Source organism: Herpetosiphon giganteus (assembly GCF_016907925.1).
In the GTDB taxonomy this organism is placed as follows: domain Bacteria; phylum Chloroflexota; class Chloroflexia; order Chloroflexales; family Herpetosiphonaceae; genus Herpetosiphon; species Herpetosiphon giganteus.
The window spans coordinates 1-51,689 of the sequence record NZ_JAFBCZ010000039.1 but is presented as its reverse complement, the minus strand read 5'-3'; the positions used below and the strand labels follow the sequence as shown (position 1 = coordinate 51,689).

The window sequence follows — 51,689 nt, the reverse complement described above, 5'->3', positions numbered from 1 at the left end:
CGCTGCTCCATCCCGAACCAGGCCGTGAACGCGACACACACCGAGGCTACTGCAGCACCCGCTGTGGGAACGTAGGGGGATGCGTACCATTCCACGCAACACCGTGAGTAATCCTCGCGGTGTTGTTTGTTTAACTATCAAGCAAAACACCCTTCACGAATGCAATATTCATGAAGGGTGTTTATGGTCTCTAGATCATTGTTTCAATGCTTGTTCAATAAGCCAGTTGATTGATCAATTGTGCTTTTATATAAATATGGTGTGCGCAACGATTGCAATTAATTATCTAGCAGCTATGGTTGATACAGAACGCTGTAACTTTGATTATTGGTTTGGCGTTGCCAGCCATCGCGGGTCAGTGCCGTATCAAGCGGGCTATTGTTTTCAATAATGGCACAACCAATATTGTATTTACTAAACAGCGCTTGATAATCACCCGTTTGTTCCATGCTTACGTTTGTTTGCATAAAATCTTTGGGATACGGATCAAAACGGTTATCAATAAAAACAGGCTTTTGTGGCGCAAACCAAATTAGCTCGCCACCAATATTGTAGCTATTGTACATATTGCCTGGGCATTGCTCTAATGCTGCAATAATTGGATCGGAAAGCAATGGCTCGCGTTGATTCCACACAAATAGTGCTAATCCAACTGCAATAATACCAGTAACGCCAACTAAGATTAATTGCATTGACTCGGCCTTCGTGGCTTTATGCGGTATCGGATGCTTCGGTGCGAGCATTTGCGCCAGAAACAGAACCGCTAGGCCATCGAAAAAGATGCTTTGGCGCACTGAACGAAATGCCATAAAGCCAAATAATAGCGTTGCTAACATTAAAAACCAATCGTAGCTTGTGCTCGGTTTATAGCGTTTTTTATACCAAACTAGTCCAATCACACCAACTAATAAAAAGAATGGGTAGCTGCTGATATTACTCAGGCTTTGGCTGCGCCATTCTTCAATAAAGCTATAAGTGCTGCTATCGAGTGAATTAAGCGTGAAAAGCCATAATTTATAGCCATGCGGATTAATCATGGTTGCACTTACTGCTGCAATGCCAATCATCAGCCAGTGTAAAATTGCTTCACGTTTGATAATTGCTGCAATGCCAACTAAACCAAGCAAGACGATGCCAATCACAAAGCCTGCATGTAAATTGGCCCAAATCAGCATATATGGCACAATCCACCAGTGCAATTTTGGCTGACGAATCAACACAATCAAACTAATAAATAATAAAAATGAAATAATTTGTGGCCGAATACTCCACGCACTAATGTTATCAATAATGCCTAAAGTGATCAGCAATAGGGTTATTTTGCTGCTACTGGGGCTTAATCGATAAATAATTAGCCATGTGAGCGTTACCAATAATGCAAATACAATCACAATTAGGCCAAGCCCACCAATTGAATAAACGAGATACATCAGCACTTGGGTTAGCCATTCATGATTTGGCCAGTAGGCATTGAGGTTGGTCCAACTGTGGAGATCGGTGGTAATAATGCTTTTCTGCTGAAAAATATCTTGACCTGTGCGCAAGAGCCACCATGTATCACTGCTAAAGTTCATACAGGCACTCATTGCGAAAATCAATATAAAAGCAATCAGGGTGAGATAATCTTGTTGGAGCAACCAATTTCTGAGTGGTTTGAACATTATAATCCTCGCTATCGGTTGGGGCTGAATACGAGGATTATACTGGATTTGCTGGTTAAAACCGAAAACTGCCTACTCAAGCATTGTGATGCGAGTAGGCAGTTTTGCTCGTTTAATTGCTGATCACCGAAAGTACCCGGCGCAGGACATCGTTGATCGAATGTTTGGTTGTATCAAGATAAATATCGGCAGCAGCACGTGCTTCTTGCAAGCGTTGTTGCTGCTGATTGTGTAACCAAGCAGGGAATGTGGGTCGGCCACGTTCATGGACGGCTGGTAAATCGACATCAAGATAAATCACATAATTTGCTTGATGTTTGCGCCAAAGCCCACGGATGCCAGAATGTTCTTGGGCAATCACCCGCGCTTGAATTCCATGGGTTTCCAAGCCTTGGCGTAAGGTTGTTTTACCGGCGGCACATGGCCCTACAATGACCACTGTTTCAGCTTGATCACTCATCGGCGGTTCCTTTCAGCGTATCTGCTGACCGCCAGCTTTGCCTCGATGAAGCCTGTGAATTAGGCTCGTTCTACTGGAAAACAGACGGTCATGCGGCGAACTTTATTTTCCGACTCCATCGGTAAGGCGGCCATCACGATCACGCTCATATCGTCGTTCGGTCGATTTTGATCGAGTTCCACTGCACGTCCTAATACATCATCGGTAACTTCTTGGGCTGTTCGTCCTTGGCGAACGTTGAAATTGCCAAGATAGTTTTCTAGCTCAATACTTGCGTTGTAACGCCGGCCTGCATGCAAAATGCCATCGGTAAACACCACAACATACACATACGGGCGCAAGGTAATTTTGGTGATCACCGGTTTGGTCATCGAATATAAGCCAATCGGCGTTGACGGCTCGTTGTAGGTCGTCATTCCTTGTTCATCGATTACATAAAATGGACAAGGATTATTTCTTGATACTAACACACTTCGGGCTGAAAGATCTACTGAAAGTATATTAAGTGTTGCTGAGACTTGGCCATGGCGGTAAGCATACAGATAATCGTGAACTGCCCGCGCAACAGCACCATCGCGTGCGCCATCTTTGAGCATGGAAATTGCCCTGGTTGTAACAAGGTTACTCAGCGTTTTGGCTCCGCGCCCACTGCCTTGGCCATCGGCCAATACAAACGAAAAGCCGCCATGCGGTCGCTCGATCATCTCAAGGGTGTCGCCGCTTTCTGGGGTGGCATACTTGCCAACTTTTGCAACACCAACTTGCAGTTCCAACATAACAATCCTCAGATTTCTAGTATTGATGGTGCGATTGCCTTTGTTCATCATACCACGAGACAGCGCGCTTTGGGTGCGGTACAATTGGCCTTAGTAGTATAAGGAGGCCGCTGTGGAGCAGCGCGTTTTACGCTTTGAAACCCAAGCTGGTGTACGCATCTACAGCCTGCCTGTAGAGGTTTTTCCGCAGTTTTATGCTAATGTCTATTTGGTGGTTGCCGATAGTACAATCTGTTTGATCGATACTGGCTCAGGCCACGGCAATTCCAACCGCGATCTGCTGGCGGGCTTCGTTGCGCTTCAGGATCAATGGGGCGAACGATTAAGCTTGGCCGATGTTAATCAGATTATTCTGACCCACGCCCATATCGATCATTTTGGCGGCTTGCCGTTTGTGCGCCAATTTACCCAAGCCCCAACCGCCATCCACATTGCCGATCGGCGGGTTATTACCAATTATGATGGGCGGCTGCTCTTCGCATCGAAGGCATTAAGCCGCTTTTTGCGCCATGCTGGGGTTTCTGCCGCGCAACATCAGCATTTAATGGGCATGTATTTGCAAAATAAAGAGGCTTTTCAAACTGCGCCAATCGAGCAAACCTTTGAAGATGGCGATCGGCTGTGCGATTTATTCGATGTGGTGTATACGCCTGGCCACTGCCCTGGCCAAGTGTGTTTGCGTTTGGATGAGGTGTTGTTCAGTGCTGATCATATTTTGGCTCGCACCGCGCCGCATCTTGCCCCCGAAATGATTACCCCAGGCACTGGTTTGGAGCACTATATTTGGGGCTTGCAACAAGTCGCTCGGCTTGATGGCATTGAGTTGACCTTGGGTGGCCACGAGCAGCCAATCGAAAACTTGCCCAAGCGTTTGGAGCACATTTTTGCTTCGAATCAGCGTAAAATCGAGCGCATTAGCGATTTGCTCAAGGCTCAGCCGCAAACTGTGGCGCAGCTGAGTGCTTCAATGTATCGCGGTTTGCAGGGCTACGACGAGCTATTGGGCATCGAAAAAGTTGGCGCATTTGTCGAATATTTGTATCTGCGCGGCTATGTGCGGCCAGTCAATATCGCTCCCGACGACGATGACCGCGACCCGATTAATGTGGTGTATGAGTTGTTTTAAGTGGCCTAGCCGCTTCAATCCAGTTTTGGCTTATGTGTAGATAGAGAAAGGCCATCGATGTATACGATCTTTGACACAGATATGGTGAAATATCGCCGGAAGACGCTTACTGCCGAATGTTTGAATTTGCCACCCTTGGATATTCACAAAGCATGGCAATATGCCGATCCATTGGTTCCCTTGGCCTATCCAGAAGTGTTGGAGTTTGTCGTCCATTCGGTGCCGAACATGCCCGATAGCTATTGGAATGCTTCTGGTTTTTTATTGATTCACCAGCGGCTTGCGGCGATATTGAATGCGTTTGACACGCCCCATGAAGCCTATCCCGTAGTGTTGCGTGATAAGCGCACCAAGGATGTCCTGCCCCAAAGCGAAGATTATGTGGTCTATCGCATCTTGGAAACGGCATCCATCATCGATCCGCAGTGCGCAAAAGGAGCTGATCGAGATACTCCATATCAGCTGAATCCAGCGCTTCCGAGCGATCTTCCTCCCGTCTTCCGTGATACGATTTTTCGCTCGTTGATCTTTGTCCATGACCATGTTCGTGCCGCTATTGAGGCGCAAGCCATGACTGGATGCAGATTTTTCACCGTGGATGAATTTAATCAGGAATTTCGCTTTCCACTTACCGCAGCACCCCCTGCAAACGAATGATCCTTGCCATGGCTGGTTCACAAATTCATCGGAATATTCCTGCTTGCCACAGATTGCCCTTGAGGGGGTGCAGGGGGATTAAAGCCCCCTGCGTCTCCCGCCTAGAGGCGGGACGGAAGGGTGGTGATAACCAATGGATTTCGATCATCACCGATCTAAGTAGCTAGCAGGCGAGCGAACGATCTTATTCGCCAGTGAAGAAGTTTTGAATATCGTATTGGACGTTGTTGGCCCATTTGCTAATTGGATTATCGAGCGCAATATCATTCAATGTGCTCATTTGGCCTGTCACTAGCAAAATTCCAACCGCAATTAACAAGATGCCGCTGATGACGCTGGTGGAGTGCAAAATAATTGTGCGCTTGCCAATATTAAACTCCAAAGCGCGCCCGCGCAGAATCTTCCAACCCTTCGAGCCTTGACCAAGCTTGTTGAAGAAGGTCGCAACAATCATCAAGGGCAGAGCTAGGCCAAGCACATAGATGAAGGTTAATGTTGCGCCGGCGATAATCGAAGCTCCGGTTGAGATCAGCAAGGTCAAAATTGCACCCAAAATTGGGCCAATACACGCCGTCCAGCCGAGTGCAAAGGTCAGGCCATAGAGATAGGCGCTGCCAACGGTGGCGCTTGAGCTACGCTTGATATTCGCTCCGGTGAAGCCAATGCCAAAGATGCTCATCACGCCCATCACGATGATGATAACGCCGCCAATTTGGGCAAATAAATCTTTGTTGGATGAAATGCCGCGGATGGCTTGGCTGGTTGCGGTAATTGCCATGCCCAGCACAACCATCGTGGTTGCCAAGCCTGCAAAGAAAGCCAACGACGAGATAATTGTGCGCTGGCGTTTTTGGGCGACGCTCTCCTCGCCAGCACTATTGATGCCGAATGTCCACGCAAAATAGGCTGGTAGCACTGGCAAGGTACACGGCGAGAGAAACGATAAAACGCCCGCCATAAAAGCCGGAACCGCCAAGGTAATCACATTTTGCCCACCTTGAGCAACCCCAATCAGCAAAATTGCTGCTACCACAAACACGGCTAGCCCAATCATAGCCATGGTAAACAGTCGGGATGGTTGGCGCTGAGTTTGCGCTTGTTGCATATGTTATCCTTCGTGACGAACTAAGGCATCGGTCATTCGACAAACATCGACCATCGCAGCAACATCGTGAACGCGCACAATATCGGCTCCTGCCTGAATTGCATAAGCAACGGTGGCGGCTGTGCCCCACAAGCGCTGCTCAACTGGTCGGTTTAATGTTATCCCAATCATGGATTTTCGGCTAGTGCCGACCAATAATGGGTAGCCCAAGCTGGCAATTGTTCTAAGTTGACGTAATACCTGGAGGTTTTGCTCAGGGCTTTTGCCAAAACCAATGCCTGGATCGAGCAAAATCAAATCATTGGCGATGCCACTTTGCAAGGCAAAATCGATGCTTTGGCGTAATTCAGCACACACTTCGCCAATAATATCGCCATAGTCGCTGGCGGCGTAATTTGTGCCATGGGCAAATTGTTCAACCGTGCTGACCCGATTGTGCATCAAAATGATTGGCACTTGAGCCTGTGCCACAACCTGCGCCAAAGCTGTATTCCAACTGCCATCAGCCTGCCGCAAGCCCCAAATATCGTTGACGACGTTCGCGCCAGCCGCCAGCGCCGCCGCCACAACCTCTGCTTTGTAGCTATCAATTGAAATTGGCAGCTGGCACACTTGGCGAATCGCCTGAATTGCTGGCACAACTCGCGCAATTTCTTGCTCAATGCTGACGATGCTGGCTCCTGGCCGCGTTGATTCGCCGCCAATATCCAACATATCGGCTCCAGCAGCGGCAAAATCAAGTGCTTGCTGCTGAATCTGGCTTTGGCCTGCTTCAAGCAACCCATCATTCGAAAATGAATCGGGCGTGACATTGACAATACCCATCACCAAGGTTTTTTGGCCCCAATGCCATTGAGTTGAGCCAAGTTTGAGGCTGCCACGGGCTTGATTATGCACAAGCAATGCGCCAATTTGTTGGGCCAAGGCCTGTAGCGCTGGCAACGGAATCGCTTGGAATTTGGCGCATAAGGCCCGCCACGAACGCTCATTCGCCCACGCCAGCAGCTTGGTTGGGTTGCTGCTTTGGCCTAAATAGACGTGCGGGCTAACCAAGGCATCGCCGTCAAGCGCCAATAACTCTTGCTTCACAATCATCGCCGTATGCGGATCAACCTGATCGCAATGCAGCATAATCAGGTTGGCCTTGGTCAAGACCCGTTCGGCGGCGTTGGGATAGGTTTCAATTTGAGCGATAACCTGCAACAATTCAGCGCGTTGTTGGGGGTAATATTGACGAATGTTATAGGCAAATTCAGGCATAATCCAATCTTTCGTGCTAAGCCATGGCTATTCTAGCCGATATGCCGCAGTTTGCGACTCGGTTCAATAGCTGATTTTAAATGTGTATTGTACTTGGGGATGGGAAAATAGTGATCCACGAAGCGCACGAAGTGTAATTTGGCTATAGGCTGGAGGCTATTGGCTATAGAAACCGCGAAGGACGCGAAGAACACGAATGATGATTATTTTTTGGCCACAAATTGACACAGATTGAGTTTCTTTTAGCCACGAATTACACGAATTGCCCGAATGATGATTATTTTTTTGCCACAGATTGGCACAGATTTTTAGGATTATGCTTCCCATAGCCCATAGCCTCCAGCCAATAGCCTTCACTTCTCTGCGCCTCTGCGTTAAATTTTCGATTTTTGAATGTTCTATGCTCTCTGTTCTATGTTCTTTTCTGTCCTTTGCCTTCATCCCTCATCCTTCATCCTTCATCCTTTCTCTGCCTTCTCAGCTTACTATCAGCACTCGTTCATTGTGCGCTCAGCTCGCTGCGTGCTAGCATAGCCCTGAATTGGATGAGTTGCGGGAGTTGTAGGTGAAAAAGTACCGAATCTTCGTAAATAGTATTGTGTTTGGAAGTCTGTTGTTGGTTGCCTGTGGCCGCACAACCTTGCCAGCCCCCAGCCAAATCCCTGATCCGCGCTTGAGCCAAAGTCAGCCCATGATAACTGCCACATCGCCAACCCCAACCGCGAATCTAACCGCGACGATTCTTGATCAAACTGCTGTTGTCGAAGGCGCAACCAAAGAAGCTGAGTATTTGGCGGTAGAACAACGCTTTGCTGATGAGACCGCAACCAGCCTTGCTGAACCCTATCGTACTATGCTTCCAATGTCTACTTTCGAACCCGTAACTCCTTCGCCAACCTGGGAATATCGGTTGTTTGAACACCTTGAATGCACAACCGATGAACCCGGGCGACCAATGTTCATTACGAATTGTTGGCATGGGGAATCCAATAATAAGGATTTCATTGTTCGTGGCTATGGTATTCGCGATAAATCTTCAGAGATCATTTATGATGGTTTTCTACAAGTTTTTGAGAATGACGTGCTAGTATATCGCTATTATCTCCCATCTAACACAAGTGCATTAACGATTGTGCAGGAACTCTCGCCCTATTTGGTGATTTCGGTGGGCGATCAATATGAAGTGTTGTTTAATCTTGAAACCTACCAATGGGCCAATCGTGCTGGTACGCCAATTCCGGTAACGGCCACGCCCACCAGCGCCGATAAGTGATCCACGAAACGCACGAAGAACCGAAACCACGAAGGACGCGAAGAACGCGAAGGGGAATGAGGCTGTAGGCTGTAGGCTATTGGGCTTCACCCCTCATTCCTCATAATTCATCCTTTCGCTCTCTGCGCCGCTGCGTTAAATGCTGATCCACAAAGGACACGAATTGTACAAACATTCATTGTATGGAAGATGAGGAGATTTAAATGGTGCATCATGGATTCCTCCGCAGTATGATTTTGCTCGCACTTTTAATCAGTGGGCTGCTGCTGAGTTGTGGCCACAATCAAGCTAGCGAGCCGCGTAGTGGCCAATCTATAAGCGCCGTTGCTCCCGCTGATACCACCGCTACTGCTGGCGCAGTGGCAACTCAGGTTCATACAACCCAGCTGGCAGTTATGGAAGCAACAGGGATAGCAGCCGACTTCCCGCTAACCGAAGTAGCCTTTGATCTTCAAACCGTCGAAGCGGGCGGCGTATTACCAACCAGTGCCGCAACCATGGATGCAGAGACTGCGAGTTGGGCTACAGCTTTAGCCTCCGGTGCCACATTTACCCCTGAGCCGCTCTTTAGTGAGGGTCGATGTGACTCGATGGAAGATGCCCCTGATATCTATGTCGCGGGGAAAAAAAGTTGCTGGGTGGTCAATGATTGGCAACGCCAAGAATCGTATACAGTCTATACGGGGGTCTTGTGGGAAGACCCGATGCAAGGAGGCATAACCTTTTCACGGTATGGTGGTGAACTGACGTATGTCGAAATGCGGCCAGTTGATGTGCTTGCACCGCAAAAGCAAGGCATTTTGCTGATCGAATCGGCGACATGGCCATTGGTCTACCTCACCACCCAAACCACGCCGACCCAGCACTTAATCTTCAATCTCGAAACCCGTCAATGGCTCGATCCGAATGGCACGCCGATTCCGGTAACGGCCACGCCCACCAGCACCGATAAGTGATCCACGAAGGGGAATGAGGCTATCGGCTATTGGCTTTTGGCTTTTGGCGATAGAAACCACGAAGGACGCGAAGAACGCGAAGGGGAATGAGGCTTTGGGCTATTGATTTTTGCTCTTTCATCCCTCATCCTTCATCCTTTTCGTTGGCCACAGATTGCACAGATTGTTTTGATTATTGTTCCCATAGCCCAAAGCCTATAGCCTGATCATTTTGACTTTTGATTTTTGACTTCTGCCTTTCGATTGTTCTATGCTCTATGTTCTTTTCTGCCTTTTGACTTTTGACTTGGTGTTTCATCCTTCATCCTTTCGCCCATCTCCCCCACATGTGTGACGGCTATGCTATAATCTGCGCTTGGATTGAGTTTTTGAAGCTGTCTGCTGAACAGGAGCCGCATTGTGCTACCTCGAACGTTTGGCAACTATACGATTGAGCGCGAATTAGATCGAGGCGGAGTTGCGGCAGTTTTTCTCGGCCAACATCGAGCCTTGCCGCGCCAAGTGGCAATTAAAGTTTTGCTCAATCATACCGAAGAGTTGGTTGAGCGTTTTCAGCGCGAAGCCGAAATTACCAGCAAACTGCGCCATCCGCAGATCATCGAAATTTATGATCATGGCATGCAAGGCCCGTTTGCCTATACGGTGATGGCGGCACTCATGGGCGGCTCGTTAAAGCGCATGCTCGAAACAGCGCCTCAGCAACATCTAACGCCCGAGCTTGCGCTCAACGTTTTTTACCAAATTGGCGAGGCTTTGGATTTTGCGCATAGCCAAGGGATTGTCCATCGCGATGTTTCGCCTGGCAATATTCTGTTTGATCAGGATCTGCAACGGGTTGTGCTGTGCGATTTTGGGATTGCCCGTTGGGAACAGGCCCATAGCAACACGACCAACCGCGTGGTGATGGGCACGCCTGGCTATTTCTCGCCCGAGCATCTGCGCGGCGCACGCGAAGTCAACGCTCAATCCGATATTTTTGGGCTTGGTTTGATCTTGTATGCGATGTTGGCTGGCCGTCTGCCGTGGGCCGAACCGCTTGATTATGCCGACCCTCAGAATGTTCAACCGTATCCACCCATATCGACGTTAGTTGGTCTTTCGCCTGACATCGACCCAATTATTGCCAAATTGCTGGCGGTCGATCCTGCTCAACGCTATCAAACAGTAGCCGAGGCAAGCGCAGCACTACGTCGGATTTTTTCGGAGCATCCTGCCTTGACTACCAGTGAAGGGAGCGTCTCTGTGCAGCGCCACTCGATCTATCTCTCCCCATCCTTCCGTTCGGAAGGTCTCGAACCCAATGCCGTCGAAGAATACCTTGGCCCGCAGCTTAAATCGGAACCTATCAAGCGTGCCCATCGGCGTGCCGCTATTTTGAGCCAGCCCGAGCATTTGGTTAATTTGCTCGAAGCTTGGAGCATGGGCGAACGCTTCCGGCGGCGCAATCTTGGTCGCCTTGCCACCTTCTATCGCATCCAAAGCCAAAATATCTATTACTACAAGCTCGATGTGCTATATGAACATCGTGGCGAAGCCTTCATCAAACAAGAGGCCGACCGCGAACGCCAGCCGATGAGTGGCGAGATGGAATTGGGCGTGTGGGATGTGAAGCTGCCAGAATTTAGCGATTTTGTAGCTTCCGAAGGCTTGGTCGATCGGATCAAAGGCTCAGAACAGGTCAGCCAATGTGGCCGTTGTTCGACCAAGGGCAATATCTTATGCCAAAAATGTAAAGGCAATGGCCGCGTCACCATCACCAAAACCGTTGAAAAGATGGTTGATGTCACCGATGCCAATGGCAATAAGGTTCAAACCCCAACCCAAGTGGTCGAAAACGAAGTCCAAACCTGTAGCGATTGTAAAGGCAAAGGCTATTTGGTCTGCCCCGATTGCCAAGGCATTGGCATGATTGTCAAACGCAAGGCCTTCAACTGGCAGCGCATTCCGCTCAACTGGAGCATTCACGACGATTTGCCCGAGGTTGATGAGGGTTTATTGCAGGCCGAGGCCGTCGAAGTTTGCAATTATATGCTGACTAACATTCCCAAAGAATGGGCGCTGATTCCTAAGCTCGATAGCTTGGTCGAAAAAGCCATTGCCGAAGTGAGCAAAGATAAGCGGATTGTGCTGGCGCGCTTGATCGTGCATATGGTGCCAGTTACGAAGTTGCAATTTGCGCTTGGCCAGCAGCTTGATGATGGCGATGTGGTCAAGCTCTATGATACCGATAACGATGCTGATACTCCCAGCGTGCCAGTGATTGTCGAGGAGCCAGGCGAATTGCCACGCGATTTGTTTACTCTACACTTGCTAGGCTTCAAAAATACCATTAGCGAAGAAGAATCGCGGGTTTTCCGCGATTGGGCGCGCATTATCAGCTGGCTTGGGGTTGCGGCACTCGCCGCTGCCTTGCTGATTACGTTGATCTTCGTTATCTTTATTTACTAGCTCGACTAGTTGGCATTAAAAACAGCGCTGGCGTTGCTTATAACGCCAGCGCTGTTGGTTTTTTAGAAGTAGCGGCTGAGGTTTTCGAAGATTTTATCAATATCGCCAGTGCTGCCCTCGACCAATTCGGTGCGTGAAAAATCGGCAATTTGTTGCAAAATGCTTTTTTCTGCATCAGCGCCGTAGGCAATTGGGAAAATTTGAATGCTCGATTCGCCAAAATTCCCCAACATCTGATCGATTGAGATTTGGCTGGCGGTATCAGCGCCATCGCTCAAGACCACAATCGCGTTGATTCGGTCGGGCTGTTTGAGCGCTTCCAGCTCTTGACGGGCGAGATCAACCGCATCGTAAAGCGACGTATTGCCATCGGGCACCAGCCCTTGGGTTTGCATTTGCAGCTTCGACATATTTTCGCTGCGGGTGGCGAGCGGCACCAATACCGTTGGGCTTGATGAGAAGCCAATCATGCCGACGTTGTCTTTGCTTGGCAAACGACTGAGAAACACTTCCACGCCAAGTTTGGCTTGATCCATCTTATCGTCGTCGCGCATCGAGCCAGAGCTATCAACAACTAACATAATATTGGCTGGCTTGCGGTTATTGGCCCAAGCGTTTTTGGCGGCCACAATCACATCTGCTGGTGGCGTTGCCAACGAATTGCGTGGCTGATTGGGGTCTACGCCGAATTGCGGGGTTAATGGCGAGGCCAATGCAACATCAACATTCGCTGGCCGAAAGCCTTGCTGCATCGCCAAATTTTGGCTGTCGGGAGTAAGCAAGAAATCGTAGAACACGCTGGCCGCAGCTTTTTCGTCGGCGTTGGCATCGCTCATCACAATAAATGGGTTATCGTGAATAAACGTACCTTCTTTAGGATAAATTGCCACCAACGGCACATTTGGCGCTTGCTTATTGAAGTCAATCAGGGTAATTTCTTCCATTGGGAAAGCCGAGATATAGGCCATGCCATATTTTTGCATGTTTTGGCTGAACACCAAGGTATTCGAGCCATAGTGCTTGATGCCCTGCGCCAAATCGCGCAAAAATTGTTGGCTTTTTTCTTGGTTAATGTCTTCAACCGTCAGATCGCTGGTTTTACTGTTGGCTGCATACAATTCGGCTAACACCGTTGAAAGCGCGGTCGTGCTAATGTCGGGGTCGGTGTGGCCCCACGAGAAGCGGCCCCAATCTTGTTGGCCAAATTTGCCCCAGCCCTCGGAATCCTGAATCAAGGCTAGCATATCCGACCAGCCAACCTCTTTGTCGGGGTAGCCCATGGCTTCGGCCATTGGTTTCCACATCGAAATAACGACTGGCGTTAACACCAACGATTGTGGATCTGGCTCGGCAATATTGGGATTATTGCTTTCTTTCTTCAAGACTTCGAGCCAAGTTGAGGCCGATGGAGTCCAGATGGTGGTTTTCAGCTGGCCAGCGCGCAGTTGAGTGCGGGCCGTGCCCGAGGAAAGCTCAGTGCCTTGGACGACAATCCGTTTGCCATTTGATTGCACATTTTGGTTGTTGAACGTGCTGATGCGCTCTTCGAGCCATTTGGTTTTTTCAGGGCTATAGGTGATGCTAATCAGCAGATCATTTGCCCCTACAACTGGGCCACTGGTTTGGCTCGTTCTCGTAGGTACTTGGGCTTCCTCGCCACAGGCGGCAAGGATGAGCATAATGAGGATGAGAAAACTACGGAAGAAGCGTTGCATAAGCTTAATCTCCTTAAACTGACAAGCTGTATTGTAGCGCTTTGCAAGGCGTTAAGAAAGGTTCGTTGCTGATACGCGGGTTGGATGGCTGAGGTTACGCGTGGTTGCGCAGCACCGTGCGAATGCCTTGTTGCAAGGTGGGGTAGGTTTGGAGATCATCGAGATTGCCGCCAACGCTGATCAATGCTTGGGCTACATCTGGCTGAACGCCCGTCAAAATGAGGTTTGCGCCGAGCAAGCGAATGCCTTGGGCTGCCCGCAACAAGCGGCTGGCAACTTCGCGGTCAACATTTGGCACGCCAGTCATATCGAGCAGGGCAACCCGCGCGCGTTGGCTCGAAATGCCATCAAGCAGATTATTGGTAATTTGTTGCAAACGCTCGCCATCAAGCGCCCCGACCAATGGCATAACCATCACTGTATCGCTCAGCGGAATTAACGGTGCACTCAAGCGAGCCAGCATCGCCGTGTGGCCGCGAATCATTTCAGCTTGCAGTTGATTGCGTTCTTGCTCGGTGCGGCGGCGAATCTGAATATCGCGCAGGAAGGCGATCCAGAGTTGTTGCTCGCCAGTTTGCATCGTGCCAAGCACCATTTCGACAGGTTGGGTTTCGCCGTTGGGCAAGCGCACATCAAACTCAGCGGCTGCGCTTTGCTGCTGCAGGCTTGCCAATTCAACCCCTAGCACCTCGGCGATGTTTAATTGATCGACGTTGCGGCCTAAAATGCGTTCGGCAGCCCGATTGGCCGAGCGAATAATGCCCTGCTGATCGTAGGTAATAATCGCTTCGGCAGCGTGGTCTACAATTGCTTGGCGTTGGCTGCTCGATTCGACCATGGCGCTGGCGATTGAATTGAAGGAAGTCGCAACTTGACCTAATTCATCGCGAGTATCAATCTTGACGTTGCTCAGCGTATTCGAGGTGAGCATACTGCCAGCAGCTTGTTGAAAGGCCCGCACCGTATCCATCACCGCGCGGTAGAAGCCAAGGAAGAGATACACTGCCAGCAACACCAACAAGGCAATCAGGCTAATGAAGAAGGCGCGGCGAGTTTGGGCTTGGCTAATCCGCTGATTGAGCAGCGCATCAAGCTGGGTTGAGGTAGCATCCCAAAGCTTAAAACTACTATCGATTGTGCGTTCGGTTTCTTGGCGAAACGTTATTGGATCGACGGTTGGGGTTTCAACCCGAACTACTTGGAGCAGAATTTGGAAACTGAGTTCTTCGGTGGCTTGAATAAAGTTGCGCACCGATTCTTCCATTACTGGGCGTAAGGCTTCGTTATTGTTAAATACCACGCCCAAACTATAGTTGATTTCGGTGTTAGTTTCTTGCAATTGGCTATTGACGACCGTGAGCGTATTACGTTCCTCAGGGCTGATCGTGCCGCGATCGATTGCATTGCCGCCGGCGCTGGCCACGCTCGCAGTTGCCGCTTGATGCGCTGGCAGGGTTTCAATCAGCGCATTCATTAAGTAGTAACTATCGATATTGGGATCGAGAATTAAGCCCGATTGATCGCCGATGCGCTGCATACATGCGCGCACCGCTTGCAATACCCGATTGTGGGCGGCATTACTATCAGGCACGCTGCGCAAGGTCAATTGAGCTTGCAGCCGTTCCCATTCATTGAAAAGCACAGTTACTTGGGTTTGGGTATCAAAGCGGCCTTTATATTGCTCATCGAAGGCTTTAAATGCTTCAAGTTGTTGGCTAATCGTCTCGTTTTTGAGCAAGAGTGGGCTTAATGAGGCTTGGTCGCCACCGAGATAGCGTTCAGCCAATAATTGTTGCTCGACAACCGATTGCATGAGGCCACGCAACGGTTGCAAATAGGTTGTGCCATTTAATTCGCTGCGGGTATAATTTATTTCACGTTGCAGATCAGTTAATATTGCACTCAGCAAAAAGGTTAATGGAATGGCAAAAACCAAACTCAATAAACCGAATTTTTGGGGATACGTTAGGCGTTTCATCAGCCATGTGGCTGGAGTAAAGAATACACGCATGGTTCGTATACCTAATGGCTGAGGTGTGGTTGGCCCTTATGATAGCACACCTACGTACTTTTGTGCAGTAGCACTTTCAGGCTGCTTGATGGGCTAAACCGCAGGCTTTGTCGTAGCTTGCTGAGGTTGGTTTTGGACTGGCAACAAGGCTTGCTCGATAAATTGCAACAAGGTTGGCTCGTAGTTGCTCACATCGCTTTCGCCGCGCAGCATCGCCATGGTTACAACCCACTCGATTAAGCCGGCCAGAATTTCGGCTAAGGCCAGTGGTTGATAGTGGTAGATGCTGCCTTGCTGCATGCGTTGAGCGAGCGCTTCGGCCAAAATCGCGTGCAAACGCAAGCGCGATGGTTGTTGTTGCTCGGCCTCAAGGTTCAAGCCAGCTTCCAGCCCCAGCAAGCGAAATAAATCGGTGTGTTGCAGTGAATAGCGAATTGCGGTTTGGACGCATTCGCGAATCATGGTTGGGGTTGATTCGAGCGCCAAGATCGGCACAATGACTTCAGTTAAGCCCTCTAAAACTGAATCGGCCAGCGCCATCGCCAAGGTTTGCTTCGAATCAAAATACAGATAGAGCGTTCCCGTGGCCATTTCAGCGCGGGCAGCAATGTCGAGCATGCGGGCTTTGGTGTAGCCTTGCTGCATAAACACTTCCCGGGCGGCACTGAGAATAGCTTGGCGGCGATGAGGGTCGGCGGTGCGTGCCAATGGATAGCTCCTTTGTCGGCTTGAACAATGTGGCGAGTGTTGCTTGATTATAGCAAAAATCGCTGGCTCCAGAACTAGTCAATTGAACAGTAGAATAGGCTTTTTAGCCCATTCTAAAGGCTTAGAAATGGCTAAAAAAGAGGCTTGCCATGCGTTTTGGCTGTGATATACTTGGCCGCAAGTGAATGTTTTGGTCGCGACCTCAAATGGAGCTTTGCTGCCCCACTCGCAATCGGCTTTCACGCTTGAGTTTTGCGTTGACCCAAACCCTTTCACCCCGAAAACCGGTCTTACCTTTTGGAAGGAATCCTATGAGTTTCACCGACAAAACCCTCGTCTGTGTCGATTGCGGGAATGACTTCGTTTTTACTGCTGGTGAACAAGAGTTTTACGCACAAAAAGGCTTTACCAACGAACCACGGCGCTGCACTCAATGTCGTCAAAGCAAAAAACAACAACGCAGCGAGCCAAGTGGTCGCTCAGGCTATGATCGAGATAGTGGTTTTGGTGGTCGGGAGCGCAGCCGCGAATATGGCGGGCGCGATAGTTTTGGTGGTGGTCGCTCTGGCTTTGGTGGTGGCAATCGGCGCGATGCTGCTGGCCAAGCTCCCCGTGAAATGTACGATACCGTTTGTGCTGAATGTGGTCGCACCACGACTGTGCCATTCAAGCCAACGCAAGGCCGTCCGGTGTATTGCCGCGATTGTTTTCAAAAACAACGAACGTCTTCGCGTTGGTAGGCTAGCGTCGTTTTAGGTTGGTGGGGCAGTCGTTCAGTCGCCAATTGGGGCGGCTGAATTGTTTTTTAGCCGCTTAACCAATCGATGACTGTTGCTCCTTTGCTATAGCTCACCTATATTGGTACATCGTGTTAACGACCGATTTCCTCTCACCCCCTAACCTGCATCCAGTGGGAGAGAGACCGCGGGTGAGTGCACGTGATTGGTTGCCAATCCAATGAACCATTACACTTATATCCAAACTTGCTGAGTAATACCAAGGGCAATATTCAGCTTGGATAGCATTTTATCCCAAGGTCTTGTATGATCGCCAGATACTAGCTGTTTTTGGAGGTAGACAATGGCGTTATTGGCCGAAAAAGTGGCATTGATTACGGGAGCTGGCCGTGGAATTGGCGCGGCAGCCGCCCGTTTATTTAGCCAGTATGGTGCGCAGGTGGTATTGTGCGATTTGGATGCTGCACCAGTGGAGCAATTGGCAGCAGAATTAAAGGCTGCTGGTGGCCAAGCCCTGGCATTTGCTGGCGATGTGACCAGCGCCGAATTTGCGCCGCAAGCGATTGCTGCTACGTTGGAGCATTTTGGGGGCCTCGATATTTTGGTCAACAATGCTGGCTATACCTGGGATGGCGTGCTGCATACGATGGATGATGCGCAATGGCAAGCGATGCTCGATGTGCATTTATCAGCGCCATTTCGCCTGATTCGGGCCGCTGCTCCCTATTTGCGTGATACAGCCAAAGCCGAAATCAAGGCTCATGGCTCAGCCAAAGCACGCAAAATTATCAATGTTTCTTCGGTTTCGGGCGTGTATGGCAATGCTGGCCAGGCCAATTACTCAGCTGCCAAATCTGGTGTGGTTGGTTTAACCAAAACTTTGGCCAAGGAATGGGGCCGCTTTAATATTCAGACTAATGCAGTGTGCTATGGCTTTATCGAAACCCGTTTGACCGCTGCCAAAGAACAGGGCGAAACGATTCAGCGCGGCGAACAGGAAATTAAACTTGGCGTGCCCGAAAATCTGATGGCTGGAATTACCATGTTTCACCCGATGGGGCGGGCTGGTACGCCAGAAGAAGCTGCTGGGCCAATGGTCTTTTTGGCTTCGAATTTGGCCAATTATGTGAATGGCGAAATTCTAGAAGTAACCGGCGGGATGGGGATTTAGTCAAGCTCTTATTTCTCCGCCCTTCCGTCCCTCCGCTGGAGGGAAACGCAGGGGGTTTTCAGCCCCCTGCACCCCCAAATATTTGTTTTGAGGAATATTCCGATTTATTCTCATCCTCGGCTTCGTGCGCTTCGTGGATCAACTAGCCTGCTGCTTGTTCTTTGCCGTTGGTCGATTCGATGATGCCGCGATCAAGCAACTCTTGTAAGCCTTTGGCAACCGCTTCGACCGTGAAGTCGATTTGCTCGATTGTGTGGGCGCTGGTCAAGAAGTTAACATCGCGGCGCAAAATCACGCCATGTTTGGCAATTGCACCCAACAGTGCTTCCATCAAACGAGCATGGGTTGGCATATCAGGGGCAAACGAGAAGAATGGAATTGCATCGTAGCCACAAACCCGCAACGCCACCCCAAGCGCCTCGGCTTTGGCATTCACGCCTTCGCGCAAACGCTGGCCAAGCTGGGCAACATGCGCAAAGTAATTGGTATTCCGATAAACATTGATCACTGCGTAACAGACTTCCAAGGAAAGCATTTCGCCGCCAAAGGTGGTTGAGACTTGCAAATCTGATAATCGTTCGAGATACTTTTTGGGGCCTGCAATCGCTGAAAGTGGCATGCCTGCGGCGATACCCTTCGAGAGACAGACGAAATCTGCATCAATGCCATAGAATTCTTGCGCGCCGCCGAGCGCCAATCGGAAGCCCGTCACCACTTCGTCGAGCACAAATAATGCGCCAACTGCATGACATGCGGCCTTGACTTCGTTCAAATACTCAGCGTCCAAGCAGTGTTTGTAGGGCATTGAGAGCAAAACAGCGGCCAATTGATCGCCATGTTTATTGATTGCGGCAATCAAGTTGGGCTTTTCGTGGGGAGCCATCAACGATACTTGTTCGGTATATTGGCTCAGGCCTGCGGGCACGCCTGGCGTGTAATACATAAAATGATCATGCCAACCGTTGTAGCCAACCGTGATAATCCGTTCGCGTTTGGTAACGTGGCGGGCCAAGCGCACGGCTGCTGAGGTTGCATCAGCGCCAGTTTTGAAGAAACGCGCCATTTCAGCGTTGGGAATAATATCGAGCAAGGCTTGGGTTGCGCGAACCTCAACTTCCGTGGGCAGCGAATGAATCAGCCCTTTATCCAAATTCTTGCGAATCGTTTCGACAACTGCTGGATGATTGTGGCCCAAGGTGGTTGCGCCCAAACCACAGATGTAGTCGATATATTGGTTGCCATCAACGTCGGTCACTAATGCGCCAGCGCCATGATCAATAAAGACTGGAAACGAACCATAGGCAAATTGTTCGGGCCGTTTCATCAACGATTGGGTTGTGCCAGGAACAATTGCTTCTGCTTGGGCCAATAATTCCATCGATTTACTGAGATTGAGGGCTTCGCCGCTGACCTTTGGCAGTTGTGCTGCGCTCATGCTGCTCGATCCTTCCATATATGCTTGCTGTAGTTTGATGATTATGTAGAATAAAATCAATTTAGTCGGATTAAATAGATTTTATTTGAGCGCTAGTATACGGAAGGGGTGTTGGTTTGTCAAAAATAGCTTAATTACGCTGGCTATTGGCTTTTGGCTATTGGAGATTCGTTGGATTGACAATCAAAAGGGCATGCCCTCACCCCAAACCCTCTCCTGCCCGCGGGCGAGGGGCTTTACTGCCATGGTTTTTGCATGAGTTGTGGTGAACATTGGTGCTCCCCCTCGCCCGCGATTTCGTGGGAGAGGGGGCTGGGGGGTGAGGGCATAATCGCGGTTACAAGCTTATGGCGTGACTAATGCTTGGGTTTGGCCAGCCCATTCAACGCTAATTGGACGATTGGGATAGACAAGTTGCTCTAGTTCAATGCGTAATGGCTGTTGGGGCTTGAGATCAAGCGTGCCTTGCCAGAGGAGTTTGCCTTCGCTACTAATCTTGATTGGGGTGGCAGCGAAGGCTTGGCTTGGCTGAATTGCGACGACCAAATGGCCGGTGCTGCTGCGATCCAGCCCAACTGCGCCAAAGCGATTGCCCGCACTGAGATCGCCAAGGTCATGCAAGGGCAGCCAATGGGCCTCGAATGAACGGCTTTGGCCTGCTGGCAAGGCTGGATAATCCCAGAACGTGCGTTGAGCGCCATGCCATAGCTCTGCATAATCGCTGCCATCGATGGTGTAGAGGCTGCGATCAAATTGATCATCAAAGGCAAAGGTTTTGATGCCAGGTAAATTTGGGTCAAGATCAACCAGCATGAGGCCTTGGTTGAGCGCCGGATCATACACGCCAGCCCAGCCGCCGCTGAGGTTGTCGGCAGCAAACAGGCCAATGTAGCCGTTCCATGTTGCATAGCGACTAAGATCGCGATTGTTGAAGGTGGGCCAGCTAATGGTTTGTTGTGGTGCAGGCAAAGCCGAATCTTGGGTGGCATGGACAATCATCTGCTTGGTTGGCACAACGAAATGGAGGCTTGGTTGCAAATGGTTGATGCCACCAGGTGCAATCATCGCATTCATCCAAAATTGAAACGGTTGCGGGCTAGCGGTTGGGTTGCGATAGTTGCCACGCATATTCACGATTTGGCTATCGTTGGTTAGCTCAACCGTGATTTCAATTTGAACTCCGGTGTGGCGTTCGGTGGTTGAAACGATCACCCGCGCCGCATCGTTAGTTTGCTCCAAACGATAATCCCAAGGCTCAGATTCAAGGTAGCCATGTTCCTCGGTTGGCGCTGCCCATTCGATCCCACCCGCTGCCAACCACCAACCGCGTTGACCTAAATGGCTGGCTTTGATCACCGGATTTTGATAGAGCAAGTTTTGGCCAGTAGCTTTGTTGGTCAATTGATAGACACGGCCACCAAGTTCTGGCAGTATCGTCAGCATGACATAACGATTTTCAAGCTTGAGCAAACGATAAATTTTTGCTTGATAGGCGGTGATTTTGCTGCGATCAATCCGTTTGTACGGGAAAATTGGGTCGTTGGGTTGGCTATCGACGAGTGCGCCTTGATAGCCTTCGGTGTTCAACGCGATCGTGCCCGCCTCCGAAACAGTGGCTTTGTTCTCGCTCCCCTGAAAATAATGCATTGGCGTGGCATAGCGCCAGCGATAATAATGGCTGCCCACATTGCCCATTTCAACTTGCCAATTGGCCGCATTATTGGGATTGTAGGTCAGCACGCGGCGCTCGAAGGCTTGGAACAGCACCCGTTGGGTTTGGCCGCCGATTCGGGTATCGATCCAATAGGCCTCGGTGATGGGATAGCCAAACGTGCCTAACACATTGGTTACATCGCCCAGCGATTGCTGAAAATCGACAAATACTTTGGGCACATTGTGGCCAGTTACGGCTTCGTAATGGGCAATTGTGGTATTGGGCGTTGCCAGATTTGGCTCATCGCTAATTTGACCATTGGCTGCCAGCACGCTGCTAATGCGTTGGCCTTGGCGATTTTCGCTGCGATTATAACCATTGGTTGTGGCAATTGGCCCAAGGCTGGCGTAGGTTGGACTGGGGCTATCGGGATCGCCTGCAATTGGCACATTGGCTGCGGTGCGTGGCTCGAAGCGCTGATCGCCGGTTTGCATATGACCACTGATCATCTCGACCACCAACAAACCATTGGTGGCAAACCACTCGCTATTACGGTCGGCATCTGGTTGGCTAATTTCCATGCGAGCTTTATCAAAATACTGGGTCAAGCGATTGTTTTGTGGCGATTCCTGATAGCGCTCAAAGCTGCGTGGCCCAATTTGCTGGCCCCAAACCCACGAGCGACTGGTCTGAGCATCGGCAACCGATTGATCGGCGCGTTGCCAGCGTTGGCGAAAGGCCGAATCGGCAAAGCCATCGGCAAACGCAGCATAACTCGGGCGTTGTTGTACCAAACTGAGAGTGACAATTAAGAGGCAAAAAACCAAACTTGTTCGGCGCATCATCTATTCCTCCAAAACCAAACATCTGGTGCGAGTATAGCGCTGGAGGTTGGCAAAAACCATAGCATCTCGCTGAAGTTGGCCTGAGAAACCTGAAAATCGCCAAAGCTTGGCCGAATATGCTCTATAGTATTGGCAGTGTGTATGGTCGAAAGGGGTTGCCACAATGAACGATTTGCAAATTGCCGAACAACTACAAGCAAGCTATGGTCTTTTTGCGCCAATTCGTGCCCATTTTCGCGGGCCTGGCGTTGAACGTGGTGGCTGCCCACGCCACGGCATGCATGCAGTTTATGCCAAAAAATATGGCGAGCATCTGGCAACCATTTATCCAGGCATTAGCTCAATTGGGGTTGAATCGTCGTTCGAGGCCAGCCAATTGCCAGCGATTATGGCGGCCTTGGCGGCGCTGCGCGAGGTGCTGCTGGCAAATTTAGCCCATCGAATTGTTGAATATGCGCAAGCCAGCAAGCCCTATCTTTTGCCCGCCTATTTGCGTAGCATCGAACTGGCGCTTGAACATTTTGCCAAACGCTATCCTGAACAGCTGGCGGCGCTTGATGCGGTTTTTTCTGTTGCTGGCGGCGAGGGCTTTCGCGATTTAATTGTGTTTCATGGTGGGCATTTGTTGGAGCAAGCCAAGGCTGGCGCACTCTGGACGAATATCGATATGTATTCGTTGGTTGATTTACACGACCGTGAAACGCCTGAGGGCTTGCAAAAATTCGAGGTTTGGTGCCTTGGTGGCGATTTGGCCAAAGCAGTCTTGGCCGAATTTCAAAAAGCCGCGTTGATGCTGGTGACCCAAGGCTGGCAACCACAGCCACTCACCAAAGAATTAGCCTTGTTGCCAGTCGATCTGAATCGCCATTTTGGCCAGATGGTGCGCAATTTACTGCACACTGCGCTATCCCAATATGTTTTGGGCTAGTTCCCTCACCATCCATAAAAAAAGCCCCTCTCCCGCATCGCATGTGGGAGAGGGGGGTGAGGGATTTCGAATTTAATGGCGCATGCGTGATTGAATCGTTTGGCTGATGATATGCGCCAAATCTGGGCGCTGAATATCGGCGTGGGTGAAGGTCAGCTTGGCATAACGCTCATTGAGATCGAAATCGGCAAACAACTTGGCAAAGCCATGCAAGCGCTTGTCGATTTCCAAATAGACATCGACCCCATAATCTTGCAGATCAAGCACGACTTCTAATTCTTCGATGTGGAAACTTTGGTGGCCATAGGGCTTAAACTCAAGCTCTTGCACAAATGGATACGGGCCGCGCCAGCGCGAATTGTATTCGTTGTGCACGGTGTAGAGTTGGAAACCAATTTGTTGAATGGCCTGAATAATCGTTGATTGCGATGGATGTGGCTGAATGTTCAGCTGATCAACATCGCTGGCATCGACCCCACCGCTAATTGATAAGCCAGTGCGAATAAAGACTGGCTGATGACCCATGGTCAATGGCGTATCGAGCGGCAAATTGATGCTAAATGGAATCCGTTGCTGCGCCTCTGGTTGCAGCACAAAACGCTGCGTCAGCGGATATTGACCAATCGTATGATCTTGGGTCATTTTGTTGTCGTCGTATTCGCGGGTGTAGCGCGTGACCAAAAACAGAAACAGCGCTTCAATATCTTGTTCGACATCGCCGCCGATAATATGCACTTCACCGGCAATTGTGCCACCAGGCGCAGTTGTATTGTTGTGGAGATGAGTTTCGATACGAGCATTGCCAATACCAACACTGGCGAGCAATTTACGGAACATGCACATCCTCCTAGGTTATCGAATTATTATCGCCTTATACGTAGACATAGTATCAAAAGGTTTCACTTAATCTTGGCAATTACGTAGACATAGTATCAAAAGGTTTCACTTAATCTTGGCAATGTTGTAACACACAATGCAGACAGGTTTCAAGCGTGGCGCAACGGCAACGCAGCCCGCGCTGCAACAATTGCTGCACATGGCTGGCCTGTTCGAGCAATTGGCTAAGATCAGCCAACTTCTGTTTGGCCATTTTGCGCCATAAACCAGCAAGCGGAGCCTGTTGCTGCTCGTGCTGAAAGAGCAATTGAATTTCATGCAGGCTAAACCCCAGCCGTTGGGTGGTGCGAATAAAAGCGAGGCGCTCGAAAATCTGCTGATCGTAATATCGCCGCCCATTCTGGCGCGCAGCAGGCGGCAAGAGATTAATTTCTTCGTAATAGCGAATGGTTGAGGCTTTGATGCCAGCCTGTTTGGCGACCATACTGATGCTGAGTTGTTGCATATGCCGACCCCTGAAAATTGCTGCTTGACTTCCAGTTAACTTGAACTTGTAGACTCCTAACAAGCTAGGGTAATCATGCAATAGCTGTCAAGTGGAGGAACAGATTCATGCCAACCGTGATCGATCAACCAGTTCATATTACTGATGCCAGCTTTGAAGCCGACGTTTTGCAATCGGCAGCGCCGGTGATTGTGGATTTTTGGGCACCGTGGTGTGTACATTGTCGGGTGATTGCGCCGATTTTGGCCAAACTAGCTCAACGTTATGCTGGCGAAATCGTGGTGGCCAAAATTAATACTGATGAAGATGTGCAATATGCGAGCCGTTTAGGCGTGCGTGGTTTACCAACGATGGTGGTATTTCAGCATGGTCAAGAGGTTGACCGATGGATTGGGGCGATGAGCGAAGCGGCGTTTGAGCAACGAGTGCAGCGCTTGCTTGGCCATTAAATTATAACAGGCAGGCTGCTTCTCACGGCGGCCTGCCTGGTTTATTCTTCCTCGATACAGTATCTAAGCTCCCACAAGCGGACTATTGGCATTCTTCCAACCTACTCCATTGTTCTTCTCTCCCACAAGCGTTAATGATAGACTGATGGTAGCTGGTGTAACATTGTTACAGCGGCTACTGTGGGTTTGCAATGGGTGGCAATGTAGCCCTCTACAGCTACAGAGCGCACGGCTGGCGACCATGAGACCTCCTAGGGGTGACCGATTGAGCGCGACGACGCTTGAATCTGGCTGCTTGCCTAGCACATGCTGTTCGTTGAAAACCAATCGTCGGCTATAATGATGCTCAGCAATGCCCTATTCGCACTGGTTCGGTTGGTTATTAAGTTATGGATTGCGTTAGCAGTCGATAGTGCTACGATAGCATACAATCAAGCGCTGCAAATGCGGCTTTGCTCTTGATTGTATCTAGAGTTTTGCTGGAGAACCTTGGAGAAATTACGAATCCGTAACTGGCGGTTGTGGTTCGTTCGGGGTTGATGCTGGTTGAGAAAGATAGCGATCAAGCTCGGCAGCAGTTGTATACCAATAGCGATCAAGTTTGATGCCACGGATTTTACCTTTATTAAGGTAAACGCGCAAACTGCCTTCGGTTAGCGACTGGGCTGGGTAATATTCACGGGTATAGGCCGCCGCCTGCTGCAAGGAGAGCAGTTGGCTGGCTGGTGGGTCGTAGGTTAGACCAGAGGGCTGTTCCATGCCACATCCTTGGCCAAATAAAATGCTTCGCCAATTACTCCGCGGCGAGATATTATCACAATCGTTGCAGCAATGGGTCGATAATCATGGTGGTCGTCAGGTGGTTGTGCAAACCTTGCGCGATGGCATGAGCCACGATGTTGATGCACTTGCCTTCTTTGAACAGCAGGTCAATCGTTATACCACAGAAAGTCAAAAAGCTGCAAATCTTAATATGGCCGATAGCACCTACTATGCCAAACGTGGCCGCTTCTACGAGCAATTACGCCATCTCTTAGATCATCTGCCGAGCCTGCGGCCTACCACAATTATCGGTCTGCCGATTCCGCTAACTCCGTTGGTTGGCCGCCAAGCTGTGCTGCAAGAGTTGCTTGAGCTTTGCCGCGATTATCGGCTGGTGACCTTGCATGGCATCGGTGGCATTGGCAAAACTCGCTTGGCAATTGCCTTGGCCAGCTATATCGCCAATGCTGGCTTTGCCCAAGAAGTGGTTTTTGTTGATTTGCGCAATGAATATACGGTGCACGATAGCTGGCAGGCCTTGCTCAATCGCTGGCTGGGCGACCCGAAAGCCGATCTCGCCAGTTATATTCAGCAATCCAATCGACGCACAGTGCTAATTATTGATAATTGCGAACATATTCGCTCGATTGCTGAAATGTTGTTGCCGCTGTTGAATTTTGGCAATGTTTCAATCATTACCACCACCCAAATTGCTTTAAGTATCAACGGCGAGCGGCGGTTTCCGGTGCCAGCTTTGAGCCTTGAGGAAGGAATTTTGCTGTTTGAGCAACGTGCTCGCGATTTGAATCGCCAGGTTGAACGCCGCCAAACCGAGCAAATTGTCCAGCGCTTGGCTGGCCATCCATTGGCCATTGAAATTGCTGCCTCGCAATTATTATTAGTCTCGGCCAGCGATATTTTGGCCATGACCAATGTGGAGATGCTCGACATTGAATCGTTGGCCAATGGCTCAGCGCCGCATCGCACCTTGCGCCAAATGGTCGAATATAGCTTTTCGTTATTGAGTGATGATGTGCAGGCTGCATGCCTACGCTTGGCACTGTTTGAACATCATTTTAGCCTAGCCCAAGCCACTAAAGCCTTTAAAGTCAATTGGCGGGTGGCGAGCAGCTTGGTCGATGCTTCGTGCTTAGAAGGCAGCGTTGATAGTCGTGGTGAAACGCGGTTTAGTATGCCGCTGGTCACACGTTTGTATGCACGCCAAGTTGCGCTAGAACGCGATGTTTATCACCAGCTGATGCTCGAATTTAGCCAATATTGGGCTAACGAGATTAAGCAGGTATTGCAACAGTGGGAACAAACAATTGAACGCGCTAAAGATCATGGCGAATTGCTTACGCCAATGAATGATCTTTCGCTCTTGCGTGATAGCTATACGACGATTCGGGGCTGTTTGCAGTGGGCTTCGATTTATGCCCACGATCAATTACTGGAGTTGATCGCTGGTTTATGGAAGTTTTGGCTGCACTATGAAAGCCCAGAGGGCAAATTGTGGCTGCGTTCGGCGATGAGTATGGTTAGCGAGCAACAGCGGGCCGAATTGCAGCCGATTCTGCTGCTATTTAGCTGAAAATTGGCATTGGGATGTCGCTGAGCCAACTTTGCTCCCAAACTGCTTCGCCAGCAAGCAAACGGGCAATTTGTTGAGGAAAATAGGCTGGACGAATTGGCTTACCCAAAAAGCCAAAAAAGCCAAGTGCTTTGGCACGTTCAACAATGCTCATATCACTAAATCCTGTCAAGGCAATGCAGGGAGCAATTGAACGCAGCGAGCCAATCAAATCAAAGCCCGATTGATCTGGCAACTGGACATCGAGCAAAATGAGTGCTGGTTGCAAGGCCTGAATTGCTTGGGCAGTGGCAATGCGGCCATTGGGGAAGAAATGCAGTTGATGGCCTTGTTGATGCAAGGTACTGCGAATAATTAACAGCGTATCTGGTTGGTCTTCGATGACAACAAGCGTAGCGATACAAGCCTCCTTGGATTCAGCGGTTGGCTGAATTGTACCGCGAAAGCTGTGCGCTGAGCAATATGCTTAAGCGTTCCCTCACCCCAACCCCTCTCCCGCGCACGGGCGAGGGGCTTTTCATGGTGTGGTTCTGGTGTAATGTGTCGGTACAAACAGGTGCTTCCCCTCACCCGCGTTTTCGTGGGAGCGGGGGATGGGGGGTGAGGGAATGTTTGACCACCACGCTTTAAAAACCTACCCTTGAAAGAGAGGGGGCTGGGGTGAGGGAACTCAGTCTTTAGCCACCGCTTGAACGGGCAACCGACTTTTGCAATTGCTTCGAGCTGCGCCAAATTAAGAATGGAATCAGCACCAGCCAAATCAGCACTGAGATAACCCAAGGCTGTAAAATCACGCCACCACCTAGCTGACCTTGGAGATCTAATGTCCAGAGGGTAGCATTGCCCTCGCTAATGCTTTGAATCCACATGACGAGGCTGAAAAACGGGCTAAACGATAAAACAACCACGCCCAAGTTACGGAGAAAACCATTGTTCATAATCGACTTAAACAGCGCTTCATCGTTTGAAAGGATTGCCAAAACCAAAAGTGCTAGCAATGGCAAGCCAACGGCCATGACCAGCGCTAAGCCTAAGGTGGCCAGCATTGCGCCACGACTGGTTTTGGCCCACGAAGCTCCCCAAATGCCGACTGTACCATAGCCCAAAACTGTCACGACCTGAATCGCCAAGGCAATCAGCAAATCGCGAATTTCAATCCCGCCAATCAGCAAGGCCATTGCGCCAATCGGCAAGGTGGCGAGACTGAGCAGAAACAGAAATAAACATGGCGCAATCAGCTTGCCCAAAACGATTTGGTAGCGGCGCACCGGCGTTACCATCAGCACATCGATGGTTTGGCGATCGCGTTCGCTGCCCAATGATGAAGCATTCAACGATGGTGCAAAAAAAGTCAGTTGAAATAAGGCGACCACTGCTGAAGAAACATACAACGATAGCCCAATATCACTGCGATCAGCAAACCCACTGTCGTTGTAGCCAGCATAAATCAGCACACACAAACCACTTAAAATGAATAAGTAGATGCTGAGCATGGTAAAGGCCCGATTGCCGCGCAGATACGAGCGAAATTCCTTTTGCAAAATTGCCTTCATGCCACCACTCCTTGCGTCACATGCAAAAAGACTTCTTCAAGGTCGGATTGGCGTTCGGCAAAGTGATTGACCCGAAAGCCTTGGCCAATCAGGTTGCTCAAAATGCTGCTGCTCTCGTCGCTTGTGCCGCTAAAATTGATGGCCAATTTGCCACCCACTTGGTCATCGGCAAGCTCGTTAATTAAATTGACATCGTTGATTGCTGGAATTTGTTTGAGCAGCTGCAAGGCGGCCATCGCCCGCTCAACAACTTGAATTTCAATCAGCTTGTGAGGCCGTAAGTCTTGCATAATTTCGTTAACTGGGCCACTTGCCAAGAGCGTGCCGCGCTCGATAATGCCAATATGGCTACACATTTCGGCTAGCTCCGACAAAATGTGTGAGCTTACCATAATTGTTTTGCCCATGCGGCTTAATTCGCGTAGCAATTCGCGTAGCTCGATCCGTGCCCGCGGATCAAGCCCGCTGGCCGGTTCATCGAGGATTAATAAGCTTGGGTCGTGGGCCATGGTGCGAGCCAAACTCAAGCGCTGTTTCATCCCACGGCTTAAATTCATTACATAGCTATCGTGTTTTTCGGTCAAATCGACCAATTGCAAGAGTTCCTGAATCAGGCTCGTGCGGCGGGGCTGTTTGATACCATACACGTGAGCGAAGAAATCGAGATATTCCCAGACCCGCATGCTATCGTAGACTCCAAAATAATCGGGCATAAAGCCAATTAATTTGCGCACCGCATCGGGGTTTTGGCGCACCGAAATGCCATTAACCAAAGCTTCACCAGCGGTTGGTTGGAGCAAGGTGGTCAAAATGCGCATCGTCGTGGTTTTGCCAGCGCCGTTTGGCCCGATAAAACCATAGACCGCGCCTTTGGGAATGCTCAAATTGACCTGATTGAGCGCGACATGCGTGCCAAAACGCTGGGTTAAATTGTGAGTTTCAACGATCAATTCCATCAGCGTTGCTCCAAATCAACATATAAATTGTAGATATTGCTACTTTTTTGGGGTGCGGCTAGGCCATCGACCATAATTTCGTGCAAAACTTCGCTATCGAGCACCGTGATATGCGGCGCGGTATAGAGCGAATTTTTGGGCAAACCATTGAAATTGGTGCGCTCGTTACCTGCGGTCCAGAGCAATTCTAATGCTTGATTGAGTTGTTGATTGCTAGCAAGATATGGGCTGCTTTGGTTTGTGCGATTGAGGCTATTATCGATCGTTACCGAAGCACCAGGCTCAAGCGTTGGTAAGATAATGCTATCCTCGCCAGCGAAGACTACCGCATACTCAACTTTACGTTGGCTGCGATTGGTAATGGTCGCGCCTTCCCATGAGTTAGGTTTGGCAACTTTAATCTCAAAATTATAGGGCACAGTGACTGAGCCAATCGCCGCGAGGGTTTGCATATCGCCAATGTTGCTTTGCCAGTTTGGCAGGAGTGTGCGGTTATCGCTGGTTTGCTCGATCGTTCCCGAGCCATTATCGCCAAACGCTTGCGCCGATTGATTGCCAGCAGTTAAGTTCGAATCGATACTGCCGTTCCATGCGCCCCGTCGCCCAGCATTGAAGCCATAATTAACACTAACCCTGCCTTGCTGCGCGCCAAGTTGGCTATCGACAACATTGATTGTCGTGACGTTGATATTGCCAGTGCGCAAATCGCCACCAGCCAAATACATAATCCCGACAAAGCCAACCACAATCAAGGGAATCGTAAACCACGCCCATTCGCGCCGATCTAAGCGCCGCAAAACGAAGTAGTTAATTGGCCCAATCAGCAAAATGTAGCCAAACAAAATACCCATGAAGGTGAAAATTGAAGGCAAGTTTTGGTCGCTACCTCTAATTTGCATTGACCATGGCGAGAGCGCCACGTTCCAATCACGATAGAGTTGCGGTTGGAGAATTACCGGCCACACGCGGCGATCGTTAATTTCGGCTGGTAAATCGCTTGGGTTGAAGGCGGTGAGCAGCACATGACCCGTGCCAAGCTTGCGACTGAGCAGCAACGGCTCGTTATTCGCGCCAAGGCCTAAAGGTATTGCCTCGGCATTGGGCGTAAGTTGATTGACCTTCAGTTCGACTTGGGCAAATTGGGGGACTGTCTGTTTATTGAGGCTGGTCAAAACTGCTGAAGTATTACTGCTGCGACTGCTGCCAGGCAAGAGTGCGGCTAATGCTTTGGGCAATTCGGCGACATTCGGGCCGCCGCTGACGATCAAGGTGCCTCCAGTTGCAACCCAGCGTTCTAAGGCTGCTGCTTGCTCGGCAGTTGGCTGCACATCTTGTAAGACAATCGCGCCAAAGTTAAACAGCTCACCATCGTTGCTTGGCAGCTGAGCTGGATCGAGCAGCATAATCGTGGTTAATCGGCCTGGAATCGCAGCGCCCGCCAAACTTGAGGCTGGCCCGCCAAACACCCCAACCAAGACCTCTGCGCTATCGTGAACCCGTATATTGCTACGATTGAGCGCAAGTTGCTTGCCTTGCTGATCGAGCACTTTGATGGTTACGACGCTTTGGTTGAGATTGGCGCGCATCAACAAGCGGACTTGTTTGCGTGCTCCACCAGGCAAATCGACAGTTTGCAGCAAATCTGCTTGGCCAAATCCAGTTTCAACCACCACTTGGGCTTGAATATCAGCCCCAGTATTTTCGATTGTCGTGATAACCGGATACCAGCCATTATTGAGCACATGCCCTTGGGCATCGAAGCCAACTTGATCGATGGTAATACTAATGGGATTGGCATTTTGGGCATAACTTGAGCTTGGCCAAAGCAGATAGGCTAGGGCTAAGCCAAGCCAAATCCACCCACGCCACCGGGCTGAATGCGCCATGAGAACTCCTTCGCACAACAGATTCTGACTCCCACTGCGTTGATCTTAGTTTCCGGTTTCCAATTGCTCAGGGGGCGGCAATTTGGATTCGATATGGGTTCGATGATCATCAAACAACACTTGCAGCTCCTCACGTTGGAGCTTGTGATAATGCTGCAACAGCATCAAGGTACTATCAAAATCACGGTCGCGGGCACGTTGCTCAAATTGGTCGCGATAATCGGAAATGACCGCCAGCACGCTATCGGGTGCTGCTACGCCGCGAAAGGTGAAATTTTCGTTTTGACCAGCGGTAAACAGCTCGACATCGCCGTACTTCAAAATCCGTGCCCATAAATTTTCTTGATTGAGCGAAATATTCTGGATTTTGTCCCAGGTTGTTTCGCGTTTGGTTTCGCGGCCCAACGGCTTGCGCTCAATATCAATAATATTAACTGGCGTAACAATATATTCATCGTTGCGCCAATCGATGACCTCGTAAATCAGCCAAGCAATACAAAACAGATCGAGTACAGCCAGAATGAGCAACGAACCACCAGAGCGAATAAAATCGTTGCCGATTAACAGCGACCACGACAAATTCAAAATCAAAAACAGCAAAATTGGGTTGGCAGCTTCGACGAATAAAAACAGCCAATGTTTGCGCCAGATAATCGAATTGCCGCGCACTTCGGGGCTTGGTGGAATAATGCCCAAAAGTGTACGGCCAGTTTGTTCTGGTGGAATAAAATCGCTTAATGGCGGCAGACTTGGTAGAACGCCTTGCTTGAGCACTTTGGCTCTGACAATTTGCTCAACCCGCCCAACTTGTTCTTCTTCTTTAACTGGCTCAACGAATTCGAGAATCGTATCGCGAACCAATGTAGGATTGACGATCCCACGAAAGGCAATGTTGCGCAAACGGCTGGCAGTTTGGACTTCAATTTCGCCATAATCAAAATAGCGGGAAAATACCGATTCGGTGACAGTTTTTACGTCTTCGATTTCGCGCACATACAGCTCGTTGCGCTGGACGCTAATCAAAAAGCGCGAGTTGTAGGAAATAACGCGCTGGTTGGTTACGACCAGGGCATCGTTGCGCCAATCGAAATAGCTATAAATCATGGCGAAGAAAAAGATCGTGCCAGCGCCAAACAGCACCGTATTCAAGGTATCGATGCCAACGAGCGAGACCCGCCACAAGAAAATAATGGTACAAAAAAACCAAAACGTGAACCAAATTGAAAGGTTGCGCGCCAAAACCAGCCAATGGCGATAGGCGATCAGCTTGACACGTTCATCAGATTGCAGGTTGATATTGAAGCTGATTTGAGGCACGGTGGTTGGCATAGCATCCCATCCTATTCATAGCTGAGTTGGCTGACATTCGTGCCGCCATTGGCTTGTAGGTATCCAAACTGCAACGTGGGCCATCGTTTGCTCAGCCAAAGAATTGCGCTGCTGGTTGAATGGCAGCTAGGGTTTGGCTAGCCGGGTGTTGGACTCAAGCCTAGTGCTATAGTATTTTGTTTATCAGCCAATCGTCAAGCGCCAATTGCTGCGGCTGCGCTGGGCGATTGTAACAATGTTTAAACAAAAACAGCGTGGATGTAACTCCACGCCGTTGATTTGCTGCTTAAGCTTGGGCTTCAACGCCCATAAGATTAACGATTGCTTGAAAGACATCTTCCGGCGAGCGGCCATCGGTGCTGATGGTGATTGCATCGGCGGCTAAGAAGGTGTTAGCTGCATCGATTGCATCGCGGCGGGTCAAGTCGTCCAAGACTTCGCTATAGCTAATTGCGCGACCACGAGCATTGAGTTCTTGGGCGCGGCGTTGAGCACGTTCTTCAACCGAGGCATCAAGATAGATTTTTAATTGGGCATCGGGCATAATCACCGCCCCAATATCGCGACCAGCCATCACGACATGGCCAGCTTTGCCGATTTGGCGTTGAGTATCGCGCAAGGCTTCGCGCACCGCAGGATGAGCGGCAACTTGCGAGACATTACGTTCGACATTGGCGGCGCGTAATGGCCAGGTAATGTCGTTGCCATTGGCCAGCACCGTGTATTGGCGACCATCGGCGACACTTGGCGCGAGTATTTCAAAATTGCTCGTTTGGGCGAGTTTGGCGAGAGCGGCGGCGTTCGCGAGATCAACAGCTTGTTCAAGGGCCACATAGGTCAATGCCCGATAGAGCACCCCTGTATCAAAATAGATATAGCCAAAATGGTCTGCTAACAACTTACCGAGCGTACTTTTCCCCGACGCTGCCGGGCCATCAATTGCAATTGTATGTGGTGTAGTCATAGTCAAAAACACAGATATTCCTTGCTGGATACCTCCGAACAGGCAATATTTGAGCGCATGCTGAAAGGTGAAGGGTACACATCGCAACCACTCTCCTGTTGAGTACCCAGCGTATGCAATACCCCACTTGTGGAAGTGAGGAGACAATAAATCATGAAAAGGCTGGAAAAGCCATGGTTCTATTGTAGCATAATGAGCTAAATTTGCAGGTATTATGGCAACGACCCAGACGATCTGCTATAATCGCACGCCGAACCATGATCATAGTTGGAGGTTGCGATGCGCTCTGGCATCTGGCGAAGTTGTTGTTTATTGCTCTTAGTCGTGTTAACAGGTTGTGGCAGCCTGACAATTTACGATCTTACCGGAAATCCGGCAAATTATAACGGTCAAGATGTGACGGTCGAAGGTGTTTACCTGTGGAAGCCGGGCAATCCTGGCCTCTCGGTGTTGGCGAAGGGGGTTTCGACCCGCAATGATGGCACCGATGCCCAGCCAGTCGATACGTTGGTCTGGCTTGAGAATTTTCCTGCTGAGGCTAGCGCCGATTTACACCGCCCAATCGATAGCATTTATGGCGCAGTGCGGGTCAAGGGCAAGTTTGAAACTGGCTCGTTTGGCCCAGATGGCAGCTATACCAGCCGCTTGGTCGTGCAATCTGCTGAAGCGATTGAGCAAGTTGAGCGGGTTGAATATCCAGCGCCGACCGAAGCACAACCCAATCAAGTTTCAATTTATGAGCTTGAGAAAAATCCCGCCGCCTACAACGGCCAAACAGTGACTACGCGCGGGATGTATTACTGGACCCAAGCCAGTTCTGGCTTGTTGGTAACTGGGGTGCGCACCGAAAAGCCGCTTGGGGCTGATATTGCCAGCGGGGTTAATCCGCAGCCAATGGGCACGCCAATTTCGATGGAAGGTTTTCCACCTGATCTTTCGAGCCAACTCAACGTCGGGCCAGGCAATGGCTTTGTTTGGGGCTTGGTTGAAGTAACTGGAACTTTCCAAACTGGCGGGCAATTTGGCTTAGAAGGCCGCCATGGCTCGCAATTGATTCTCGACCCAGCATCAGTTAAAGCAATTAAATAAGCATTCATCAGCATAGAAGGCTGCAATGTATTACTTCCTAAAGGCAATGCACGAGGATGATATTCCGCGTGTGCAAGAAATTGAGCGCCAAAGTTTTTCTGCGCCATGGTCGGCCAATACCTATCGCCGCGAATTAAGCTCGCCAGCGACCAGCCGCTATATTGTGGCGCGATCAAGCCCGACGTTGCCGCCAGATGAGCCAATTATGCCCTATGTGCCACGGCGTTCGTTGCTCCAAACGTTGCTGCCATCGGTGTTTACCAAACCGCAGCCAGTCAGCCCCTATCCCTTGGTTGGTTATGCTGGCTTGTGGCTGATGGTCGACGAAGGCCATATCACAACGATTGCCGTAACGCCTTCGCAGCGCGGTCAAGGCCTCGGCGAACTTTTGCTCAATGGCTTGATCGACCAAGGTGTTGATATGGGTGCAACCCGCTTGACCTTGGAAGTGCGGATCTCGAATGAATCGGCGCAACGCTTGTATTTGAAATATGGCTTCGAGCCAAGCGGCACGCGGGTGCGCTACTACACCGACAACGGTGAAGATGCCCTGATTATGTGGACTGATGTGATTACTGAGCCGAGCTATCAACAACGCTTGGGTGAGTTGCGCGAACGCTTGGCGCTACGCCTTCAGCGTCAGGCCGGAATGGTCGAATAGTCCTGTTGCACAAATGCAGCATGTTGGCTATGATGCATAAATTCATGGCTGATAATCAGTTGTCTGGTGCGGCGAGGGCGCGCAGCCATCAATGAGGATGTTGGTTCATTGTTCGCTGGTTAACATGGGACGGTGCCGTTGCTAATTAATGGTTGGGGTTGCTTCCACCGTCGAAGCGGCCTACTGAAGGAGCTTGCATGAAGATCGTCGTTGCAGGAACAGGCTTTGTGGGCTTACCCCACGCTGCGGTCTGCTCAGAATATGGTCACGAAGTCTATGCCTATGATATTGATACCAAGCGGATTGCGGCCTACAAAACCGCCAAGCGCGAAGAAATTGAAAAATATGTCAATGAGCCAGGCTTAGCCAGCATTATCGAAGAAAATATCGATCGTTCCCTGCATTTTATTGATGATCTTGAGCCAGTAATCGAAGGGGTCGATGCCTTTTTCTTGTGTTTGCCAACCCCGCCTAATCGCGATGGCTCCTCGAATTTGAGCTACTACTTCGATGCGGTTAACCATTTGGCCAAGCTGTTGGCCAAACGTGAAGATCAACGCCGCGTGGTGATTATCAACAAGAGCACCGTGCCCGTTGGCACTGGCCGCCAACTTGAGCAAATATTGAAAAGCCATAATGTGCCAAACGTGGGCATTGCCTCAAACCCCGAATTCTTGCCCGAAGGCAACGCGGTTGAAAAATCACGCCATCCTGATCGGGTGGTGGTTGGGGCCGATACCGAGGAAGATTTCCGCATTTTGCGCCGTATCTACTCACAATTTATCAACCACGTGCGGATTGCCTTTATCGAAACCACGCCCGAAACTGCCGAATCGATTAAGTATGTTGCCAACACCTTGTTGCTGACCTACATTTCGTTCTGGAACGGGGTTGGCGGACGCTTGGCAGAATCGGTGCCAAACGTGCGCATGGAAGACCTCAAGCGCGGCGTAACTGCCGATACCCGCATTAGCAAATGGGGTTCGTTTGTGTCCAACGGCGCTGGTGGCTCGTGTTTTGGCAAAGATATTCAATCGCTGATCTATCAGCTCAAGAGCCGCAACCAAAGCACCGATTTGCTCGAATCGGTCTATGAAATCAACGAATATCAAAAGACCTATTTGATCGATCGGGCTGCGGCAGAAGCTGGCGTGAAGTTCAACAACAAAGTTGTGGCGTTGCTCGGCTTATCGTTCAAGCAACGCACCAATGACATGCGCGATGCCTCGGCCTTGAAGGTTGTCGAAAGCTTGCTTGGCCGTGGGGTCAAGGAAATTCGGGCCTACGACCCAATGGCCGAAGAAGAAGCCAAACGTTTCTTCAACGCCGAACACAACCACTTGTTCGAGCGCATTACCTATCACTCATCGGCTAAGGCTGCCCTCGAAGGGAGCGATATTCTGTTTATCTCGACCGACTGGGAAGAGTTCCGCGGGCTTTCGAGCACAATTGAAAGCACCGTGCCAGCGCCATACTTGATCATCGATGGCCGCCGGATGATTCCCGACTACGATGAATTGGTCGAACGCGGCTACAGCTACTTGGCAGTTGGCTCACCCTACTTAGACAAATAACTTTATTGTACGCTCAGCCGCCCTTGATTTGCTTAAGATCAATGGCGGTTGCTTGTTTTAGTGACCCACGCTGCGTTGTTGATAATGCTGAGCTAATTGCAAGACCTCGCTCAGCGACCATTGATCGTAGCCATGCACTCCATATTTGCAGGCCACAATGGTGCCATCGGGAGCAATCAGAAAATCGGCGGGCAAGCCCAGCGGGTCTTGGCCTTTTTCGGGCATGCCTGCTCCATGCTTGAACAGGCCTTTGAGTGCTGGCAACCACGATTTTGGGTGCAGCACCGCCCAAATTGAGCTATCGACCCCAAAAGCTGCGTAGAGTTTTTTGGTGGGGTCGGCAATCAGTGCAAAGGGTGCCGCTGCATGGCTGGCGAGCATGGCAGTTTTCGATGAATGAAAGACCGCAACTTCTTGAATTCCAGCTTCAGCTAAGGCCGCATAGCCTTGAATAAATGAACGAATGTGTAAATTGCACATCGGGCAGCCTGCAAAACGCCGAAATTGTAGATGGGTCAATTGCTGCTGGTGGGGAATACTAATAGGTTGATCAGCAATGCTGATCAAATGCCGTGGATCGATCGTTTGGCCTGCTTGATAACGCGGCATAAGCTTGCTCCTTGCTGCTAAATTCGGTATAATAATTGTGTAGTGAATATTACAGAATAGTATAATAGCAATAAATACTCGACGCAAGGGGATGTGATGGCAGAGCAAGAACTTTCAAATACGAGCACCCAACGGCGTGGTCGGCCACGCGAATTTGACCGCACCAATGCCTTGGAGTGTGCGATGCGCCAATTTTGGCAACATGGCTACGAAACGCTCTCGATGGCTGATTTGACGAGCTGCTTGGGGATTAACCCGCCAAGTTTGTATGCAGCCTTTGGTAGCAAGCAAGCCTTTTTCCTTGAGGCGATTGACCATTATTTGGCCACGCGTGGAGCCTATGTCTACGCCATGCCAAGCGATCAACGCTCGCCCAGAGCGATGCTGAGCCACCTGTTGCAACGGGCGGCTGAAGCCTTCAGCGATGCAGCCTATCCAGCTGGCTGTTTTGTGCTAGCGAGTATTTCAGCAACCTACGATTCATATGAAATTGAGCAAGCAATTGTCGAGCGCTGCCAGCAACGGATGGGCAAAATCAACGAATTAGTGGCGTTGGGCGTGCAAATGGGCGAGTTGCCAGCCACCACGAATGCTGAAGAATTAGCCCAATTTTTCGTTTGTGTATTACAAGGCATGTCGTTGCAAGCGCGCTTGGGAGCGAGCACCAGCCAACTGCAAGCAATTGTGGCAAATGCGCTGCAATTATGGCCGCAAGCAGCGCGTTTGCGCTAGGCTAGTTTCTGGTACAATGCCTCTCCGGAGGTTCAACTGTGGAACGCACAACGCTTGCAAGTGCTCAAACCACAACGTCATCACCGTTTCCTTGGACGGTGAGCATTGTGATTCCAGCCTTTAATGAAGCCGCAACAATTGGCGGGGTGGTGCACGAGGTTCGCACACGCTACCCTGAGCTTGAAATTATCGTGGTTGATGATCATTCTGCTGATGCCACCGTGGCAATTGCCACCGAAGCTGGCGCACGCGTGATCACCCGTCCTTATAACATTGGCAACGGCGCTGGGGTCAAAACCGGTGTTCGCGCCGCAACTGGCGAAATCGTAATTATTATGGATGGCGATGGCCAGCACAACCCTGCCGACATCGAACGCCTGCTGAGCTATATCGGCGCTTACGATATGGTGATTGGCGCTCGTTCGCGGGCAGGCCAAGAAAATTGGCTGCGTTGGTTGGGCAATAGCGCCTTGAACGGCTTAGGTTCGTATTTGACTGGCATGGAAATGCAAGATTTAACTTCGGGCTTTCGGGCTTTTCGGCGTTCAATTTTGCTTGATTATATTCACCTCTTGCCAAACCAATTTTCCTGGCCAACCACCAGCGCCTTGGCCTTTGCCAAAGCCGGCTACCACGTGCGCTTCGAGCCAATCGCCATGCAACGCCGCCAAGGTGGTCGCTCCAAGCAAAAGCTGCTGAAGAATGGCTTTAAATTTACGATCATCATTTTGCGCATTATCAGCCTGTTTAATCCAATTCGCGTGTTTATGCCAGTTAGTGGCTTTTTCTTTGTGCTGTGTATTATTTCGTATGTGCTTGGCGCGCTGAACGATAATAACTGGTTGCATTTGCCGCCGACGGCGTTGTTTTGTTTGATTGCAACCATGTTTTTCTTCTGTTTTGGCTTGCTGGCCGAAACAATTGCGGCCCTGCGCTTTGAACGGATTCGCCAATGAAAAAAAGAATTATCAATGGGCTTTTGACGGCGTTGGGGCCAGCAATTTTGATTTGGTTTCTGGCTACCAACGATTTAACGAGTATTTGGAATGTGATTCGGACGACCGATCCATTGCTGTTTGGGGCTTCGGTTGTGCTGGTGTTTCCTTTTCTCTATTCCAAGGGTTGGCGCTGGCGCTTGATTTTGCAAGGCTGGAACATCAACATTAGCCCATGGTTTGCCTCGTTGCTCTATACCTTGGGGATTTTTGTTGGCTCGGTCACGCCTGGGCAGGGCGGCGATGCAGTGAAGGCCTGGTATTTGCGCCGCGAGGGCCATCCCTTGGGGCCAAGTTTGCTTTCAATTGTGGTTGATCGCTTCTTCGATGTGGCGATTATGGGAATTATTGCTGGCTCAGGTTTGTATTTTTATCGCACCTTTTTGCCAGGCAATGTGCAACTCTTGATTATCGCCTCGCTGTTGGGCGTGGTGGTTGGGGTGGCAATTTTGGCTAGTGCTGGCTTGCGGCGTTGGTTTAGCACCAAAGTTTTGCCCGTGGTCGTGCCCGCCAAATTGCGCCAACTCGCGGTCAAAGCAGGCTTGAAAGATCGCGTGTTGCATATGCCGTTGAGCCGCATCGCGACCTTGGTGCTGTTTTCGTTCCTGACCTTGGGTTGGACGTTTGTGCGACTGTATTTGCTGTTTCTGGCCACCGGGGTCAAGATTGATATTGGCCCGTATATGGCCATGATTGCGATCATCTCGTTGGTGAGCGTCATTTCGATTGCTGGGATTGGGATTCGCGATGTCGTGATGATTTTGATTATGACCAACTTGGCCCAGACTGGCCAGATGGTGCCAGTTGCTGGCGGCAGTTTTACCAGCGAACAAGCTACCAGCTTGGCACTTGGTATCTCAACCCTGTTTTTGGTGTTGAATGTGATTAATGTGGTGCTAGGCTTCTTGGTTTCGTTGCGCTACCCGCTGGGCGATGCCTTGCTCAAAACCGATTTAGCAACTGCCGAAGAGTAGGTTTGCAAAGGATGAAGGATGAGGGACTTTTGGTTTGCAGATGTTTGTTGGCGCGAGCAAGAGTCTTTGATTAGAAACCACGAAGGACACGAAGAACGCGAAGGGAACTGGGCTATTGGCTCAGCATATTAACCAATAGCCCATTCCCCTCACCCCCAACCCCCTCTCCCACGAAAACGCGGGCGAGGGGGGGAGCACCCGTTTTCACCACAAATCATGCAAGAACCACGGTATTAAAGCCCCTCGCCCAGTGGATGGGAGAGGGGTTGGGGTGAGGGGATTTTAAACCTGTGGAATGACTGAGTAGTTTGCGAACTTCCGACCCCCGATCCCCAACCCCTGACCCCCAAACTTAAATTTGCCAAATAAACAGGGCCAAGGTTGCCAAGCTGACGGCGATGATTTTGCGGGCGGTCAATTGCTCGCGGAACAGTGGCACGGCGATAATCGCGGTAATTGGGGTTTTGAGGTTAATTGCCAGCAGCACAAATGGCAAGGTCGCCGCATCGGACAACGCTTGGGCATGCATCATTGCTATAAAGCCGCCAAAGGTTACCAAGCCAACCACTGCGCCCCAACCCCATTCGTGGCGGCGCACTTGGGGCGTAAGGTGGAGGCCTGGAATCACGCCAGCAGCAAAATCAACAAACATCAACAAGCCAATTTGAGCACCGAAATTGCGGGCATAGGTGACGGCGGCAAAGCTCGAAATGACCAACAGGCCTAAACAAACATAAGTAGCTTTGCTCAAGGTTTCGCTGCCTTTAACTTGCGCGCCAATCAACACGGCAATAGCGGTTAAGATACAGGCCAGTACATTGCCAAGCGTTGGATTGCCAGCCTGCGAAGGCAAATTGATTGTGACTGAGCCAAATTGCAGCGCATTCCAGGCTGCGGGCAAGAGCAAAATCACCACGCCAGCAATTACTAAATCCAAATTGCTGATCGCAAAAACCAACGAGGCGGGCGAATGTTCGAGCGCTTTGGCGCGGGCAATCGTGGCAAAATAAAAGGTCACGCCTGCCAGAAACGCCAAAATTGCCGCAGGCCACGACCACGATTCGCCGCTAGCGATAAAATAAATCAGCCCACAAATTGTTGCGATCACGCTTGAGGCATAAACCATTTGGGCCGGACGCGTCCGACTTGCGAGGGCCTTGAACAGCAGCGACAATCCCGAATAGGCCACTACTGCTAAAGCGGTTAATCCAAAAACCATCGTGTTCCACCTTGGTGTGTCAATAAAAAGCTCGATGCTGGTTGAAACAGAGACACAAAAAAAGCGCGGGAAGACCCGCGCCTTAAGACTCGTCAGCGAGGCTACTCTGTAATGGTTTCGCCTGCCGCCGTCCAGGGCGGCTCAACGATACATAAAAACTCTAAGCGTTGCTCGCCATCATTGCGCAGCCATTGTGAACAACGGGGCGGAATATAATAATACGAGCCAGCTTCGACTGCATGGGCTTGACCATCAAGCACCATCGTTCCACGTCCAGCGATAATGTAGTATACCTCAGATTGTTCAAGCACATGATCGGCAGTTCGCCCACCAGCTTCAACATAGGCATGGGCTAAACTATAGCCAAGCGCAACCGGATGGCGCTCTGGATGCAGCAGTTCGCACAAGTGACAGCCATCGCCAGCCACAAACTCAGTTTGCTGGCGCAAATGGGCCACATAAGCTTGTTCGCTCATTCCATCCCCAAGTAGGCTTTTTGCACATCTTCGTCTTCGCGCAAGGTAGCCGCATCGCCAGCTTTAACAATAGCCCCAGTTTGCAGCACATAGGCGCGATGGGCGATGCCCAAGGCCATCAAGGCGTTTTGTTCGACCACCAAAATCGTCGTGCCTTGGCTGTTGATATTTTGAATAATTTCAAAAATCAGGTCAACCAACACTGGAGCCAAGCCCATCGATGGCTCATCGAGCAACAGCAAGCGAGGCCGCGACATAAGTGCGCGACCAATCGCTAACATTTGCTGTTCGCCACCAGAGAGTGTGCCGCCACGCTGAGCAACCCGCTCCTTCAAACGGGGAAATAGCTCAAACACCCGATCCATATCGCTGGCGATTTCGCTTTTGTTGTTGCGGGTGAATGCGCCCATTTCTAAGTTTTCGCGTACCGTCAGATTGGCAAAAATCCGCCGCCCTTCTGGCGATTGCGAAATGCCTTGTGAAACAATTTTATGCGCCGGAACGCTATTCAGCGGTTTGCCTTCAAAGAGCACTTGGCCAGTTCGTGGCGGCGTAATGCCAGAGATTGTGCGCAAGGTCGTGCTTTTGCCAGCGCCATTCGAGCCAATCAGGGTCACAATTTCGCCTTGATTAATTTCCAGCGAAATGCCCTTAAGTGCATGAATGTTGCCATAATACGTATGTACATTTTGCAGTTGCAACATCGCGAATGTCCTTATCATTAAAGGATGAAGGATGAAGGATGAGGGATGAAATCCCAAAGCATCCATGTTAATCCTTCAATAGGAAACCACGAATACTAGGAAGCAGCGATCGGGTTGTGAACAGGAAGGCTTGAATATCGCAGCTACTATTTTTGCGCTCTTCGTGCCCTTCGTGGTTCCAAACCCGATCCCCGACTCCTAACAACCGATCCCCAATCCTACGCTTTATCAAACACTGGAGCGCCGCCGCCTTTGCCCTTGGCCGCGTGGCCAGTGCCAAGATAGGCTTCGACCACCTTGGGATCGGTTTGGACTTCGCGTGGCAAGCCTTCGGAAATTTTAATCCCGCGATCGAGCACGGTCACTCGTTCAGAAATGCCCATGACCACTTTCATATCGTGTTCGATCAGCAGCACGGTCAGTTCGCGCTCATCACGCACCCGATAGATCAACGCAGTCAAGGCATCGGTTTCTTTGGGATTCATGCCAGCGGTTGGCTCATCGAGCAACAACAATTTGGGATCGGTTGCCAAAGCCCGCGCCACTTCCAAACGGCGTTGATCGCCATAGGGTAGATTTTTGGCCATTTCGTCGGCGCTATTGCGGCCCAAGCCAACATATTCGAGCAACTCAAAGGCTTTTTGGCGCGCCGCTTTTTCTTCGGCACGCATGCTGGCTGTGCGAAATAACGTGCCCAGCAAGCCAGTATTCATGCGGCAATGCTGGCCGACCAACACATTTTCGAGCGCCGTCATATGCGCAAACAAGCGAATATTTTGGAATGTGCGGCCAATGCCAAGCTTGGTCACTTCGCTGGGCTTGGTGCCGTTGATCCGCTTGCCATCGAAAATCATATCGCCATCGCTGGGCGTATACAAACCAGTGATCATATTAAAGAAGGTGGTTTTGCCAGCTCCGTTGGGGCCAATGAGCCCAACAATCGAACCTTTTTCAATTTCAAATGAAACATCGCTCACGGCGGTTAGGCCACCAAATCGCTTGGTAATGGCGCGAGCTTGCAGCAAGGGTGCCATAGCAGGTCTCCTACGCCGCCAACGACGGATCAGATTCCGCCTCGGCTGCAACACTATTGCTATTGATCGTATCGTCATCGGGATGCAGTTCGGCTTTACGGCGTTCGTTGGGTAAGAGGCCTTCCGGTCGGACGAGCATCATCACTACCAACACAATCCCAAACAGCAACAAGCGTTGTTGAGTCAGATCTTGCAGTGCTGAAACCCCAACCGTACTGCTGCCCGTTGCGCTTGCTCGCTCGTTGGCAATATCGCGGAACAATTCGGCTCCCTTGGGAATAAACATCTTATCAGCACCTTGAATCAACAAGCCGCCAATAATCACCCCTGTCATATTGCCCAAACCGCCGAGAATCACCATACATAGCAAGATGATCGAGACGCTAAAGTCGAAGGAGCTTGGGAAAATCGCCCCGATGAATGCGCCATAGAACGCGCCGCCAAAGCCAGAGAACATCGCGCCCATCGAAAAGGCCAGCAATTTGGTGCGCACGACGTTGATGCCCATTGCATCAGCAGCCAATTCATCTTCGCGCATGGCCATCCAAGCGCGGCCTTGACGTGAATCACGCAGGCGATTGATGAAGAAAATCGCCAAGCCCATGATCACGATTAGCAGGTAATACCATGGAATTTTGTTTGATGGCTCGAAATCGCCAATAAATGGCAAATGCGGCGGCGAAATTGGGTTAATCCCTTTGTTGCCACCAGTCAAGTCAACTTGCTCAATCCCAATTGGCATGCCAAAGAAGCGTAAGGTCAAGGTGCCACTTGGTGGGCCACCGCCAAGGCTGCGGAATAGAATTGGCACAATTTCGCCGAAACCAAGCGTCACAATCGCCAAATAATCGCCGCGTAACGGGAGTGTCGGCGCACCCAAGGTCAAGCCAGCAATGGCCGCCACCGCTGCTGCCACCCAAATCACCAACCAAAAACTGAGGTTAATGCCAAGGTGTGGCGATGAGAGCATCGCCGTGGTGTAGGCTCCAATCGCGAAAAAGGCAGCATAGCCTAAGTCGAGCAAGCCAGCATAGCCCACCACGATATTCAAGCCCAAGGCCAACAGAATGAAGATATAAATTGGAATCAAGGCATCGAGCAACAGCAAATTGCCAGCCCGATCGATCAGCGGAATCAAGAGCACTGGCAGTGCGATAACCGCCAACAGTGGAATGTTTGGGCGCAATGGCAAACTGCGAGCAGCACAAGCAGCGGCCCCCAAGATGGCTGCCGAGAGCGTCGAAAAAGCGAAGGCAAACAGCAAAATCAGAATATCGCTGCCCAAGCCAAGCGCATCGGCAAAAATCACGGTTTCGGATAAATGCTCAGCAAACTCGCCAGCATCAACCCCCGCCGCAGGAGCGATCACAAACGCGGTTAAAAGGAGCGCGAGGGCTGTCCATGCCCCGGCAATTGCTCCTGCTTCGGCCCCTAAGATTGCGGCCTTCTTGGGATTAGCCTGCGGGCTACGTTGAAAGACCAACAAACCAGCCCCTAAACCACTGAGCATGCCCGCAATAATCGCAACCCCTGGTTTATCAGTTCCATAGACAATCGTCATGACCGCGCCGAACATACCAGCAATCAAGCCAGCTTTAATCATATCGGGCAATGGCGCACTATACAGCAAACAGAGGGCGGCAATCACCAAACCACCAAGCAATGCTGCGCCAATTCCAAGGTTGGGATAATTCCATAGGAAGAATGCCCCAACCGCAAAGCCAATCCCGCCAGTTTTTACATAGCGCTGTGTATTTGGCATACAATCCTCGTTTCTAGGCTTTTTGGCCACCTTCTTGCCCGAGCAACCCAGTTGGTCGGAAGAGCAAAATCAAGACAAGAATGGCGAAAATCACCGCGTTCGACCAGCGTGTACCAATGTATTGATCGCTCAAGGCGAGGATCAAGCCAATCAGCAAGCCACCCAAAGCCGAACCAAGGATATTGCCAATGCCACCAAGCACTGCTGCCGTGAAGGAGAGCAAGCCTGCGGTAAATCCCATGGTAAATACTGCTGTCCCGTTGTAGAGGCCAACGATCATACCGGCAGCACCGCCCAACGCGCCACCAATAAGGAAGGTTACGGAGATGGTGCGGTCGGCGTTGATGCCCATCAAACGTGCTGCGTCGCGGTCTTGTGCGGTTGCCCGAATCGCCTTGCCAAGCTTGGTAAAACGCACAAACGAATATAAGCCCGCAAGCAACCCAAGGCTTACAACGGCTACCAGCAGATCTTTATAGGTATATTTCAAACTATTAGGAATAAAAAAGACTTGGCCGTTGGGCAGCAAGTCGGGAATATTCTTGGGGGCAACTGATTGGCTCCCCATCGCATCGGCAACTCGGCCAATTGCATCTGAGCCCAGCCCATCAGCAATTTTATCCCAAATCAGGCCATCGCCAAGGAAGATCCCCAAATTTTGTAGCACAAACGACATCCCAATTGCCGAAATCAAGGGAGCCAAACGCGGAGCTTTGCGCAATGGCCGATAGGCAAAGCGCTCAATCCCTGCATTCATCAAGGCGGTGCAGAGCATCACCAAACCCAAGATGCCAATTAGCGAGAAGAAAATCGTGATGCCTGAGCTGGTTTTGGGATCTAAGCCAAACAAACTGATAAAGATCAACGACAAAAATGCGCCGATCATAAATAAATCGCCGTGGGCGAAGTTGATCAACTCCAAAATCCCATACACCAAGGTATAGCCAAGCGCAATCACCGCGATATAGGTGCCTTTGGTCAAGCCAATCACAATCTGCTGGGTTAGTTGCCCAGGATCATCCCACATCTCAAGTAAAATTGTTTGGTATATGGGAATGGCAAAGAATCCGAGGAAAATAATCAGGCCGACAATCGAAAAAGCTCGTCGCTTGGTCAGAAATGGCTCGCGTGGTACAAGCGGAGCCGCCTGCGGCGACGATGGAGTTTGAGATGCTGCCATAGCGCGTTATTCCTATGTACCCAGCAAGGGGCTGGTGACGATAATCCACACAGGGGAAAGGGACGATCAAGCGATCGTCCCTTGGAAACGGTATGCAAACTTATTTGAGGACTTGCACGAATTCGAATGCGCCATTCTTGATTTGTTGGCCGCTCATTTGGGTCAACGTCGTGTCGCCACTAGCGTCGAAGCCCCATTTGCCCAACACGCCATCGAAATCTTTGGTTGCGAAGACGTTCTTCAAGATGGTTTCGCGGTTGATGCTATCGCATGATTTGTTGATTGCAGCCAAGGCAACGTTGGTTGAATCATAACCATAAGCAGCGTAGGCTTCTGGCTCAGCGTTGAATTTGGCCTTGTAGGCGTTGTACCATTCGGCACCCTTGCCTTCAAGTTTTGCTGGTGGAACGCCACCGAAGGTTGCGTACACGCCTTCAGCGTTATCAGCACCAGCTGCATCAATAAAGGCTTGTTCGTAGATGCCGTCTGGACCCATGAACTTGACTTTATCAGCGGTCATGCCAGCAGCGCGCATATCTTTGACCAATTGGCCTGCGTTGCTTTGGGTGATGCCACCGAAGTAGATCATATCGGGGTTGGTGGCAGCGATTTTCGACATCAAGGCTTTGTAGTCGCTGGCTTTTGAATCGATGCTATCGCGGCCTGCGATTTTGATGCCGTTTGCTTCTGCGGTAGCAGCGAATACGTCAGCAATCCCTTTGCCATACAACTCGGTATCATCCAAGATGTAAACATTGGTTACGCCCAATTCTTTGGCCCAATTGCCTGCTGCTGCACCTTGTAAGTCATCTGCTGGCACAACCCGGGTGTAGTTGCGGGTGCCTTTTGGATAGTAGACTGCTGGTTCGCCTTCAGCGCCTTTGCCATCCTTGGTCAAGCCAGGATAGGTGTTGGCTGGGCTGATCATCACAATGCCTGCGTTGTTCAAGATTGGAATCGCAATCTTGGCTGCACCTGAGTTGAAAGTCCCAATGTAGACCATCACATCTTTGTTTGAGGCAGCAGCGTTGGCGTTTTCTGCTTCCTTGGTTTCGTCCCAAGCGCCTTTGGCTGCGGTTGCATCATCAAGATCTTCATACTTGATTTCAACATTACCATTGCACGCGGCGTATTTGTCTTCTTCTAAACGCATCTTAATGGCGTTTACGATAGTATCTGTTTGTCCTTTTGAGGAACCGGTGCGAGGTAAGCTGCTAACAATCGTGACGGTGGTTTTGGTGCCTGATCCACCAGTTTGGGTCCCACATGCGGCCAAAATTACCATGATCATGGTCAAAACGAGCGAGAATGAAAGAAAACGTTTCATAATTCCAGTTGCTCCTTGTTTAAACCCGAGGAAAGCCTAAAACTGGCTAGCCCAAAGCCATACATGGTTTTAGTGATGAGGCATTAACCTCCTTAAAAGCCACATTGAACTCTAAGGTGCAATCATTGAACGACGAGCTACCTGCAATGGTAGCGGGTTGGATTGGGAGAAAGTAGAGGGACTTATAGGGCGGTAGTGTACACAACGACCATGGTTTTGTCAAACAATCGAGGTAGGACAATCAAAGGATGAAGGATGAGGGATGAAGGATGAAATACCAAATCAAAAGGCAAAAGTCAGAAGTCAAAAGCCCATAGCCACTAGCCCAAATCCCATAGCCTCATCTTCGTGTTCTTCGTGGATCAGCATTTAACGCAGCGGCGCAGAGAATGAGAGAATGTGGGTTATGGGCTTTATGCTATGGGCTAGTGGAGCATAATCCTCATAATCTGTGCAATCTGTGGCGAAAAACGTGCTTCGTGATCTTCGCGCTCTTCGTGGTTTCAGGGGGCAATTGCTCGTTAACGCAATGTACCAGTAGAGATAGCTACTAGCTACTGTTCAAAATATGTGCTAAAATCTAGACAGACTAGCTAGGAGGTCTTTGTGGAACATATTTGGCAGTTACAAGAGGCGAAAAATCGCTTTAGTGAGGTCGTTCAAGCTGCGCAGACCAGCGGCCCGCAAATTATCACCAAACATGGTCAAGAGGCTGCTGTCGTAATTGGTTATCAAGAATATCGCCGCCTCCAACTTGAACAAGAGCCATTATCAGCTTTTTTTCGTCGTTCCCCCTTAATTGGTGGTGACATTGATTTAAGCCGCGACCAAAGCGGTTTACGTGATGATCTTGAATTATGAATTATTTAATTGATACAAATGTTATCTCGGAATTAATTAGCCGTCAGCCAAATCAAAATGTGATTGAATGGGTCGATCACCAGTTAGCAGCCCAATTGTATTTAAGTGTTATTACAATCGGCGAATTACAAAAAGGGATTAGTAAACTCTCCCCATCACCACGAAAGATTGAATTGCAAACATGGCTCCATGAAGAACTATTAATTAGGTTTCAAGGTCGAATCCTAGGCTTAGATACATTGGTTATGCTCAAATGGGGTGAATTAGTTGGCCATTTATCCCAAATAGGGCATAATTTACCTGCAATCGACTCGTTAATTGCTGCTCAATCGATCTATTATAATTGTTGTCTTGTGACTCGTAATATCAGTGATTTTCAAAATACTGGCGTACAATTATTCAATCCATGGACGATATAGAACATAGAACATAGAACATAGGAGTAAAATCAAAAGTCAGAAGTCAAAAGTCAGAAATCAAAAAGGAACGAGGCTATCGGCTGGAGGCTTTGGGCTTTGGGAAACATAATCAAAACAATCTGTGGCTAAAAACTATTCGTATCGTTCGTAGCTCCAAATGCCGATAGCCAAGAGCCACAAGCCGATAGCCTCATCTTCGTGCCCTTCGTGATCTTCGTGGATCATACCAAACTGACCCCTAAATCTCCATTTTGCCTGTACAATAAGAACACCTGAGTCGCAGTGGACGAAAGGAGCAAACATGCGACGGATTCTTCTCCTGCTGGGCTTGATCTTAAGCCTAACCATCATTCCCTCCAACTCGCCCGCAACCAGTGCTGCCGAGCCTTCGCGCCCGGTTTTTGCCTACTACTACGGTTGGTGGGGCAGCCAAACGTGGTATCTCGATAAGATTCGCGATCGCCCGCTAGAACTCTACGAGAGCGACCGTGATAGCACGATGCTCAACCAGATTCGCCAAGCCAAAAATGCTGGCATCGATGGCTTTATTTGTACGTGGCGCTATACCTGTGCGCGTTTGCTGCAACTCGCTGAGCAAGAAGGCAATTTCAACATCGCCTTCAGCGTTGATCCGGTTGCCGATGGCACGCTTGGCTCAACTCAAGCGATTGTCGATAATATGCGCGAAATGGCTGACCTCGCCAAAAGTAGTGCTTACTGGCGTTGGGATGGCAAGCCAGTCTTCATCTTCTGGAACGATACGATTTTGCCTGGTGGCCGTGGCTCACTGAATGATTGGACTGATTTGCGCAATCGCGTCGATCCCAATCGCAATCAATTTTGGCTTGGCGGTGGGGTCAATTTCAATCTGCTTGATGTGTTCGATGCACTCCACTTTTTCGATATTACATGGGAACGCAAACAAGGCGATGCCATGAGTTCGTATAGCCGCAATTTGCGCGACTACAACACGCGCCGCAATAGTAACAAACCATTTGTGGCAACTGTTATGCCTGGTTATGATGATTTGCTCTATCGCAACGGCCACTTGCGCGACCGCGAGAACGGCAACTACTACCGCGCTGGCTGGGATACGGCCATGAATTATCAGGCGCGGGCGGTGATTCTGACCAGCTGGAACGAATGGTATGAAGGGAGCCAGCTTGAGCCAAGCCAAAGCTATGGCAATCTCTACCTCGATATTTCACGCGAAAAAATCAATGCCTTCAAAAATAATGTGCCGACGATTCCCGATGGCTTTGCCGATGCCAACTTTGAGAAAACCTGGCAACGCACCGATAAGCCAGTCCAAGATGCGCGGAGCAACCGTTCGTGGGTTTGGGGGCCAGCAATCGCCAAAGGCCAATACGAGCCATATGGTGGCAGCACGCGCTTAGTCCAATACTTCGACAAATCGCGCATGGAAGTTAATAATCCCAATGGCGACCGCAGCCAGCCGTGGTTTGTGACCAATGGCTTGTTGGTGGTTGAAATGATTCGTGGCCAAGTGCAAATTGGCGATAGCTCGTTTGAGCAACGGATTCCTGCCGATGAAGCATTGGGCGGCGATCCACGGGCAATTAACGATGTTGCGCCAGGCTATAGCTCGCTGCGCGATGTATTGGGTGCTCAGCCCGACAAAACTGGCCAAACCATCGTTACCCAACTCAAACGCGATGCAACGACCAGCGCGATTGATGCGCCAAGCGTGGTGACCAACGCCAAGTTTGTGAGCCAAACCAGCCATAATATTCCCGATGTTTTCTGGAATTTTATGAATCAACGTGGGACAGTCTATGAAAATGGCCGCTTCGTTGAAGGCCAAGTTGTCGATTGGGTCTTTGCTTTCGGCTATCCGCTGAGCGATGCCTATTGGATGCGTGCCAAACTTGGTGGGACTGAAACCTGGATGTTGGTGCAAGCCTTCGAACGCCGGATTCTGACCTATACCCCAACCAACTCTGCTGCCTTTCAAGTAGAGATGGGCAATGTTGGCCAACACTATCGCCGCTGGCGCTACGGCAACTAAGTGTAATGGTTCATTGAATTGACAACCAGCGGCATGCCCTCACCCCCAACCTCTCTCCCACTGAACGCGGGTGAGGGGATCACGGAGTCAGCGGTTCCCCCTCGCCTCGCGGGCGGGAGAGGGGGTTAGGGGGCAATCGAAGGCTAAGGCAATGAACCATTACAACTAAGCACTAGGATTAAATCAAAACGTGTAATGGTCAAATACCCTTTGCATCCTGAACCCTATGCTGCTACGATAGAACCATGACGAAACGCATTCATTTTCCGCTGACTACGGCTCAGCA

47 protein-coding genes are annotated in these 51,689 nt (G+C 50.2%); 19 read left to right on the top strand and 28 right to left on the bottom strand.

Annotated features, from left to right (window positions below; translation table 11 throughout):
* Positions 1-293: 293 nt before the first annotated feature.
* The 3 genes from JOD20_RS23770 to JOD20_RS23760 all read right to left on the bottom strand — a co-directional run bounded on the left by JOD20_RS23770 (position 294) and on the right by JOD20_RS23760 (position 2,897).
* Complete coding sequence (locus JOD20_RS23770) at positions 294-1,574, bottom strand: hypothetical protein (RefSeq protein WP_204757661.1); 1,281 nt, start codon at positions 1,572-1,574, stop codon at positions 294-296.
* Between the two features lie 199 nt (positions 1,575-1,773).
* Entirely contained in the window at positions 1,774-2,121 is a 348-nt protein-coding gene (locus JOD20_RS23765) for a hypothetical protein (protein ID WP_054534059.1), read from the bottom strand.
* 59 nt (positions 2,122-2,180) lie between these two features.
* On the bottom strand, positions 2,181-2,897 hold the full coding sequence (locus tag JOD20_RS23760) for a SpoIIE family protein phosphatase (RefSeq protein WP_204757660.1): 717 nt from the start codon (positions 2,895-2,897) through the stop codon (positions 2,181-2,183).
* 112 nt (positions 2,898-3,009) lie between these two features.
* On the opposite strand from JOD20_RS23760, the gene JOD20_RS23755 reads away from it, so the two are divergent.
* Positions 3,010-4,023 carry an MBL fold metallo-hydrolase gene (locus JOD20_RS23755; protein WP_204757659.1) on the top strand — a complete coding sequence of 338 codons (1,014 nt, stop codon included), beginning with the start codon at positions 3,010-3,012 and terminating at the stop codon, positions 4,021-4,023.
* Positions 4,024-4,080: 57 nt separating this feature from the next.
* Positions 4,081-4,680 carry a hypothetical protein gene (locus JOD20_RS23750; RefSeq protein ID WP_204757658.1) on the top strand — a complete coding sequence of 200 codons (600 nt, stop codon included), beginning with the start codon at positions 4,081-4,083 and terminating at the stop codon, positions 4,678-4,680.
* Between the two features lie 184 nt (positions 4,681-4,864).
* On the opposite strand, the gene JOD20_RS23745 is transcribed toward JOD20_RS23750, so the two are convergent.
* Both JOD20_RS23745 and folP read right to left on the bottom strand, forming a co-directional pair.
* Entirely contained in the window at positions 4,865-5,785 is a 921-nt protein-coding gene (locus tag JOD20_RS23745) for a cytochrome c biogenesis CcdA family protein (RefSeq protein ID WP_054534062.1), read from the bottom strand.
* A 3-nt stretch (positions 5,786-5,788) separates the two neighbouring features.
* On the bottom strand, positions 5,789-7,045 hold the full coding sequence (folP, locus tag JOD20_RS23740) for a dihydropteroate synthase (protein WP_204757657.1): 1,257 nt from the start codon (positions 7,043-7,045) through the stop codon (positions 5,789-5,791).
* A 565-nt stretch (positions 7,046-7,610) separates the two neighbouring features.
* Between folP and JOD20_RS23735 the strand changes: the two genes are divergently transcribed.
* Together JOD20_RS23735 and JOD20_RS23730 are read left to right on the top strand one after the other, a co-directional pair.
* Positions 7,611-8,318, top strand: a complete 708-nt coding sequence (locus JOD20_RS23735) for a hypothetical protein (protein WP_204757656.1) — start codon at positions 7,611-7,613, stop codon at positions 8,316-8,318.
* 203 nt (positions 8,319-8,521) lie between these two features.
* Positions 8,522-9,274, top strand: a complete 753-nt coding sequence (locus tag JOD20_RS23730; protein WP_204757655.1) for a hypothetical protein — start codon at positions 8,522-8,524, stop codon at positions 9,272-9,274.
* A gap of 172 nt (positions 9,275-9,446) precedes the next feature.
* Here JOD20_RS23730 and JOD20_RS26795 read toward each other — a convergent pair whose 3' ends face one another.
* Positions 9,447-9,572 (bottom strand): hypothetical protein, encoded by a 126-nt coding sequence (locus JOD20_RS26795; protein WP_275580666.1) that lies wholly within the window; start codon positions 9,570-9,572, stop codon positions 9,447-9,449.
* 101 nt (positions 9,573-9,673) lie between these two features.
* On the opposite strand from JOD20_RS26795, the gene JOD20_RS23725 reads away from it, so the two are divergent.
* The gene (locus JOD20_RS23725; RefSeq protein ID WP_204757654.1) at positions 9,674-11,722 is read left to right on the top strand and encodes a protein kinase domain-containing protein; all 2,049 of its coding nucleotides are present in this window, start codon (positions 9,674-9,676) and stop codon (positions 11,720-11,722) included.
* 62 nt (positions 11,723-11,784) lie between these two features.
* Here the strand turns inward: JOD20_RS23725 and JOD20_RS23720 are convergent, their stop codons facing one another.
* The 3 genes from JOD20_RS23720 to JOD20_RS23710 form a co-directional block, all read right to left on the bottom strand.
* Entirely contained in the window at positions 11,785-13,437 is a 1,653-nt protein-coding gene (locus JOD20_RS23720) for a VWA domain-containing protein (RefSeq protein ID WP_204757653.1), read from the bottom strand.
* Between the two features lie 94 nt (positions 13,438-13,531).
* Positions 13,532-15,448, bottom strand: a complete 1,917-nt coding sequence (locus tag JOD20_RS23715) for a PAS domain S-box protein (protein WP_204757652.1) — start codon at positions 15,446-15,448, stop codon at positions 13,532-13,534.
* A 93-nt stretch (positions 15,449-15,541) separates the two neighbouring features.
* Entirely contained in the window at positions 15,542-16,156 is a 615-nt protein-coding gene (locus JOD20_RS23710; protein ID WP_204757651.1) for a TetR/AcrR family transcriptional regulator, read from the bottom strand.
* A gap of 311 nt (positions 16,157-16,467) precedes the next feature.
* Here JOD20_RS23710 and JOD20_RS23705 point away from each other — a divergent pair, with 311 nt between their 5' ends.
* Together JOD20_RS23705 and JOD20_RS23700 are read left to right on the top strand one after the other, a co-directional pair.
* On the top strand, positions 16,468-16,896 hold the full coding sequence (locus tag JOD20_RS23705) for a zinc-ribbon domain containing protein (RefSeq protein WP_204757650.1): 429 nt from the start codon (positions 16,468-16,470) through the stop codon (positions 16,894-16,896).
* Positions 16,897-17,236: 340 nt separating this feature from the next.
* Positions 17,237-18,064 (top strand): SDR family NAD(P)-dependent oxidoreductase, encoded by an 828-nt coding sequence (locus tag JOD20_RS23700; RefSeq protein ID WP_204757649.1) that lies wholly within the window; start codon positions 17,237-17,239, stop codon positions 18,062-18,064.
* A 142-nt stretch (positions 18,065-18,206) separates the two neighbouring features.
* Here JOD20_RS23700 and JOD20_RS23695 read toward each other — a convergent pair whose 3' ends face one another.
* Both JOD20_RS23695 and JOD20_RS23690 read right to left on the bottom strand, forming a co-directional pair.
* On the bottom strand, positions 18,207-19,499 hold the full coding sequence (locus JOD20_RS23695) for an aminotransferase class III-fold pyridoxal phosphate-dependent enzyme (RefSeq protein ID WP_204757648.1): 1,293 nt from the start codon (positions 19,497-19,499) through the stop codon (positions 18,207-18,209).
* A gap of 345 nt (positions 19,500-19,844) precedes the next feature.
* Positions 19,845-21,998: a DUF5107 domain-containing protein gene (locus JOD20_RS23690; protein ID WP_204757647.1), complete on the bottom strand. Its 2,154-nt coding sequence runs from the start codon at positions 21,996-21,998 to the stop codon at positions 19,845-19,847.
* 163 nt (positions 21,999-22,161) lie between these two features.
* On the opposite strand from JOD20_RS23690, the gene JOD20_RS23685 reads away from it, so the two are divergent.
* Positions 22,162-22,926, top strand: a complete 765-nt coding sequence (locus tag JOD20_RS23685; RefSeq protein WP_204757646.1) for a hypothetical protein — start codon at positions 22,162-22,164, stop codon at positions 22,924-22,926.
* A gap of 72 nt (positions 22,927-22,998) precedes the next feature.
* Here JOD20_RS23685 and JOD20_RS23680 read toward each other — a convergent pair whose 3' ends face one another.
* Entirely contained in the window at positions 22,999-23,763 is a 765-nt protein-coding gene (locus tag JOD20_RS23680) for a sporulation protein (protein ID WP_204757645.1), read from the bottom strand.
* A 109-nt stretch (positions 23,764-23,872) separates the two neighbouring features.
* Complete coding sequence (locus JOD20_RS23675; RefSeq protein ID WP_204757644.1) at positions 23,873-24,268, bottom strand: MerR family transcriptional regulator; 396 nt, start codon at positions 24,266-24,268, stop codon at positions 23,873-23,875.
* A 107-nt stretch (positions 24,269-24,375) separates the two neighbouring features.
* On the opposite strand from JOD20_RS23675, the gene trxA reads away from it, so the two are divergent.
* Entirely contained in the window at positions 24,376-24,717 is a 342-nt protein-coding gene (trxA, locus tag JOD20_RS23670) for a thioredoxin (protein WP_204757643.1), read from the top strand.
* A 498-nt stretch (positions 24,718-25,215) separates the two neighbouring features.
* Here the strand turns inward: trxA and JOD20_RS23665 are convergent, their stop codons facing one another.
* Positions 25,216-25,476, bottom strand: a complete 261-nt coding sequence (locus tag JOD20_RS23665) for a helix-turn-helix domain-containing protein (RefSeq protein ID WP_110513516.1) — start codon at positions 25,474-25,476, stop codon at positions 25,216-25,218.
* Between JOD20_RS23665 and JOD20_RS23660 the strand changes: the two genes are divergently transcribed.
* Positions 25,475-27,070, top strand: a complete 1,596-nt coding sequence (locus JOD20_RS23660; RefSeq protein ID WP_204757642.1) for an ATP-binding protein — start codon at positions 25,475-25,477, stop codon at positions 27,068-27,070. The two genes, JOD20_RS23665 and JOD20_RS23660, sit on opposite strands and share 2 nt — an antisense overlap.
* On the opposite strand, the gene JOD20_RS23655 is transcribed toward JOD20_RS23660, so the two are convergent.
* The 6 genes from JOD20_RS23655 to cmk all read right to left on the bottom strand — a co-directional run bounded on the left by JOD20_RS23655 (position 27,063) and on the right by cmk (position 33,770).
* Positions 27,063-27,452 (bottom strand): response regulator, encoded by a 390-nt coding sequence (locus JOD20_RS23655; protein WP_338034209.1) that lies wholly within the window; start codon positions 27,450-27,452, stop codon positions 27,063-27,065. The genes JOD20_RS23660 and JOD20_RS23655 overlap by 8 nt on opposite strands.
* 295 nt (positions 27,453-27,747) lie before the next feature.
* Entirely contained in the window at positions 27,748-28,623 is an 876-nt protein-coding gene (locus tag JOD20_RS23650; RefSeq protein WP_204757641.1) for an ABC transporter permease, read from the bottom strand.
* The gene (locus JOD20_RS23645) at positions 28,620-29,579 is read right to left on the bottom strand and encodes an ABC transporter ATP-binding protein (RefSeq protein WP_204757640.1); all 960 of its coding nucleotides are present in this window, start codon (positions 29,577-29,579) and stop codon (positions 28,620-28,622) included. The genes JOD20_RS23650 and JOD20_RS23645 overlap by 4 nt, the downstream gene beginning before the upstream one ends.
* Positions 29,579-31,465, bottom strand: coding sequence for a hypothetical protein (locus JOD20_RS23640; protein ID WP_204757639.1), 1,887 nt, complete (start codon positions 31,463-31,465; stop codon positions 29,579-29,581). Before JOD20_RS23640 ends, JOD20_RS23645 begins: the two co-directional genes overlap by 1 nt.
* Before the next feature lie 45 nt (positions 31,466-31,510).
* Entirely contained in the window at positions 31,511-32,794 is a 1,284-nt protein-coding gene (locus tag JOD20_RS23635) for a PH domain-containing protein (RefSeq protein ID WP_204757638.1), read from the bottom strand.
* Positions 32,795-33,080: 286 nt separating this feature from the next.
* Positions 33,081-33,770, bottom strand: coding sequence for a (d)CMP kinase (cmk, locus tag JOD20_RS23630; RefSeq protein WP_204757637.1), 690 nt, complete (start codon positions 33,768-33,770; stop codon positions 33,081-33,083).
* Positions 33,771-34,037: 267 nt separating this feature from the next.
* On the opposite strand from cmk, the gene JOD20_RS23625 reads away from it, so the two are divergent.
* The 3 genes from JOD20_RS23625 to JOD20_RS23615 all read left to right on the top strand — a co-directional run bounded on the left by JOD20_RS23625 (position 34,038) and on the right by JOD20_RS23615 (position 37,082).
* Complete coding sequence (locus tag JOD20_RS23625; RefSeq protein ID WP_204757636.1) at positions 34,038-34,847, top strand: hypothetical protein; 810 nt, start codon at positions 34,038-34,040, stop codon at positions 34,845-34,847.
* Positions 34,848-34,872: 25 nt separating this feature from the next.
* Positions 34,873-35,508 (top strand): ribosomal protein S18-alanine N-acetyltransferase, encoded by a 636-nt coding sequence (gene rimI, locus JOD20_RS23620; protein WP_204757635.1) that lies wholly within the window; start codon positions 34,873-34,875, stop codon positions 35,506-35,508.
* Between the two features lie 197 nt (positions 35,509-35,705).
* On the top strand, positions 35,706-37,082 hold the full coding sequence (locus JOD20_RS23615) for a UDP-glucose dehydrogenase family protein (RefSeq protein WP_204757634.1): 1,377 nt from the start codon (positions 35,706-35,708) through the stop codon (positions 37,080-37,082).
* Between the two features lie 57 nt (positions 37,083-37,139).
* On the opposite strand, the gene JOD20_RS23610 is transcribed toward JOD20_RS23615, so the two are convergent.
* Entirely contained in the window at positions 37,140-37,691 is a 552-nt protein-coding gene (locus JOD20_RS23610; RefSeq protein WP_204757633.1) for a peroxiredoxin-like family protein, read from the bottom strand.
* Positions 37,692-37,787: 96 nt separating this feature from the next.
* Between JOD20_RS23610 and JOD20_RS23605 the strand changes: the two genes are divergently transcribed.
* From JOD20_RS23605 to JOD20_RS23595, 3 genes are read left to right on the top strand one after another with little or no spacing between them, the layout of a single operon-like run.
* A complete protein-coding gene (locus tag JOD20_RS23605; RefSeq protein WP_204757632.1) occupies positions 37,788-38,423 on the top strand; it encodes a TetR/AcrR family transcriptional regulator in 636 nt (211 codons plus the stop codon).
* A 38-nt stretch (positions 38,424-38,461) separates the two neighbouring features.
* Positions 38,462-39,379, top strand: a complete 918-nt coding sequence (locus tag JOD20_RS23600; RefSeq protein WP_110513504.1) for a glycosyltransferase family 2 protein — start codon at positions 38,462-38,464, stop codon at positions 39,377-39,379.
* Entirely contained in the window at positions 39,376-40,392 is a 1,017-nt protein-coding gene (locus tag JOD20_RS23595; protein WP_204757631.1) for a lysylphosphatidylglycerol synthase transmembrane domain-containing protein, read from the top strand. The genes JOD20_RS23600 and JOD20_RS23595 overlap by 4 nt, the downstream gene beginning before the upstream one ends.
* Before the next feature lie 352 nt (positions 40,393-40,744).
* Here the strand turns inward: JOD20_RS23595 and JOD20_RS23590 are convergent, their stop codons facing one another.
* The 7 genes from JOD20_RS23590 to JOD20_RS23560 all read right to left on the bottom strand — a co-directional run bounded on the left by JOD20_RS23590 (position 40,745) and on the right by JOD20_RS23560 (position 48,094).
* On the bottom strand, positions 40,745-41,611 hold the full coding sequence (locus JOD20_RS23590) for a hypothetical protein (protein ID WP_204757630.1): 867 nt from the start codon (positions 41,609-41,611) through the stop codon (positions 40,745-40,747).
* A 101-nt stretch (positions 41,612-41,712) separates the two neighbouring features.
* Positions 41,713-42,087, bottom strand: a complete 375-nt coding sequence (locus JOD20_RS23585) for a cupin domain-containing protein (protein WP_204757629.1) — start codon at positions 42,085-42,087, stop codon at positions 41,713-41,715.
* On the bottom strand, positions 42,084-42,791 hold the full coding sequence (locus tag JOD20_RS23580; protein WP_239584038.1) for an ABC transporter ATP-binding protein: 708 nt from the start codon (positions 42,789-42,791) through the stop codon (positions 42,084-42,086). Before JOD20_RS23580 ends, JOD20_RS23585 begins: the two co-directional genes overlap by 4 nt.
* Before the next feature lie 218 nt (positions 42,792-43,009).
* The gene (locus JOD20_RS23575) at positions 43,010-43,825 is read right to left on the bottom strand and encodes an ABC transporter ATP-binding protein (protein ID WP_204757627.1); all 816 of its coding nucleotides are present in this window, start codon (positions 43,823-43,825) and stop codon (positions 43,010-43,012) included.
* Positions 43,826-43,835: 10 nt separating this feature from the next.
* The gene (locus JOD20_RS23570; RefSeq protein WP_204757626.1) at positions 43,836-45,587 is read right to left on the bottom strand and encodes a branched-chain amino acid ABC transporter permease; all 1,752 of its coding nucleotides are present in this window, start codon (positions 45,585-45,587) and stop codon (positions 43,836-43,838) included.
* Positions 45,588-45,600: 13 nt separating this feature from the next.
* Positions 45,601-46,614: a branched-chain amino acid ABC transporter permease gene (locus JOD20_RS23565; protein ID WP_204757662.1), complete on the bottom strand. Its 1,014-nt coding sequence runs from the start codon at positions 46,612-46,614 to the stop codon at positions 45,601-45,603.
* A 253-nt stretch (positions 46,615-46,867) separates the two neighbouring features.
* Positions 46,868-48,094: a branched-chain amino acid ABC transporter substrate-binding protein gene (locus JOD20_RS23560; RefSeq protein ID WP_204757625.1), complete on the bottom strand. Its 1,227-nt coding sequence runs from the start codon at positions 48,092-48,094 to the stop codon at positions 46,868-46,870.
* A 606-nt stretch (positions 48,095-48,700) separates the two neighbouring features.
* Here JOD20_RS23560 and JOD20_RS23555 point away from each other — a divergent pair.
* The 3 genes from JOD20_RS23555 to JOD20_RS23545 all read left to right on the top strand — a co-directional run bounded on the left by JOD20_RS23555 (position 48,701) and on the right by JOD20_RS23545 (position 51,403).
* Positions 48,701-48,955 carry a type II toxin-antitoxin system prevent-host-death family antitoxin gene (locus tag JOD20_RS23555; RefSeq protein WP_204757624.1) on the top strand — a complete coding sequence of 85 codons (255 nt, stop codon included), beginning with the start codon at positions 48,701-48,703 and terminating at the stop codon, positions 48,953-48,955.
* Entirely contained in the window at positions 48,952-49,374 is a 423-nt protein-coding gene (locus tag JOD20_RS23550; protein ID WP_204757623.1) for a type II toxin-antitoxin system VapC family toxin, read from the top strand. Before JOD20_RS23555 ends, JOD20_RS23550 begins: the two co-directional genes overlap by 4 nt.
* 301 nt (positions 49,375-49,675) lie before the next feature.
* Positions 49,676-51,403 carry a glycoside hydrolase family 99-like domain-containing protein gene (locus JOD20_RS23545; RefSeq protein ID WP_204757622.1) on the top strand — a complete coding sequence of 576 codons (1,728 nt, stop codon included), beginning with the start codon at positions 49,676-49,678 and terminating at the stop codon, positions 51,401-51,403.
* The last annotated feature ends 286 nt before the right edge of the window (positions 51,404-51,689 follow it).

Excerpts from the sequence above, each read along its gene's own strand:
- JOD20_RS23770 (WP_204757661.1), bottom strand. The coding sequence starts at position 1,574 with ATGAACTTTAGCAGTGATACATGGTGGCTCTTGCGCACAGGTCAAGAT.
- JOD20_RS23765 (WP_054534059.1), bottom strand. The coding sequence starts at position 2,121 with ATGAGTGATCAAGCTGAAACAGTGGTCATTGTAGGGCCATGTGCCGCC.
- JOD20_RS23760 (WP_204757660.1), bottom strand. The coding sequence starts at position 2,897 with ATGTTGGAACTGCAAGTTGGTGTTGCAAAAGTTGGCAAGTATGCCACC.
- JOD20_RS23750 (WP_204757658.1), top strand. The coding sequence starts at position 4,081 with ATGTATACGATCTTTGACACAGATATGGTGAAATATCGCCGGAAGACG.
- JOD20_RS23745 (WP_054534062.1), bottom strand. The coding sequence starts at position 5,785 with ATGCAACAAGCGCAAACTCAGCGCCAACCATCCCGACTGTTTACCATG.
- folP (WP_204757657.1), bottom strand. The coding sequence starts at position 7,045 with ATGCCTGAATTTGCCTATAACATTCGTCAATATTACCCCCAACAACGC.
- JOD20_RS23730 (WP_204757655.1), top strand. The coding sequence starts at position 8,522 with ATGGTGCATCATGGATTCCTCCGCAGTATGATTTTGCTCGCACTTTTA.
- JOD20_RS26795 (WP_275580666.1), bottom strand. The coding sequence starts at position 9,572 with ATGAAACACCAAGTCAAAAGTCAAAAGGCAGAAAAGAACATAGAGCAT.
- JOD20_RS23720 (WP_204757653.1), bottom strand. The coding sequence starts at position 13,437 with ATGCAACGCTTCTTCCGTAGTTTTCTCATCCTCATTATGCTCATCCTT.
- JOD20_RS23715 (WP_204757652.1), bottom strand. The coding sequence starts at position 15,448 with ATGCGTGTATTCTTTACTCCAGCCACATGGCTGATGAAACGCCTAACG.
- JOD20_RS23705 (WP_204757650.1), top strand. The coding sequence starts at position 16,468 with ATGAGTTTCACCGACAAAACCCTCGTCTGTGTCGATTGCGGGAATGAC.
- JOD20_RS23700 (WP_204757649.1), top strand. The coding sequence starts at position 17,237 with ATGGCGTTATTGGCCGAAAAAGTGGCATTGATTACGGGAGCTGGCCGT.
- JOD20_RS23695 (WP_204757648.1), bottom strand. The coding sequence starts at position 19,499 with ATGAGCGCAGCACAACTGCCAAAGGTCAGCGGCGAAGCCCTCAATCTC.
- JOD20_RS23690 (WP_204757647.1), bottom strand. The coding sequence starts at position 21,998 with ATGATGCGCCGAACAAGTTTGGTTTTTTGCCTCTTAATTGTCACTCTC.
- JOD20_RS23685 (WP_204757646.1), top strand. The coding sequence starts at position 22,162 with ATGAACGATTTGCAAATTGCCGAACAACTACAAGCAAGCTATGGTCTT.
- JOD20_RS23680 (WP_204757645.1), bottom strand. The coding sequence starts at position 23,763 with ATGTTCCGTAAATTGCTCGCCAGTGTTGGTATTGGCAATGCTCGTATC.
- JOD20_RS23675 (WP_204757644.1), bottom strand. The coding sequence starts at position 24,268 with ATGCAACAACTCAGCATCAGTATGGTCGCCAAACAGGCTGGCATCAAA.
- trxA (WP_204757643.1), top strand. The coding sequence starts at position 24,376 with ATGCCAACCGTGATCGATCAACCAGTTCATATTACTGATGCCAGCTTT.
- JOD20_RS23660 (WP_204757642.1), top strand. The coding sequence starts at position 25,475 with ATGCCACATCCTTGGCCAAATAAAATGCTTCGCCAATTACTCCGCGGC.
- JOD20_RS23665 (WP_110513516.1), bottom strand. The coding sequence starts at position 25,476 with ATGGAACAGCCCTCTGGTCTAACCTACGACCCACCAGCCAGCCAACTG.
- JOD20_RS23650 (WP_204757641.1), bottom strand. The coding sequence starts at position 28,623 with ATGAAGGCAATTTTGCAAAAGGAATTTCGCTCGTATCTGCGCGGCAAT.
- JOD20_RS23645 (WP_204757640.1), bottom strand. The coding sequence starts at position 29,579 with ATGGAATTGATCGTTGAAACTCACAATTTAACCCAGCGTTTTGGCACG.
- JOD20_RS23640 (WP_204757639.1), bottom strand. The coding sequence starts at position 31,465 with ATGGCGCATTCAGCCCGGTGGCGTGGGTGGATTTGGCTTGGCTTAGCC.
- JOD20_RS23635 (WP_204757638.1), bottom strand. The coding sequence starts at position 32,794 with ATGCCAACCACCGTGCCTCAAATCAGCTTCAATATCAACCTGCAATCT.
- JOD20_RS23625 (WP_204757636.1), top strand. The coding sequence starts at position 34,038 with ATGCGCTCTGGCATCTGGCGAAGTTGTTGTTTATTGCTCTTAGTCGTG.
- rimI (WP_204757635.1), top strand. The coding sequence starts at position 34,873 with ATGTATTACTTCCTAAAGGCAATGCACGAGGATGATATTCCGCGTGTG.
- JOD20_RS23615 (WP_204757634.1), top strand. The coding sequence starts at position 35,706 with ATGAAGATCGTCGTTGCAGGAACAGGCTTTGTGGGCTTACCCCACGCT.
- JOD20_RS23610 (WP_204757633.1), bottom strand. The coding sequence starts at position 37,691 with ATGCCGCGTTATCAAGCAGGCCAAACGATCGATCCACGGCATTTGATC.
- JOD20_RS23605 (WP_204757632.1), top strand. The coding sequence starts at position 37,788 with ATGGCAGAGCAAGAACTTTCAAATACGAGCACCCAACGGCGTGGTCGG.
- JOD20_RS23595 (WP_204757631.1), top strand. The coding sequence starts at position 39,376 with ATGAAAAAAAGAATTATCAATGGGCTTTTGACGGCGTTGGGGCCAGCA.
- JOD20_RS23590 (WP_204757630.1), bottom strand. The coding sequence starts at position 41,611 with ATGGTTTTTGGATTAACCGCTTTAGCAGTAGTGGCCTATTCGGGATTG.
- JOD20_RS23585 (WP_204757629.1), bottom strand. The coding sequence starts at position 42,087 with ATGAGCGAACAAGCTTATGTGGCCCATTTGCGCCAGCAAACTGAGTTT.
- JOD20_RS23580 (WP_239584038.1), bottom strand. The coding sequence starts at position 42,791 with ATGTTGCAACTGCAAAATGTACATACGTATTATGGCAACATTCATGCA.
- JOD20_RS23575 (WP_204757627.1), bottom strand. The coding sequence starts at position 43,825 with ATGGCACCCTTGCTGCAAGCTCGCGCCATTACCAAGCGATTTGGTGGC.
- JOD20_RS23570 (WP_204757626.1), bottom strand. The coding sequence starts at position 45,587 with ATGCCAAATACACAGCGCTATGTAAAAACTGGCGGGATTGGCTTTGCG.
- JOD20_RS23565 (WP_204757662.1), bottom strand. The coding sequence starts at position 46,614 with ATGTGGGATGATCCTGGGCAACTAACCCAGCAGATTGTGATTGGCTTG.
- JOD20_RS23560 (WP_204757625.1), bottom strand. The coding sequence starts at position 48,094 with ATGAAACGTTTTCTTTCATTCTCGCTCGTTTTGACCATGATCATGGTA.
- JOD20_RS23550 (WP_204757623.1), top strand. The coding sequence starts at position 48,952 with ATGAATTATTTAATTGATACAAATGTTATCTCGGAATTAATTAGCCGT.
- JOD20_RS23545 (WP_204757622.1), top strand. The coding sequence starts at position 49,676 with ATGCGACGGATTCTTCTCCTGCTGGGCTTGATCTTAAGCCTAACCATC.